At 43.8% G+C, this 57,671-nt stretch carries 51 protein-coding genes and 1 pseudogene (2 of these 52 running past the window's edge); 27 read left to right on the top strand and 25 right to left on the bottom strand.

The genetic code is table 11. The features are described 5' to 3' along the window. The 7 genes from FIU99_RS18365 to FIU99_RS18335 all read left to right on the top strand — a co-directional run. Positions 1–866: the 3' portion of a putative 2-aminoethylphosphonate ABC transporter substrate-binding protein gene (locus tag FIU99_RS18365; RefSeq protein WP_006960759.1), read on the top strand. The gene continues 145 nt to the left of window position 1, outside the view; only the last 866 of its 1,011 coding nucleotides appear in the window; its start codon lies off the left edge, out of view; its stop codon occupies positions 864–866. 124 nt (positions 867–990) lie between these two features. Next, positions 991–1,398: a GNAT family N-acetyltransferase gene (locus tag FIU99_RS18360; RefSeq protein ID WP_006960760.1), complete on the top strand. Its 408-nt coding sequence runs from the start codon at positions 991–993 to the stop codon at positions 1,396–1,398. A 127-nt stretch (positions 1,399–1,525) separates the two neighbouring features. Continuing rightward, the gene (locus FIU99_RS18355) at positions 1,526–2,638 is read left to right on the top strand and encodes a putative 2-aminoethylphosphonate ABC transporter ATP-binding protein (protein ID WP_006960761.1); all 1,113 of its coding nucleotides are present in this window, start codon (positions 1,526–1,528) and stop codon (positions 2,636–2,638) included. Between the two features lie 10 nt (positions 2,639–2,648). After that, entirely contained in the window at positions 2,649–4,376 is a 1,728-nt protein-coding gene (locus tag FIU99_RS18350) for a putative 2-aminoethylphosphonate ABC transporter permease subunit (protein ID WP_152472442.1), read from the top strand. Positions 4,377–4,385: 9 nt separating this feature from the next. After that, positions 4,386–5,090 carry a phosphonate utilization transcriptional regulator PhnR gene (gene phnR, locus FIU99_RS18345; RefSeq protein ID WP_006960763.1) on the top strand — a complete coding sequence of 235 codons (705 nt, stop codon included), beginning with the start codon at positions 4,386–4,388 and terminating at the stop codon, positions 5,088–5,090. Positions 5,091–5,150: 60 nt separating this feature from the next. Then, positions 5,151–6,053 (top strand): EamA family transporter, encoded by a 903-nt coding sequence (locus FIU99_RS18340; protein ID WP_006960764.1) that lies wholly within the window; start codon positions 5,151–5,153, stop codon positions 6,051–6,053. 358 nt (positions 6,054–6,411) lie between these two features. Next, entirely contained in the window at positions 6,412–6,762 is a 351-nt protein-coding gene (locus tag FIU99_RS18335; protein WP_006960765.1) for a DUF3316 domain-containing protein, read from the top strand. Positions 6,763–6,837: 75 nt separating this feature from the next. Here the strand turns inward: FIU99_RS18335 and FIU99_RS18330 are convergent, their stop codons facing one another. Next, a complete protein-coding gene (locus FIU99_RS18330) occupies positions 6,838–8,313 on the bottom strand; it encodes a peptide MFS transporter (RefSeq protein WP_006960766.1) in 1,476 nt (491 codons plus the stop codon). A gap of 281 nt (positions 8,314–8,594) precedes the next feature. Here FIU99_RS18330 and FIU99_RS18325 point away from each other — a divergent pair, with 281 nt between their 5' ends. From FIU99_RS18325 to FIU99_RS18315, 3 genes are all read left to right on the top strand, one after another. Beyond that, positions 8,595–9,719 carry a M14-type cytosolic carboxypeptidase gene (locus FIU99_RS18325; RefSeq protein WP_152472441.1) on the top strand — a complete coding sequence of 375 codons (1,125 nt, stop codon included), beginning with the start codon at positions 8,595–8,597 and terminating at the stop codon, positions 9,717–9,719. A 148-nt stretch (positions 9,720–9,867) separates the two neighbouring features. Next, positions 9,868–11,271: an FAD-dependent oxidoreductase gene (locus FIU99_RS18320; protein ID WP_006960768.1), complete on the top strand. Its 1,404-nt coding sequence runs from the start codon at positions 9,868–9,870 to the stop codon at positions 11,269–11,271. Positions 11,272–11,327: 56 nt separating this feature from the next. Beyond that, a complete protein-coding gene (locus FIU99_RS18315; protein WP_039952067.1) occupies positions 11,328–12,221 on the top strand; it encodes a LysR substrate-binding domain-containing protein in 894 nt (297 codons plus the stop codon). Here FIU99_RS18315 and FIU99_RS18310 read toward each other — a convergent pair. Continuing rightward, positions 12,197–13,567: an L-serine ammonia-lyase gene (locus tag FIU99_RS18310; RefSeq protein ID WP_152472440.1), complete on the bottom strand. Its 1,371-nt coding sequence runs from the start codon at positions 13,565–13,567 to the stop codon at positions 12,197–12,199. The two genes, FIU99_RS18315 and FIU99_RS18310, sit on opposite strands and share 25 nt — an antisense overlap. A 148-nt stretch (positions 13,568–13,715) precedes the next feature. Here FIU99_RS18310 and FIU99_RS18305 point away from each other — a divergent pair, with 148 nt between their 5' ends. Beyond that, positions 13,716–14,567, top strand: a complete 852-nt coding sequence (locus FIU99_RS18305; RefSeq protein ID WP_006960771.1) for a YdcF family protein — start codon at positions 13,716–13,718, stop codon at positions 14,565–14,567. Here FIU99_RS18305 and FIU99_RS18300 read toward each other — a convergent pair. Next, on the bottom strand, positions 14,548–15,213 hold the full coding sequence (locus FIU99_RS18300) for a hypothetical protein (protein WP_050778625.1): 666 nt from the start codon (positions 15,211–15,213) through the stop codon (positions 14,548–14,550). The two genes, FIU99_RS18305 and FIU99_RS18300, sit on opposite strands and share 20 nt — an antisense overlap. 224 nt (positions 15,214–15,437) lie before the next feature. Next, complete coding sequence (locus FIU99_RS18295; protein ID WP_006960773.1) at positions 15,438–15,695, bottom strand: DUF333 domain-containing protein; 258 nt, start codon at positions 15,693–15,695, stop codon at positions 15,438–15,440. A 201-nt stretch (positions 15,696–15,896) separates the two neighbouring features. Between FIU99_RS18295 and FIU99_RS18290 the strand changes: the two genes are divergently transcribed. Then, the gene (locus tag FIU99_RS18290) at positions 15,897–16,829 is read left to right on the top strand and encodes an exopolyphosphatase (RefSeq protein WP_006960775.1); all 933 of its coding nucleotides are present in this window, start codon (positions 15,897–15,899) and stop codon (positions 16,827–16,829) included. A 55-nt stretch (positions 16,830–16,884) separates the two neighbouring features. On the opposite strand, the gene FIU99_RS18285 is transcribed toward FIU99_RS18290, so the two are convergent. Together FIU99_RS18285 and FIU99_RS18280 are read right to left on the bottom strand one after the other, a co-directional pair. Next, complete coding sequence (locus FIU99_RS18285; protein WP_006960776.1) at positions 16,885–17,901, bottom strand: GGDEF domain-containing protein; 1,017 nt, start codon at positions 17,899–17,901, stop codon at positions 16,885–16,887. 165 nt (positions 17,902–18,066) lie between these two features. Next, on the bottom strand, positions 18,067–19,002 hold the full coding sequence (locus tag FIU99_RS18280; RefSeq protein ID WP_006960778.1) for a chemotaxis protein: 936 nt from the start codon (positions 19,000–19,002) through the stop codon (positions 18,067–18,069). 194 nt (positions 19,003–19,196) lie between these two features. Here FIU99_RS18280 and ppiC point away from each other — a divergent pair, with 194 nt between their 5' ends. Next, positions 19,197–19,475 carry a peptidylprolyl isomerase PpiC gene (ppiC, locus tag FIU99_RS18275; RefSeq protein WP_004745652.1) on the top strand — a complete coding sequence of 93 codons (279 nt, stop codon included), beginning with the start codon at positions 19,197–19,199 and terminating at the stop codon, positions 19,473–19,475. A gap of 396 nt (positions 19,476–19,871) precedes the next feature. On the opposite strand, the gene FIU99_RS18270 is transcribed toward ppiC, so the two are convergent. The 5 genes from FIU99_RS18270 to FIU99_RS18250 form a co-directional block, all read right to left on the bottom strand. Further along, entirely contained in the window at positions 19,872–20,414 is a 543-nt protein-coding gene (locus tag FIU99_RS18270) for an outer membrane beta-barrel protein (RefSeq protein ID WP_006960780.1), read from the bottom strand. Between the two features lie 420 nt (positions 20,415–20,834). Continuing rightward, positions 20,835–23,390 carry a glycosyl hydrolase family 18 protein gene (locus tag FIU99_RS18265; protein ID WP_006960781.1) on the bottom strand — a complete coding sequence of 852 codons (2,556 nt, stop codon included), beginning with the start codon at positions 23,388–23,390 and terminating at the stop codon, positions 20,835–20,837. A gap of 598 nt (positions 23,391–23,988) precedes the next feature. Further along, complete coding sequence (locus FIU99_RS18260; protein WP_006960782.1) at positions 23,989–24,747, bottom strand: SDR family oxidoreductase; 759 nt, start codon at positions 24,745–24,747, stop codon at positions 23,989–23,991. A gap of 195 nt (positions 24,748–24,942) precedes the next feature. Continuing rightward, positions 24,943–25,947, bottom strand: a complete 1,005-nt coding sequence (ltaE, locus tag FIU99_RS18255) for a low-specificity L-threonine aldolase (protein ID WP_006960783.1) — start codon at positions 25,945–25,947, stop codon at positions 24,943–24,945. Between the two features lie 10 nt (positions 25,948–25,957). Further along, positions 25,958–26,482: an NUDIX hydrolase gene (locus FIU99_RS18250; RefSeq protein ID WP_006960784.1), complete on the bottom strand. Its 525-nt coding sequence runs from the start codon at positions 26,480–26,482 to the stop codon at positions 25,958–25,960. Positions 26,483–26,757: 275 nt separating this feature from the next. Here FIU99_RS18250 and FIU99_RS18245 point away from each other — a divergent pair, with 275 nt between their 5' ends. After that, the gene (locus tag FIU99_RS18245; protein WP_006960785.1) at positions 26,758–28,422 is read left to right on the top strand and encodes an ATPase RavA domain-containing protein; all 1,665 of its coding nucleotides are present in this window, start codon (positions 26,758–26,760) and stop codon (positions 28,420–28,422) included. Between the two features lie 11 nt (positions 28,423–28,433). Continuing rightward, entirely contained in the window at positions 28,434–29,879 is a 1,446-nt protein-coding gene (gene viaA, locus FIU99_RS18240) for an ATPase RavA stimulator ViaA (protein WP_006960786.1), read from the top strand. Positions 29,880–29,948: 69 nt separating this feature from the next. Here viaA and emrD read toward each other — a convergent pair whose 3' ends face one another. Next, positions 29,949–31,154, bottom strand: a complete 1,206-nt coding sequence (gene emrD / locus FIU99_RS18235) for a multidrug efflux MFS transporter EmrD (protein ID WP_006960787.1) — start codon at positions 31,152–31,154, stop codon at positions 29,949–29,951. A gap of 213 nt (positions 31,155–31,367) precedes the next feature. After that, positions 31,368–31,676, bottom strand: a complete 309-nt coding sequence (locus FIU99_RS18230) for a cysteine-rich CWC family protein (RefSeq protein WP_080555938.1) — start codon at positions 31,674–31,676, stop codon at positions 31,368–31,370. A gap of 140 nt (positions 31,677–31,816) precedes the next feature. Here FIU99_RS18230 and FIU99_RS18225 point away from each other — a divergent pair, with 140 nt between their 5' ends. Beyond that, the gene (locus FIU99_RS18225) at positions 31,817–32,077 is read left to right on the top strand and encodes a hypothetical protein (protein ID WP_019275165.1); all 261 of its coding nucleotides are present in this window, start codon (positions 31,817–31,819) and stop codon (positions 32,075–32,077) included. Here FIU99_RS18225 and FIU99_RS18220 read toward each other — a convergent pair. Beyond that, complete coding sequence (locus FIU99_RS18220) at positions 32,070–32,993, bottom strand: DMT family transporter (protein WP_201765499.1); 924 nt, start codon at positions 32,991–32,993, stop codon at positions 32,070–32,072. The genes FIU99_RS18225 and FIU99_RS18220 overlap by 8 nt on opposite strands. A gap of 143 nt (positions 32,994–33,136) precedes the next feature. On the opposite strand from FIU99_RS18220, the gene FIU99_RS18215 reads away from it, so the two are divergent. Beyond that, complete coding sequence (locus FIU99_RS18215) at positions 33,137–33,592, top strand: Lrp/AsnC family transcriptional regulator (protein ID WP_006960791.1); 456 nt, start codon at positions 33,137–33,139, stop codon at positions 33,590–33,592. Here FIU99_RS18215 and FIU99_RS18210 read toward each other — a convergent pair whose 3' ends face one another. Beyond that, a complete protein-coding gene (locus FIU99_RS18210) occupies positions 33,593–34,642 on the bottom strand; it encodes a GGDEF domain-containing protein (protein ID WP_006960792.1) in 1,050 nt (349 codons plus the stop codon). A 78-nt stretch (positions 34,643–34,720) separates the two neighbouring features. Further along, positions 34,721–35,197, bottom strand: coding sequence for a MarR family winged helix-turn-helix transcriptional regulator (locus FIU99_RS18205; RefSeq protein WP_006960793.1), 477 nt, complete (start codon positions 35,195–35,197; stop codon positions 34,721–34,723). A 413-nt stretch (positions 35,198–35,610) separates the two neighbouring features. Here FIU99_RS18205 and FIU99_RS18200 point away from each other — a divergent pair, with 413 nt between their 5' ends. After that, the gene (locus FIU99_RS18200; RefSeq protein ID WP_006960794.1) at positions 35,611–37,188 is read left to right on the top strand and encodes a BCCT family transporter; all 1,578 of its coding nucleotides are present in this window, start codon (positions 35,611–35,613) and stop codon (positions 37,186–37,188) included. A 69-nt stretch (positions 37,189–37,257) separates the two neighbouring features. Here FIU99_RS18200 and FIU99_RS18195 read toward each other — a convergent pair whose 3' ends face one another. The 5 genes from FIU99_RS18195 to FIU99_RS18175 form a co-directional block, all read right to left on the bottom strand. Continuing rightward, positions 37,258–37,977, bottom strand: coding sequence for a 3'-5' exonuclease (locus FIU99_RS18195; RefSeq protein ID WP_006960795.1), 720 nt, complete (start codon positions 37,975–37,977; stop codon positions 37,258–37,260). Positions 37,978–37,984: 7 nt separating this feature from the next. After that, the gene (locus FIU99_RS18190) at positions 37,985–39,874 is read right to left on the bottom strand and encodes a DUF294 nucleotidyltransferase-like domain-containing protein (protein WP_006960796.1); all 1,890 of its coding nucleotides are present in this window, start codon (positions 39,872–39,874) and stop codon (positions 37,985–37,987) included. A gap of 108 nt (positions 39,875–39,982) precedes the next feature. After that, positions 39,983–40,369 carry a Cu(I)-responsive transcriptional regulator gene (cueR, locus tag FIU99_RS18185; protein ID WP_006960797.1) on the bottom strand — a complete coding sequence of 129 codons (387 nt, stop codon included), beginning with the start codon at positions 40,367–40,369 and terminating at the stop codon, positions 39,983–39,985. A gap of 179 nt (positions 40,370–40,548) precedes the next feature. Further along, positions 40,549–41,583, bottom strand: coding sequence for a porin (locus FIU99_RS18180; protein WP_006960798.1), 1,035 nt, complete (start codon positions 41,581–41,583; stop codon positions 40,549–40,551). A gap of 469 nt (positions 41,584–42,052) precedes the next feature. Beyond that, complete coding sequence (locus tag FIU99_RS18175; RefSeq protein WP_006960799.1) at positions 42,053–43,660, bottom strand: bifunctional diguanylate cyclase/phosphodiesterase; 1,608 nt, start codon at positions 43,658–43,660, stop codon at positions 42,053–42,055. Positions 43,661–43,927: 267 nt separating this feature from the next. Between FIU99_RS18175 and FIU99_RS18170 the strand changes: the two genes are divergently transcribed. Further along, entirely contained in the window at positions 43,928–45,121 is a 1,194-nt protein-coding gene (locus FIU99_RS18170; protein ID WP_095664349.1) for an acetate/propionate family kinase, read from the top strand. Between the two features lie 71 nt (positions 45,122–45,192). On the opposite strand, the gene FIU99_RS18165 is transcribed toward FIU99_RS18170, so the two are convergent. Further along, complete coding sequence (locus tag FIU99_RS18165) at positions 45,193–46,068, bottom strand: LysR family transcriptional regulator (RefSeq protein WP_006960802.1); 876 nt, start codon at positions 46,066–46,068, stop codon at positions 45,193–45,195. Positions 46,069–46,180: 112 nt separating this feature from the next. Between FIU99_RS18165 and eamB the strand changes: the two genes are divergently transcribed. The 3 genes from eamB to trpS all read left to right on the top strand — a co-directional run bounded on the left by eamB (position 46,181) and on the right by trpS (position 49,200). Beyond that, positions 46,181–46,765 (top strand): cysteine/O-acetylserine transporter, encoded by a 585-nt coding sequence (gene eamB / locus FIU99_RS18160; protein WP_006960804.1) that lies wholly within the window; start codon positions 46,181–46,183, stop codon positions 46,763–46,765. Between the two features lie 76 nt (positions 46,766–46,841). After that, positions 46,842–47,774 carry a formyltetrahydrofolate deformylase gene (gene purU / locus FIU99_RS18155; RefSeq protein ID WP_006960806.1) on the top strand — a complete coding sequence of 311 codons (933 nt, stop codon included), beginning with the start codon at positions 46,842–46,844 and terminating at the stop codon, positions 47,772–47,774. Between the two features lie 400 nt (positions 47,775–48,174). After that, a complete protein-coding gene (trpS, locus tag FIU99_RS18150) occupies positions 48,175–49,200 on the top strand; it encodes a tryptophan--tRNA ligase (protein WP_006960807.1) in 1,026 nt (341 codons plus the stop codon). 91 nt (positions 49,201–49,291) lie between these two features. Here the strand turns inward: trpS and FIU99_RS18145 are convergent, their stop codons facing one another. From FIU99_RS18145 to FIU99_RS18135, 3 genes are read right to left on the bottom strand one after another with little or no spacing between them, the layout of a single operon-like run. Further along, positions 49,292–49,777 carry a hypothetical protein gene (locus FIU99_RS18145; RefSeq protein WP_006960808.1) on the bottom strand — a complete coding sequence of 162 codons (486 nt, stop codon included), beginning with the start codon at positions 49,775–49,777 and terminating at the stop codon, positions 49,292–49,294. Beyond that, entirely contained in the window at positions 49,774–50,892 is a 1,119-nt protein-coding gene (locus FIU99_RS18140) for a cytochrome-c peroxidase (RefSeq protein WP_050778626.1), read from the bottom strand. Before FIU99_RS18140 ends, FIU99_RS18145 begins: the two co-directional genes overlap by 4 nt. A gap of 52 nt (positions 50,893–50,944) precedes the next feature. Then, positions 50,945–52,447 carry a lytic polysaccharide monooxygenase gene (locus tag FIU99_RS18135; protein ID WP_006960811.1) on the bottom strand — a complete coding sequence of 501 codons (1,503 nt, stop codon included), beginning with the start codon at positions 52,445–52,447 and terminating at the stop codon, positions 50,945–50,947. 889 nt (positions 52,448–53,336) lie between these two features. Here FIU99_RS18135 and FIU99_RS27540 point away from each other — a divergent pair. The 5 genes and pseudogenes from FIU99_RS27540 to FIU99_RS18110 form a co-directional block, all read left to right on the top strand. Continuing rightward, positions 53,337–53,549 (top strand): annotated as a pseudogene (locus FIU99_RS27540) (transmembrane anchor protein); the annotation flags it as partial. Between the two features lie 78 nt (positions 53,550–53,627). Next, a complete protein-coding gene (locus FIU99_RS18125) occupies positions 53,628–54,206 on the top strand; it encodes a hypothetical protein (RefSeq protein ID WP_006960813.1) in 579 nt (192 codons plus the stop codon). A gap of 232 nt (positions 54,207–54,438) precedes the next feature. Further along, positions 54,439–55,059 carry an ABC transporter substrate-binding protein gene (locus tag FIU99_RS18120; RefSeq protein WP_231115555.1) on the top strand — a complete coding sequence of 207 codons (621 nt, stop codon included), beginning with the start codon at positions 54,439–54,441 and terminating at the stop codon, positions 55,057–55,059. 338 nt (positions 55,060–55,397) lie between these two features. Then, a complete protein-coding gene (locus FIU99_RS18115; protein WP_006960815.1) occupies positions 55,398–57,005 on the top strand; it encodes an EAL domain-containing protein in 1,608 nt (535 codons plus the stop codon). 188 nt (positions 57,006–57,193) lie between these two features. Then, positions 57,194–57,671 carry the start of an LruC domain-containing protein gene (locus FIU99_RS18110; RefSeq protein ID WP_039951983.1) on the top strand. The gene runs 1,199 nt beyond the window's last position, so only the first 478 of its 1,677 coding nucleotides appear in the window; its start codon is at positions 57,194–57,196; its stop codon lies beyond the right edge, outside the window.

Below are 57,671 nucleotides of genomic sequence, written 5' to 3'. Positions count from 1 at the left end.
AAAACCCAGACATCAAGATCGAGTGGGTTCGCGATTCTACAGGTATTATGACTGCTAAGTTACTGGCAGAAAAAAACAACCCACGTGCAGAAGTTGTATGGGGCCTGGCAGGTTCTTCAATGGCATTATTGAAAGACCAAGGTTTGCTTAAGCCATACACGCCTAATGGTGTAGAGTCCCTACATGCGAACCTTAACGACCCGCAATCGAATCAAGCTTGGTTTGGTAATGATGCATTTTTCAACGCAGTTTGTTTCAATGAAGCGGTGGCGAAACAGTTGAACCTACCTAAACCTACGTCGTGGGAAGACCTGACAGATCCGGTTTACAAAGGTCATATTGCTATGCCAAACCCTGCGTCTTCAGGTACAGGTTACATGCAGGTTTCTGCATGGCTACAAAACATGGGTGAAGACAAAGGTTGGAACTACATGAAGGCGCTGGATAAAAACATCGCACATTATACGCACTCAGGTTCTAAGCCATGTGTACAAGCGGGTATGGGCGAAGTAGCGATTGGTATTTCTATGGCTAGTCGTGGGGCTAAGCTGAAGACTCAGGGCGCCCCTTTGGCTGTGATCACACCTAAGGGCATTGGCTGGGAGTCAGAAGCAGTAGGCTTGGTCAAAGAGTCTGAAGCAGCAAAACGTGTTGTTGATTGGTCTATTTCTAAAGCAGCGAACGAGCTGTATGTAGAAATGTATCCGGTTGTTGCTCATAAAGATGTCAAAGCGACCGTCTCTAACTTCCCTAATGTACAAGAGAACATGGCAGAGATGGACTTTGCTCAAATGGGTAGTAAGCGAGCAGGCATTCTTGCAACTTGGTCTGCGAAATTTGATGCTAAATCAGAGCCAAAATCATAAGGTCTAGATAACCTTACTGGTTTTTTACGACTGAGTATTTGAGGGAGAGCATAGGCTCTCCCTTTTGCATTTTGGCTTCATCACAGGCAAATTTGTTCAAAGGTTATTCGAGGTAGAAGAAGTCATGGACGTTAGAGAAATATCAGCAGAAGAAACGCTTGCTTTACGGCATCGGGTACTCTGGCCAGAAAAGAGTATCGATTTTTGCCGTGTAGAAGAAGATGACGTGGGTTTACATTTTGGTGCGTTTGTCGACGATGAGTTAGTCTGTGTCGCTTCTGTATTTGTCTCTGACAATGTCGCTCGATTGAGAAAGTTTGCTACCTCTCCGGAGTATCAAGGGCAGGGAATAGGTTCAAGCGTACTCAAGGCTATAATTAGTGAATTGCAAAATACTGGCGTTATCATTTTTTGGTGTGATGCTCGCGAAAGTGCATTAACGCTGTATAAAAGATTTGGTATGACAGAAGAGGGTGAGCGCTTTTACAAAGGGGATATCCCATATTATAAAATGTCTGTCGCTTGGGATTAGTCCGAGTCGGTCCTTGTGGCTAAATCATCCTGCCTTTCATGCTTTTGTCATCTTTGGTCTATAAATTTGTAATGCGTCTGAAATAAACCAGATTTAGAGTTGGTATATACCATTTGGAGAGTGTGTTATGCCAACTAACCAACCTTATCTACAGATTGAAAACGTTGTGAAGCAATTCGGGCAATTTACAGCGCTTAAAAATATCTCACTTGCCATTGAAAAAGGCGAGTTTGTTTGTTTCCTTGGGCCATCTGGCTGCGGTAAAACGACGTTACTGAGAGCCATTGCTGGGCTCGATCTTCCAACTTCAGGTACAATTTCTCAACACGGTGAAGAGACGACTTTCCTGCCGCCTGAAAAGCGCGATTTTGGCATTGTATTCCAATCGTATGCTCTGTTTCCCAATCTGACTGTGCAGGAAAACATTGCTATTGGCCTGAAGAACCAAGGCATGTCGAACCAAGAAGCACTGGAGAAAGTCGATTACTGGCTGGAGATGATTGGACTTCCTACATCTGGGCAAAAGTATCCAAATCAGTTATCTGGTGGTCAGCAGCAGCGTGTCGCACTTGCTCGTGCTTTAGCCCTTTCTCCAGGCCTACTACTACTTGATGAACCTTTATCTGCACTTGACGCCAAAGTACGTGTTCACTTGCGTGATGAGATTTGTAAACTACAACGTAAGCTGGGTATTACAACCATTATGGTGACGCATGATCAGGATGAAGCCCTGTCGATGGCAGATCGCATTGTGGTGATGAATCACGGCGTAATTGAGCAAGTTGGCACGCCACAGGAAATCTATCAACAACCAGCAACCCGATTTGTTGCTGAGTTTGTTGGTAGCATGAATTTTATTGGTGCTTCGGTGGCAACTGACAGTCAGCTACGCATTGCAGAGTCCCTCATTCAAGCCCCGGTGTTGGAAAACAGAAATCTGGTCCGTGGTGATCGTTTTGACTTAGCAATCCGTCCAGAGAATATTCGCTTTTCCGAAGAAGTAAAGGATGCGTTGCCAGTCCGTATTCGTACCTATGAATTTTTAGGGTCGTTCTGCCGATATGAGTGTGAGTTGCAGCACGACAAGCTCGCCGCTCCTATCTTTGTTGACGTTTCCGGTGAACAAGCGCAAAACATGAAGTTGCGTGTTGGTGACATTCGCTACATTCAGTTTGCCGAGCGAGGAGCCAGAGCCTACCCAGCGTTGAGCGCAAATGGCGACAAAGCGATTGCGGCTTAGGATGAATGCAATGGACAGTAATACAATGAATAGTTCGACGCTGATTGCTCTGAAGAATCATTCTACCAGCCACTTAAAACGTATCAGCCGCGATAACATCGTCTTGTTTAGCTTACTTGCGCTTCTATTTTCGTTGCTGGTGATTTTTATCGTCATGCCTCTATGGGCGATGTTGGCGAAAAGCGTGCAGGGTACGGAAGGTGAATTTGTTGGTTTAGCCAATTTTGCCAGCTATTTTTCACAGGCGAGCCTGTGGCAGTCTCTCGGGAATACATTGACGGTTGGATTGTTGGTAACCGCTATTGTTGGTGTACTGGCGTTTGGCTATGCCTACGCATTGACTCGCTCTTGTATGCCGATGAAGGGCTTGTTCCATGTGTTGGGTGCAGCGCCTATTCTTGCACCTTCGCTGTTACCTGCGATCAGCCTGATTTTTTTGTTTGGTAATCAGGGAATAGCGAAAGAAGTGCTGGGCGGTCATTCTGTGTATGGTCTAATTGGTATTTCGTTAGGTTTGATTTTCTGGACCTTCCCCCATGCGTTGATGATACTGACTACCTCGCTTCGTACGTCTGACGCGCGTTTGTATGAAGCCGCTCGCGCGTTGAAAACATCTCCACTGAAAACGTTCTTTATGGTGACTTTACCCGCAGCGAAATACGGATTGATCAGCACGCTGATCGTTGTCTTCACTTTAGTTGTGTGTGATTTTGGTGTGCCAAAAGTCATCGGTGGAAGCTATAACGTTCTTGCTACGGATATCTTTAAGCAGGTTGTCGGGCAGCAAAACTTCTCTATGGGTGCAGTGACCAGTATTCTGTTGTTGATTCCCGCTTTGTTAGCATTCGCGGCAGACCGTTGGGTGCAGAAAAAACAAAAGAGCTTGTTTGATACGCGCTCCGTACCTTATCAACCTGAACCGAACAAAGTTCGAGATGGCGCTTGCTTCCTGTATTGTTCACTGATCTCATTAGCGGTCATTACGGTATTGGGCATGGCGGTTTATGGTTCCTTGGTGACCTTCTGGCCTTGGAATAAAGCACTAACGCTGAATAACTATAACTTCGCCGAGATGAGTACTTATGGTTGGCAACCGTACTTCAACTCATTATCGCTGGCGACATGGACTGCCATTATTGGTACCGCATTGATTTTTGTCGGAGCATATTGCATCGAGAAAGGACGCGCCTTTGCTCCCGTAAGGCAGGCAATGCAAATGCTGAGTGTGGTACCCATGGCCGTGCCGGGCATGGTGTTAGGCTTGGGCTATATTTTCTACTTTAACGATGCCAATAACCCACTGAGCTTCCTCTATGGCACGATGGCCTTTCTGGTAATCAATACAGTGGTTCACTATTACACTGTCGGTCATATGACAGCCGTGACGGCGCTGAAGCAGATCCCAGCAGAAATCGAGGCAACAGCAGCTTCCGTCAAGTTGCCTCAATATAAGCTGTTCTTTAAAGTAACTTTGCCCGTCTGTGTCCCTGCGACATTGGATATCGCAGCGTATCTGTTTATTAATGCATTAACCACCACTTCTGCGGTAGTATTCATCTATTCAACTGAAACCATCCCGGCTTCTGTTTCTGTATTGAATATGGACGATGCAGGTCAGACGGGCGCTGCAGCAGCGATGGCGGTGATGATCATGATTTCAGCTGCGGTCGCAAAGCTAGTGCACATGACGCTAGGGAAATGGTTGGAAAACAGAACGCAAGCGTGGCGTAAAAGGTAAGGACAACGGGTGCAGTACGTAAAAATTAAAGATTCTATTGTCGAGCAGATTGAATCCGGTTTACTTTCACCGCGGCAAAAATTGCCAGCGGAGCGTAAACTGTCAGAATCGTTTGATACCACTCGTGTGACATTACGTGAAGCCTTGTCATTGCTGGAAGCAGAAGGTCGTATCTATCGCGAAGACCGCCGTGGTTGGTTCATTTCTCCAGAGCCTTTGAAGTATGACCCTACGCAGACGTTGAATTTTACCAATATGGCGCTGGCGCAAAACCGTTCCCCACAGACTGAACTGATTGCGGCAAAGGGCATTCTCGCCAATAAGCAGGCTGCTAGCCTTCTTGGGCTTCAACCATTCTCCGATGTGTATAAGGTGGATAGGGTGAGGTATCTGGAAGATCGCCCTGTGGTGTTTGTCACTAACTATATTCGCCCTGAGCTGTTTCCTAATCTATTGGACTTCGATTTATCTAAATCGCTCACCGATATCTATCGTGACCATTTCGGTATGGTCTATCAGAAAATTCGATATCGCATCAGTACCAGTAGTTTGCTCGGAGACACCGCTCAGGCGTTAAGAGCCACGTCTGGCACTCCAGCTATGGTCGTCGAGCGTATTAACTACAACCAGCATGGTGAGCTTATCGATTGTGATATCGAGTATTGGCGCCACGATGCAATCAGCATCGAATCTATCGCTGTACTAAACCACTAATCTCTTCTCTTAATTTGATGGGCTTCCGTTTGTGGGAGCCCTTTTTTACAAGGATTTTCTATGTCTGTTTGGGCTATGTTTCTGGTTGTTATTTCTGCTTTTCTTCATGCAGGATGGAACTTGCTCAGCAAAAGCAATAAAGCTTCGGGACCAGCTTTCTTTCTCGCCAGTAGTTCAGCGGCGGCGTTGCTGCTCACTCCTTATATCGTCTGGTACATTGATCAAGTTGGTGTCGATTCATTCCCTCAAACCTTCTGGTGGATTCTATTGGCAAGTGGTATTGCCCAGATGGTTTACATGCTGGGTCTTGGGTTCGCATACAAGCAAGCGGATATTGGCGTGATTTATCCTATTGCTCGGGCACTACCTGTATTGATGGTAGGCGCAGGTACGGTTGCTCTTGGTTATGATCTGTCAACGCTTAGTTGGGTTGGCTTCTCTCTGATCACACTCGGTTGTCTATTTGTTCCGTTAGAATCATTCAGGCAGTTTAATTTGCAGGGCTACCTCAATGCTGGTGTGTTGTTTGCTCTTATAGCTGCACTTGGAACCACGGGTTATTCGATTCTTGATAAAGAAGCTCTAGTAATTTTGGGTGATGCTTTTAAACAAGTAGTGAGTGATAAAGCCTCTGCGGTTTTCTATTTGGGGATACAGTTTTGGTCAATTGCGTTGTGTATCGCGAGCTATCTAGTAGTTGCTAAGCGATTTGATGACTTTAAAGATGCTTGGGCTATCAAGAAGCCTTCAGCCATCGCAGGCACAATGATGTCAACCACTTATGGGCTGGTGCTTTACGCAATGACAATGACGGAGAATGTGAGTTATGTGGTCGCGCTGCGTCAGCTTAGTATTGTGTTTGGGATGATATTTGGAATTATTTGGCTATCTGAAAAGTTTTTAGTTACTCGCCTATCAGGGACGATGTTGATCTTAGGTGGCTTAGTTTTGACCGTGCTTTGACAGGCTACAACTCATGTATTGGGTGGTTTGTTCTCAATAGTTGAGTAATTTTGTCAGCTTTTATTATGACATTTATTACTTATTTTATGAGAAATGATTATAAATAGTAAAAGTCTTCCGCTTTCTTCGTTCTAGACTCGAAATAATAAGTGATTGAAGTCACATAAATTTTTATTACTAGCATATCTTAGACCACTAAAACCCTAATTTTTATACAACAATCAGTTTTAAATAATCGTCGAATTTGTTGAATAACAAGTGCAAGATTTTCTAATCCCTATCGGTCTTCTTTTACGTACCATTTAGGTATTCGAGCAAGGTAATAAGGCTCGATTTTAAGGTAACTAAGGAGTCAGTTATGATTAAAGTAGTAAGTATTGCAACCATCTTAATGATCGCCTCAACTGCAGCTACAGCTGGTGGTTATCGTATGTATTCAGATACAAAAGTAGTTAACGGTGATTCAGCGATTTCGAAAGAAGCGGCTTATGCTCAAGGTCGAGATATCATTAGCGATATTGATTCAATGTCCTCGCAAGAGTTAACTCGTCATTTAAGTCTAGGATTATGGCACCCAGAAGTAACGCGCTCACTCGAAATTAAAGATTCAACTGTCACTTTGACAGAAAAAATGGGTGCAGATGGTCAGATTACTTATCAACCAGTTGTCCATGTTGATTATAACTACCGAGCATTCGATAGAGATTAAGTTCCTAAATTTATCTCGCTAGCACCTAATAAAAAGCCCCGGATATAAACCGGGGCTTTCTGTTTCATGAATCTATTAGCTTTCAGCTTCAACTAACTCAGGCTGCTCATCTGCACGAGCTGCATCTAGCATCTTACGAATGATGACAGAAGAAATCAGAGCAATTGCAACCATGACTACGGCTAGTACAGTTAGCAACTGGAAGTAATCACCGTAAACGTTTTGTACGATCTCTTGCGTTATTTCCTGGCCTTTTTCGAGTGCGATTGAGGTTGAGAATACCGCGCCCACGATACCACTCAATGCCATCGCCACTGAGAAGAGCGACACCGAGAAACCTTCAATGTGTTTTGGAGCGACTGAAAGGATAAAGGCGACTACCAAGCTACCAACGATAACTTCGGCAAATGCTTGGAAGAAGTGAATCGCTAAGAAGACTTCAGGACGAATCACAACGTCTTCACCAATGTTCATTACAGCCATTGTCAGAATACCAAAGGCGATAGCGGTGAAGATAAACGCAAAGCCGATCTTTGTCGCAGTGGAGAAGTTGATGCCTTTTTTCTCCAGAGAAGAAAACGTCATGGCAATCACAGGGCCCGCAACAATACACCAAAGTGGGTTCATTGCCATTGATGCTTCCGGAGCGATAGGGATGATGTTGAACAGGTCACCACGCATGGTGTTGATGGTTACCATGGTCATAGAGGTCATCATTTGACCGTAGTACACGAAGAAGCAGGTCGTGAGTACAGTCATGATAAGGATTGTGCCCATTTTCAACGCGTCTGACTTACCTGACTTGATCATTAATGTGATGAAATACAGGATAGCTGCAGCACCGATGGCGTAGACAATGTTCTGGCCAATATCCATGTTTGAGAACATGAAGAACACTAAGCCAACCATTGCTGCCGAAAGGGCAAAGAACGACAGCCAGTTTTTAAGACTCACAGAGTTCTTGTCGATATCTGCACCCACACCAACTAACTGTTTGTTGAAGATGACTAGAGTAACAAAAGCGAAACCAGCCATTACCGCAGACAGCATGAAGCTACCATGGAACCCGATTGCCAGGACAAACATTGGGAACAGATATTGGCCGAGAAGTGCACCGACATTGTTGACTGAGTAGTTGACGGGATAGCCGTTTTCGAAGTCTTCTTCAGTAGAAAAAGTGCGTTTGTATAGACTTGGGTAAGAAGGAGACATCAAACCACGCGCGTAGCTCGCCAGTGCGATACCGACAAGGCTCATTGGCACGTTCGTTGTTGATGCACCTAGCACGAGTAGCGTATAGCCAGTTGCAAAAGTGCCGTAAGCAATAGTGAGTGAACGGTAGGCTCCAAGGAATTTATCTGCTATGAAGCCACCCGCGATAGCGAACAGTGGACCGATAGAAGAGAAAGCCCCGACAACCATCATGGTGTCCGCTTCACTATACCCCAGATCTTCTAAGAAGAAGCGGGTCAGGATAACCATCACACCGTAGAATGATAAACCAAACATTGCTTGGCAGAACATCATTGATTTGTTGAGTTTATTCCACATAATAGTCTCATATAGTTGGTATAACACAGAATTAACATCTGATAATAATATCATCTGTGGCATGTTATAAATTGAAACAATTATCGCAGAAAATGCATTCGATGCACGAGTTTTTCTAAATCTCGCATAACTTTTTATAATGAAGTTGATCCAAAACGTTTGCGTCGGATAAGTATCACTTGCAAACCTTTTGTCAGGAGTCTGCATTTTCATTTTGGTGCACTAACCTTTGTGTTAGCCTGTCTGGCAATCTCGCTCTTATTGATAAGGAAAGTAATTCAATGAAGATCTTCAGCAATTTCGAAAGTGGCAGTATTGAAGTCGTCAATGCAGATGACAAAGATGCAATTCAACTTAAGATTCCTAATGACAACCAATCTGAATTTTATCAGTGGTTCCACTTTCGACTGGAGACAGAAGCCGAGCAGTCACATTCCATTCAGATTGTTGACCTGAAAAACTCTGCGTATCCAGAGGGTTGGAAGGATTATGACGTAGTGGCCTCTTATGACCGAGAAGAGTGGTTCCGAATTCCTGCCGAATTTGACGGAGATACGCTCAGTTTCACCGTGATTCCAGAGCATGGCTCAGTTTACTTCGCCTATTTTGCGCCTTATAGCTATGACCGACACCAAGATCTGTTGCATGCGGCGCAAAGCGCTCATCACTGCAAATTGGAAACTCTAGGTCATACTCTTGATGGTAATGACATGAGCTTACTGACTTTTGGTGAACCGGAAGAAGGTAAGAAGAAAATCTGGGTCATCGCCAGACAGCACCCAGGTGAAACCATGGCCGAATGGTTTATGGAAGGGATGATTCAGCGCCTGATTGATGATGAAGACACAGGTGCACGTGCGCTACTGGATAAAGCGGTACTTTATGTTGTGCCAAACATGAACCCTGATGGCAGTATCCGTGGCCATCTACGTTGCAACGCGATTGGTGTAAACCTTAACCGTGAATGGCAATCTCCAAGTATGGAGAAAAGCCCAGAAGTCTTTTTGGTAAGAGAGAAGATGCTTGAAACTGGTGTGGACATGTTCCTTGATATTCACGGCGATGAAGCGATTCCTTACAACTTTGTTGCGGGTTCAGAAGGCATTCCTTCTTATGATGAGCGACTAGCTTCACTTGAGACTGCATTTAAACAGGCACTGCATACTGTGACACCTGAATTCCAAGATGAGTTTGGTTATGACAAAGATGAGTCGGGTAAAGCTAACCTGACAGTAGGTTCAAATTGGGTAGCGGAGCAATTCAAGTGCTTGTCTTACACGATTGAAATGCCGTTTAAAGACAACAACGATTATCCCGATCCTCTTTATGGATGGTCGCCAGAAAGAAGTCTTCAGTTTGGTGCCGATACCTTGTCTGCAACGTTAGCGGTTTCTGACAAAATCTAGTTAGAAATCATTTGATTTAAAAAGCGCAGCCTGTCTGCGCTTTTTTGTTCGCGTTAGTAATACTATCGCTGAGCGAAAGATATCCTCGCTGGGCGATTGACACCGATATGCGTACCTTTTGAGTATCGATAACATAAGGTATTCAGCTATGTCACAGCATCCCTCATTTTGGTTTAAACAGGCTCTAGAGAGAGAGCATCCCCTTGATACGCAATCTTTGTCACAGGACATTACGGTTGATGTGGCTATTGTTGGCGGTGGTTATACCGGTTTATGGACTGCCATCATGCTCAAAGAGCAGCAACCTGAACTTGAGATCATCGTGATTGACAAAGGGCTGTGTGGCAGCGGGGCATCTGGTGCGAATGGTGGCTGTATGCTGACTTGGTCTACCAAATACCCAACGATGAAACGTTTATTTGGTGAGGATGAGGCGAAAAGACTCGTTAAATCATCTGAAGCTGCGGTATACGAAATCGAGCAATTTTGCCAACAGCATGGGATAGACGCAGAACTGCGCCGACAGGGCACTTACTACACCGCAACCAACACCGCTCAACGGGGCGCGATGCAGCCAGTGGTCGATGAACTTAGGCGACTAAATATCAGCAGTTGGCAAAAATGCAACGATGACGCTATCGCTCGGTTAGCGGGTTCTACGAAGCATATTGAAGGGTACTATTCGCCTGCGGCAGGGAGTGTTCAGCCAGCTTTATTGGTTCGTGGCCTTCGCCGAGTTGCTATCAAGAAAGGCATCAAAGTGTTTGAGAATACGCCAATGACGCAGCTTAACTTTGGCGCTCCTGCAACCGTTATAACTCCAAACGGCAACATCACAGCGGACAAAGTGGTCTTGGGCTTAAACGCTTGGATGGTTGAACACTTTAAACAGTTTAAGCGCAGTATTGTGGTGGTATCTTCCGATATGGTCATTACTGAACCGCTTGAAAATGCTCTTGAAAAGAGTGAGTTTGACCGGGGTGCAGCGGTAGTAGACTCTCGTATCTTTGTTCATTACTACCGAGACACCAAAGACGGAAGGCTCATGCTAGGTAAGGGCGGTAATCGGTTTTCGTTTGGTAATCGGGTTGAAAATATGTTTAACCAACCCACTCGATATTTCTCCATTTTGAATAAGTCGTTTAAGAAGCTATTTCCCCAGTTTAAAGAGGCCAAATTTGCCTACAACTGGACAGGTGGATCTGACCGTTCGGTAACGGGATTGCCCTTCTTTGGTCGTCTTCAGGAGCAGAAAAACATCTTTTATGGATTCGGTTATTCAGGCAATGGCGTAGTGCAGACCCGCATGGGCGGAAAGATATTGTCTTCTCTTGTACTTGGGAAAAATAATGATTGGACTCGAAGTGGGTTAGCACAAGGGCCGTTAGGGTCTTTTCCACCAGAGCCGATAAGGTGGCTAGGCGCCATGATGGTGAGAAATGCGGTACGAAGAAAAGAAGAAGCTGAAGATAATGAGCAATCGCCAATAGCCTGGGATAAATGGTTAGCAAAACTTGCAGGAGCTGCGGGTAAAGCAGATAAGGTTGAATAATACGTTTGTCATATAGTCTTGGCATGCTGAACGTTTTAACGGTCAAACTGCCTACCATGCGTTTCATCCCTCCTCTTAACGCTTTAAAAGCTTTCGAATCCGCAGCTCGGTTACAGAGCTTAACCAGAGCTGCGGAAGAACTTAATGTGACTCGGGCTGCTGTAAGTCAGCAAGTTAAGCAACTGGAAACTTATCTTGATGCGACCTTGTTTGAGCGTAAAGGCGCCAAGCTACTGCTAACGCAAGATGCTCAATACTACTTACCGCTACTGACCCAAATGTTTGAATCACTGTCGGTCGGAACAGAGCAACTTTTTCAACGCAAACACCGCCAAATGCTGAAGCTGAGCATTGCGCAAAGCTTCTGTTTTCAATGGTTAATTCCACGTCTCGAAGACTTTCGCCGCGAATATCCCAATGTAGAGCTTAAGGTATTCACCACATCCAACGCTTATCCGAATGGGAGTAACGTAGCGGACATTGAAATCATTAACGGACCTTTACCTCATGATGAAGTGAAGACAAAGCTACTGATGGAAGAAAGCTGGGTTCTGGTTGCGGCTCCGCGACTCGTTACATCCAAGCCGTTGAACACGCTGGAAGAACTTGCCGGGTGTGACAAAATTGCCACAACGGGTTACAAAGAAGACTGGCAATTCTGGTTCGATTACCACCAGTATATGGGAGCTGTAAAAGAGCCTTCGTTACAGTTTGATCACTCCCTTCTTTCTATTGAGTCAGCTGTTGCGGGGTTGGGTGTGCTGTTAGTGAAAGAGTTGTTGGTCGAAGAGCAGCTTATTCAGGGCAGTCTAGTGAAAGTAGGCGATAAAAAAGTGCCCAGTCGAGATGGGCACTATTTATTGCAGCGTGATCTTCACAATCCACTGGCTACTCAATTCTCTGAGTGGATCACCAAGAGTTTAGATTACTCACACGGTGGGGCCATATGAATAACCGCTAACCCGCCAAGTGACGTTTCACGATATTTCTTGTTCATATCCTTACCCGTTTGATACATAGTAGCGATGACTTTATCTAGAGAGATTAAGCACTTGCTGGTTCGTTTCAGAGCCATGCGCGATGCATTAATCGCTTTCATTGCTCCCATCGCATTACGCTCGATACACGGCACTTGCACTAGGCCACCAATTGGGTCACAAGTCATACCCAATGAATGCTCCATAGCAATCTCTGCTGCAATACAGATCTGTTCATTGCTACCGCCTCTAAGTGCTGTCAAGCCTGCCGCAGCCATAGACGATGAAACACCAACTTCACCCTGACAGCCAACTTCAGCACCAGAAATGGACGCATTGGTTTTATAAAGAATACCAATCGCTCCAGCGACCGCGAGGAAATCTTTAATCTGCTTAAGGTCGAGTTCTTTGATAAATCGATGGTAATACATCAATACTGCTGGAATCACACCTGCGGCGCCATTGGTAGGCGAGGTGACTACCTGGCCACCTGCAGCGTTTTCCTCACTGACGGCAAAGGCAAATAAGTTAATCCAATCCATGATTTCCATTGGATCGTTTTCGATTGATTCGTTGGCTTCCAGTTTTTTGAGCAAGTTAGGCGCACGTCGGGTAACATTCAAGCCACCTTCTAGAATCCCTTCGGTTTCAAAGCCGCGTTGCATGCAGAGTGACATGACTTTCCATATCTGTTCTGCTTTGCGGTCAATTTCATCGGCGTCGAAAAAGCACACTTCGTTTTGCAGAATCATACCGCCAAGGCTGAATCCATTTTCCTCTGCCATGTTGAGCATTTCGTCTGCAGAGGTAAATGGATAGGGCACGTCGACCGATTGCTCACTGCCACCATTCTCCAGCTCTGCCGCTGTGGCAATGAAGCCGCCGCCGATAGAGTAGTAGGTTTCAAATGCGAGCTGTGTCCCAAACGAATCATAAGCTGTTATCGTCATACCGTTTTCATGTAACGGCAGGTTGTCGCTATGGAATACAATGTCACTCTCGTAGCCGAATGCAATGGTATGTGCGTCAGCTAATAGCAGCGAACCTTCGTCCAGCGTCTGTTCGAGTGCCTGTTTAGCACTGGTCATCTTGATGGTGTCTGGCCTGTTACCCATAAGCCCGAGTATCACTGCACGATCCGTGTGGTGACCTATCCCTGTCAAAGACAGAGAACCATACAGATCAACCTGTACTCTATGCACTTTCGACAGAGACTCGTTGAGCAGGCGCGTAAAGTGGTAACCGGCCAGCATAGGCCCGTTGGTGTGGGAACTGGATGGTCCAACTCCGACTTTAAAAATATCGAAAATCGACAGCATAAACTAACTTCCTGTTGATATGGCCTGTTGATCAGACTCTATTTAAATATAGTTAACAAAATATTAACCTTGCTAACGCTATCTACAAAGAAGATGTTTGTACAGTACTTCAGCAAGTTAGTATTAATAATTGAGAAGTGAGTAAATAATGAACATTCGTAATGTGGTTATTGTTCTTGGCAAGCGACTTGTTGGCAATGCTCTGACCGCTGAAGGGAAGTCACGTGTTGAAGCTTTGCCAAAGTTACTCAGTTCTTATGACCTGAATGAAACGGCATTGTTGTTTTGTGGTGGTGTGACGCCAGGTCAAACCACATCAGAAGCGATGGCAATGAGAGATTACTTCAAGCAATTACCGTCGGCGAAGATGTTCCATGACTTGAACATTATTCTAGAAAGTGATTCTCAGAATACGGTACAAAACATCCACAATGCTGCATTGAAGTTAAAGCAACTCGGCATAGAAGATCAACGTGTTGATGTGACACTCGTGTCCAATGATTACCATCTCAAGCGTATTTTTGAAATCCAGTCATTGATGGATGAACAGGGCTTGTTGCGTACCCTTAAACAGCACTGTGCAAGTTCTGGATTAAATCTGCATATTGACCAAGACATAGATCAGCATTGCAGTGTTATGTATCCGCATCAAGGTTTGTATGCTCAAGCGTTTTTATTGGTAGATGAGTTGACGACGTATCGAGTTTATTTAGAAGGGGTGGTGAACAGAGCGTTTGATAGGCCGTTAGATGATGTCAGGTGTTTGCCCGAAAAGTTGGCTTTGCGCGCTTTGTCATTACTGGAAGTGTTAAATCTGCCGGTGGAAATACAGGATAAGTTACAGTCCATGAAAGAGGTTGTCCTCACAACAACCTCAGAACTCGACTGTCACGCAATGGAATCGCGGTTGATGTATTTCCACCAAACGTTGACGTGGCTAAACAGGCAACTTGATCCAGAAAATCAGCGAAACTATAGCGTTAACGAACTCTCATGCTAATGCGAGTTTTCACAGCGGCGAGCGCAATGAGGCAGTAACAAAGTAGCTCCATGCTTTCCTCGGACACGTTCTTAACTTGTCGAATGTAGTGCTCGCCCATGACTGAGTGCCAGAAATGTCCCATACCGTACAGACGAGAAAATACGATCAGTAAAACGACGCCGCCAATCAAGAAATTCATGTGACGAGCGTTTAAAATCGTCGCCATTTCGTTGACAGTGTTCTTTCCTCCTCGATAAGCATAAATGCACGCAACAGCAGTGACGGCTAATGCTGGAAGCACCCAAGCACCGTGGAAAATCATATCAAACCAGACATCCATTTCACGTATCGCTAAAACAGTGAAAAAGCCACTAATTAAAGCCGCAGCATGAGTTATGTCTTTTCGCTCTCGCATCAGGCTGTAAAAAGCCCAGACTGAAATCACCAACATCATCAGTTGTAATGACTCCGTAATGGACGCTTCACCAAATCCGGCGTTTAGGTAGCTGAAATCAGCGCGAATCGATAAGTTAACCAAAATGCTGATTGCTACGATAATGAGCGCATTGAGTGCTGATTTATAAATAACTTTTTTGGATTGAAGCGAAATAGATTCGGAGGTAGTTGCTTGTTCCTCGTGCAGTGAGGGAGTTTTTTGCTTCATAATAACATCCAGTGTAGAACGGTATAAATGTGATGTGCGACACATTCTATTCCTCACTTTCACTGTTTTGTCAGTAAAATGTCATAAATAAAACACCGTTCATTAGTTGCATATTGTTACAGATTGAACTGATTGGTAAAGGAGTTATTGGCTGAATTGTCCCGAGACCACTCGAATTAGATGCTTCAAGTGGCTGGGGTGATTAATCGCGGTGGGTGTACGTATTAGCTCTCTGAAGATTTCTGGTGTTGGCGATAGTATTCCCACTGCTCGATTCGGTTGTCCGAAGAAAGGACACAGTAGGTAACACGTTTTTCATTTTCGCTCACGGTTTCTAGTTTCCCGCCTTGCTGCGCACAGTAGACGGAAGCCGGATTGGCAATAGAGGTGTAGCCTTTCACTTCATATTCATCAGGTTCACTAGCGCAGCCAGCGAGTGCTATTGCTGCTGCCGAGGTCAAAACCCAAGTCGCTTTTTTCATTCTCGTTCTCCAATCGAATCAATCAGTCGCATATCGAGTATAGAAGAGTAGATAAAAAACATTGCCTTAAGTTTGTTAAAAGATCGAAGGTGTCTAAAATTAAAATGTACTCATAGTACTTATCTATGAAACAAGTATTGAAGCAAAAGTACCAGTTATTCGAAATGTGTGCATTGTGCTGTGAAAGATAAGGATATAAAGATGTCGGAGCAGAAACATCGTTTAGTGACACGGAGTGATTTTGACGGACTAGTCTGTGCCGTTCTTTTGAAGCAACTTGAACTTATCGACGACATCAAGTTTGTTCATCCAAAAGACATGCAAGATGGCATCATAGAGATAACGCCGCAAGATATTGTCACCAACCTCCCATACGTCGCACAAGCTCATCTTGTGTTTGACCACCATCTATCTGAAATGATTCGAAATCCAGGTGAGAGACCTAATCATATTATTGACCCGAATGCGCCTTCAGCAGCGCGTGTGGTTTGGGAGCATTATGGGGGAGAGCAAACCTTCCCGACGGATTGGCGCGGTATGATGGAAGCGGTTGATAAAGGAGATTCAGCTCAGTTTTCGCGAGATGAAGTGTTGGATTCCACAGGCTGGAACCTGCTTAACTTTCTTATGGATGCCAGAACAGGGTTGGGGCGCTTCAAAAACTTTAGGATCTCCAACTACAACCTGATGATGGACCTGATTGAGTACTGCACGTCACACTCGATCGAAGAGATATTAGATCACCCTGATGTCAGGGAGCGTATCGATCTTTACAAAGAGCATGAGAATTTGTTCAAAGAGCAGATACAACGCTGTGCGACTGTCTACGACAATCTGGTGTTTCTCGATCTTACGGGAGAGGATGTCATCTTTGCCGGTAACCGGTTTATGATTTACGCCCTATACCCTCAATGCAATATTTCGATTCATAAGATGTGGGGATTTCAGAAGCAGAACACTGTGTTTGCGACAGGAAAATCGATATTTGATCGAAGCTCAAAAACTAATGTAGGTGAGCTGATGCTGAAATACGGTGGAGGTGGGCATAAAGCTGCTGGAACCTGCCAGATTGATAATGATAACGCGGAAAGCGTAGAGCGGGAACTCATCGAAGCCATTACTGCAGATGGCTAATAATTAGTGAAAGATTAAAAAAGAGCTCCTAATTGTTAGGAGCTCTTTTTATAGGTTAAAGTGGCATTACTCGGTTGCGCCCGAGTTGTTTTGCTTCATAGAGAAGCTTATCCGCTCGCTCAATGATCGAGTTAGGCATTTCACCCGGTTGCAATTCGGCTACACCAAATGAAGCGGTGATATTACCCACTTGCTTGCCAGAGCGTCTGTCTTTAATCGACAGTTTTTCTACTGAACGACGTAGACTCTCTGCAAATTGACGGGCGATTCTCAATTGCTTGTTGGGCATAATCAATGCGAACTCTTCACCGCCGAAGCGGTAGGCATGGATACCATCACGGCTACTAATCTGAAGGCGCTTAGCGATGCCTTTAATCACAGCATCCCCAAATAGATGACCATAAGTGTCGTTGTAGCTCTTGAAGTGATCGATATCGGCTAGAATCAGGCAAATTTTCTGTTCTGAGCGGCACAGCGTGTCCAAATCATTATCGAATGAACGACGGTTATATAGGCTAGTTAATCCATCAAACAAGGCGTCTTGTTGGACTTCAGCAAGTTGCGTTTTGAGTCGCTGAATTTCTTCGGTTGCCGTTTCGAGCTGGTTATTCAAAAAGTTAGTTGAGTGTCGGATCTCTTTAGATTCAGCCACTAACTGACGAATGACTTTCATCACTTCGTCGATAGACATGGCTTCATCGTCAACTTTTTCAAGGTTTTCAAAACTTTTGTCTATTACCTTAGAAAAGTGAGATGTATCGGCCAATGTATCTGTCATCGAAGAGGCTACTTGCCCAACCAGCACTTCAATGTTGGCCCGCAGATCTTTGATGTCAGTTTCTGCTCTGGCAGCGACATAATTATTATAAAGTTGCTCACCTGCTGCTGGTGGGCATATGCCGTAGTTCTCCAGAATGGTCTCGAGCTCACGGTTCATTTGAGGAATGGCATTCTCCACGTAGGTATACCACAACGCGTAATTGGCTGGCGTTGCGGCTACGTGGTTTTGCATCATAAGTGGGACAGCTTTTTTTAAGTTAGCGGTCGATTTTTTAAAATCGTCTTCTGTCATCTGATTATAAGAATTCTACGTTAACTACCGATTAACTTAAGATTAGCGGATTTACACCTGAGATGCTTGAGTTAATGTCAATAAAATTTGAATATTTAATAGAATTGATGAACTTACCGCAACAAAGTTCATCATACTAAAGTCCAGAACGCTTAACTTTCGGTATTACACTGCGACTTCAATTCGTTCTTTTGTGCTTCCTGATTCGAGCATGGCCGCACCTCTCAGCATAGCCTTAATTAAGTCACCTGCATTAAACTTCTCAAGAGCCTCATGTGCGCCAACCTGACGAGCTCTGTCGACACAAATTTCACTCGATAATGAAGTGTGAAGAATGATGTAGGTATTACTGAGTTGCTGTTCACTCTGGGTTTCAAACGCCAACTCATAACCGTCCAATCCAGGCATTTCAATATCGCTAACAAGAAGTTGAATTGGCTTGCCTCGTTCCGCTTCTTCTCGCATCAGTTCAAGCGCTTCAATGCCATTGTTTCGGATCTGATAAGAAATATTAATACTATCGAGTGCATCGGCGAGTTGTTTTCTTGCAATAGAGGAGTCATCAACGAGTAAAATACTCAGTGCTTTGAGCCGCTCTCGTTCGATATCGGTCAACATCGGAATCTTAGTAGATTCATATTGAGGGTAAATTTTCGACAAAAGGAGCTCTACATCGAGCATCTGTACAATCTGTTCTTCGAATCGCGTGATACCCGTAACGAAAACATTGCTACCTGCTGATTGAGGGGAAGGCTCAATAGAGCGCCAGTCACATTCGATGATTTTCTCAATCGAACGCACCATGAAGGCAACAACGGTTCTCAGACAATCGGTGACGATTAGATAGCAAGAATCGTATTCTTCTGGCTGGATTGGTCTAAAACCAATAGCGGCAGGCATATTAATCACAGGGATGGTTTTATCACGAATGGTGACTGTACCAATTACATGGTGATGTGAGTAAGGAATTTGAGTTGTCGGTTGATAAGGGACAATCTCACGAACCTTTAGTGTACCAATCGCAAATAGCTGTTCACTGCGAGTTAGCGTGAACATCAACATGCCTTGAGACTGATTTGCTTTACTGATTGTTTTTGCCATGACGGGCGTTTCTCAAATTTGATACTTTATAATATGAGATGGTAACGCATCTACGGTTCGAATCAATTAAGATAGGTCAATTAAGTCAGATTCTTTGATAGTTTGTGTGGATATTTAGTTAATAGGATGGTGATTCCGTGCTATTTCGTTACAATATGCGCCCTCAGATAGGCCCAATACATTGAGATTTTGACATGGCAAATACAGCGGCAGCTTTACACATTTTGGTAAAGCATAAAGAACAGGCTGAAGACATCATCAAGCAGTTGAAGAAAGGTGCGAAGTTTCAGACTCTGGCAAAAAAATACTCCACATGTCCATCTGGTAAAAAGGGTGGTGATTTAGGTGAGTTTCGCAAAGGTCAGATGGTTCCTCAGTTCGATAAAGTCTGCTTTAGCGGAGAAACGCTAGTACCACACTTAGTGAAAACCAAATTTGGTTGGCATGTAGTAAAGGTGCTATATCGAACTTAGCATAACTTTTATTCCTCTCAAAAAAGTAAGTACATAACCGTGTAACCTCCAGATTATTAAGGGGGGGGCATGGTGAAAGCTCTAACTGTTTAAGCTTTACAAATCCGTTGATTGGCTCATGTAGCCATACGGTGTTACTGTCAGTTTCGCCAGAAACAAACCTATTGATTGGATTTGTTTCTGGCTTAGTTACGTCAGTAATTGGAGTATGCTCAATAATACCGTAACCATTATCTTATTGATCTACGTAAGGAATATCCTTAATACCAATGTCTGGAAGGTTGTCTTTATCCAGATCATCTTTATCAGTGGTTGAACTATCGGTTGAGCTAATGTTTAGCCATACACAGACAGTAGGGCGAGTAATACTAGTGATTTCTTCATCATTGCTATCGTTTAGAACCGGAAACCGAAGCTAAGGCTAACTTGTGTAGGATCTGCGTATACAACGCTACCGTGTATACCGTGTTCGTAGTCGTACCTTAGAAACTCAAGGTTGAAATACACTTCATCCTTAACAATAACTGAAGTACCCAGACCGTAGTATGGAATTACGCTATTTGCTGATTGTGTGTAGCCGTTAGATAAAACATCACCGGTTGAGTACATCATGCCAAGAGGTAAGAATGGTTCTACTGATAAATACTCATTTACTTGGAAAGCCGTTTTTAGGCGAATACCACCTGTGTAATTAAATAGGTCTGCATTGTAACCGACACCATTAATGTTCTCGCTAGAGCTTGCGTGGTAGAACGCAGCGATGAAATCAACGTTCTTATGAAGACCAGTACCACCTTTGATGTTAAGGCCATTACCATCGGCTGTACCAGCGTCAATATTTGTGTAGCCAAACTCAATAAAAGACTTAGTTTCATCAGCAGTTGTGCCAAAAGAGAGTGAAAGAATAGATACTGCCAGAGCTGATTTTAGTTTAGACATAACTTCTTACTTAAAAAGCTTCCCTCTGAATAAATCTAGCGATCTCCATGCGCCAGATACACAATAAAACGGTGTTCAATATAGTGGGTGTGATTATATAGAGCAATTGCTCAATCGATAAAAAACCATTAAAAAGTATTGCAAAATGTGTGGATATAATTGGAGATGAATATAACCTTCAACACCATCAATTATTGATATGTTTTCAGTTATCATTCAGGAATCATTGGTTCTTTCTAAAGGGGGCGGCGGAGGCTCGCACTCGGTGTATTGAATGGCAAAGTAAGATTAGAGAGTTGTCCGATGCGTAATATAGGAGTAGCTTCTAAACTGTGGTCTAAAATTAGGTATAATAGGACTCAGGTTTTTACCGCACTTAAAAAACACCCCGCACTGGCGGGGTGTTTTGGATCTAGTGAATTATAGTTCGGTCCAGGCTTGGTCCCAGTAAAGCCCTGTACCCGGTGCGTAGGCCCATGCTTCTCCTGCACACCATCCTGTGTATGGGTGAGGTTTACACTCGTAGCTGTTTCCTGCGTTAGTTACGCGGTCACCAGCCTCATATGCAGTACCTTCAACATATTGAGGGTATTCTCCCGGGTTACCACCATCACCTTTGGCTTTGACAAGAATTGAGAGACTTGCAGTGTCAGAGTCAGTTCCATCAGAAACAGTCACTGAAACTAGAACATTGGTATCTTGCGTAAACTCAGGGGCAATAAAGCTTGCACTGTTGCCATTCTCATTAAGCGTAACGTCAGAGGAAGACCAGCTATAGGTTAAGTTGTCACCGTCTGCATCAGAGCTACCTGATGCATCTAAAACAACATTGTCGCCAGCTTCCGCTTGAGTAGGACCACTGATATCAGCGACAGGTGGTGTGTTTTCTGGCTCGCTGCCAAATTCGGCTTTGACGTTAACTGTGTCATATGAGGTTGCATTTTCATCATCCTTCACAGTTAGTTTAAAGCTATAGGTGTCATTTGCGCCTGTATCCGGAATAGAAACAGTTGCAACAGCTTTGTCTGCATCGCCGATGTTAAGATCATTGCCGGCAATCTGTTCCCATTTGTAGGAAACGATACTGCCATCATTGTCACGCGAGCCTGAACCATCAAGCTGAACAACTTGAGCAGTGTTGACAACGATGTCATCACCCGCGTCGGCGACTGGCGGTTGGTTGCCCGGCTCTCCACCTTCAAGTAGCCCACGTTGCATGGCATTGAGGATATCGCCGTTGTCTCCATCGATCTCCCATGAGAACAAGCCCGCAAACCCTTGAGAGCGCACATAAGCTGCTTTTGCTTCAACAGAACGAGCATCATCATAGGTGATCACTTCACCGGTAGACTCTTTATAGAGGTAAGGAGCTTTTGCTGGCTCGTCGTAGAATTGTTCAACACCAGATTTACCTAGGTAGTCCGTGACGATGTCTTTGTAGTCGATCACGCCAGCCTCCCAGCTGCCAACAATTGGGCCGTTGCCAACGCCAGTAATAGGATTGGATGTATCCGTCATACTATCTCGAGTGACACCGCTCCAGCCGCGACCATACATTGCAGCACCTAATACGAGCTTGCTTGGAGATACACCTTGCTTGAGCAGTTCTTTTACGCCGTTATCCGTAGTGTATTCTGGGCCGTCATCAGGTGTTAATGTTCCTTCACACTGAGCTGCTGTGATGTGCGAACCACAGTATAGAGCAGCTTGATGACCAAGGTTGTTATCCCACGCCCCGTAGAAGTCATAAGTCATGACAAAGAGGTAATCCATGTACTGAGTTGCATCTGGGTAGTGTACGTCTTCGATTTTATCCCATCCCGCCCCAATAGCTGAGGTCAGCTCATACGTTCTCCCAGTTTCAGCGGACAGAGTATCAAGCATTTGGCGTAGCTCTTTCATCAAATCAACGTACGCTTGGCCATCTTTTTCTGGGTCACCTAAGTCTGGGTTTGCTCCTGTACCACCAGGGTATTCCCAGTCAATGTCAACGCCGTCATAGAACTTCCAAGTAAGAAGGAATTCTTTGACAGATGCGACGAAGGTATCGCGATTCTTTTTGTCGGTGAATCCGAAGAAGGGGTCGGACAGCGTCCAACCACCGATAGACGGGAGAATTTTCAGATCAGGGTAGCGTTGTTTTAATGCCATCATCTGACCGTATGTTCCTTTAATCGAAGAATCGGCAGTGCCTGGTAGGCTAGAGCCAAAAGCGCCCCATTGATCATGAACGACGACTTCGTAGTCTTGAGAATCGCCACAAGCTAGTTGAAGTGCTCTTTGCGAGTTTTGATCGGTTAATGATTCATTTGGACCACAGATAGGCACAAATCCGTAGATGATGTGTGTCAGATTGTCGGCTGGAATGTTATCAACCGTGAATTTGCGATCATACTGGCTCCATTCGACAAAATAGGTACCCACAACTGTGCCGTCTGGTTGTGGAGGGAAAGATTGGTTATTGCTGTCGACATTCATAACCAGCGGTGCCATGCCTTTGCCGTCAGTATCCGTCACCGTAATTTGGTGCACGGGAGAAGTCGAACACTCCCCGTCAGCATCACATATGTTGACAGTCATATCATATTGGCCTGCTTCATCTATCTGTACTTGCGTATCTCCAGAAAAAGCAGATCCTGTAGGACCATTAATTGGGGCAGAAAAGATCACTTCATTGTTAAGCCTGACTTGCCACTCGGTTGCTGGCGTCCCACCGTTGTACCAAACATCCCACTCAACAGGAAAGGTAACTTGTTCATGCCTCACCACGGTTTTCTTGTATGACTGTTGGCCTGCTTCTCCGTTAATCTCAACAAATGATTGGCTTTTTACACTGGTCATGTTCCAGTCTAATGCTGCTGCAGAGGGAGCCGCCTGCACATTGACACTGGCCGTACCTAGACTGAGTGCAATCACTAAAGATAGAGGTTTCAGTATGCCTCTCTTACCAAACTGACGACTTTTATTCTTATCCATTGTTCTTTTCCTTTAATTCAACCCTATGTTCAAGCCTGAAAATAATTTCAATGGGAACTTATTTAGCAGACTAATTTAATCTAGAAGGGCTTTAAAAAAGGTTAAAAAGGCAATTTTTCAATATGGAACTAATGGTGGCAATTAATATTATTTCATAATTGATTATTGGACTTTCCCTAAACTAGGTGGCAGTCCGAAATAGAATTAAAGCTCTATTATTCTCGCTAATATTGTTAAAAATGGATGGTGGAGTTTTGACGGCTTTGGCGGAGTGGTTATATAGCTTAATAGACATCAAAGAAATAGGTCTATTTAACTTTAAACTTATTAATAGCTTAATGGTGTTGCTAAATGACTGTATTAAACTGCTTGTAGTTTGATTTGTTCGACGGTTCTTGGCCAGTCATTAACTGTAAATCATCATAAAATAACATGGCATAGTGGCAGTTTTATTTAATTTGAGTAGGGCACATCATGACGTGTTCGTCCTTCTTGTGGATTAAGCAAGCTTGAAGTGTGAGTCAGCGAGAACGATTTATGTTTCTCGCTGATTTGAATAGTTGAGTAACTCGAAGCCTATGGAACGATATTGAAGGGGTCAATAAGCTCGATTAAAACCGCCGTCCAGCACGATGTTTTGACCTGTCATGTGGTTAGCGATGGGCCCGAGCAGCGCTAAAATACCATCAATGACATCTGTTACCGATGCGTATTTTCTAAGTGGGATATTAGACACTTCGTTCTCCATCAGTTCTTCAAACGATAGATTCTGGTCGAGAGCTTTTTGCTCCATCTTCTGCGTATAGCTTTGAGTCATTACACCACCAAGGGAGAGGGTATTAACGGATATACCTTTCTCGGCCAGTGACAACGCCATGGTTTTCGCTTGTCCGACCCAAGCGCTGCGTAAGCAATTGTTTATTGAGTAGTGTGGAAGTGCGGCTTTGGAGCTGATTCCTGAAACGAAAACGATGGAAGCTCTCTCCTTCAACTTATCTTGCTCGACAATCTGACGAAGCAAACGCAGGGGCGAAATAAAGTAGTTATTGAAATACTTTTGCCACTTTTCATCGTCAGGAAACACTTCTTTGGAAGGTGGGATTCTTGGGATAAAGAACACCACACCATCAAACTTATCAGAGTCTTTGATTGCTAAAGCACATTCATCAATGGAACTGGGACTGAAGAAATCGAGTGCACTCGTTTGTACGGGGTGCTGAAACTCATGGCTAGAGACAATATCATCTAGTTTAGAAATATTTCTTGCGGCCAAAAAAAGTGAATGCTCTTGAGCGAGCTCGAGAGCTAAGCTAGATGCGATTCCGCCTGTCGCACAAGTGATAAGATAATTTTTCATATAAGATGTTCTTCGTACTAGCAGGTTTGTTTTCAGGATATGTTGATAAACACTATTCTTTTTATTGCTTACTGAGAATCCGACACAATAATATCGTTCGGTACTTTACGGAAAGCAATCTTATTTGTATGTTCTCACCTATAGAAAAAGCCAGCCACTTATGTGACTGGCTTCTAAATTGAGTAGTGCCTAAAACTACAAATACGCTTTCAGCTTTTCAACAAGCAACTTAATGTCAGTCTCAGAAACGTCTTTATGAGTCACAAAGCGTATTGGGTTTCCTGGCGAAACGGTAATGCCATCTTCGCTCAATTTATTTGCAATAGCGTGGATATCAACGTTGTCGTCCAGCTTAGCAAATACAATATTAGTCTGAACGAACTCAGGGTTGACGTGGAAACCTGGAAGTTGACTCAGTTCTGTGGCTAGCAGTTTTGCGTTGGCATGGTCAACTTTCAGCTGTTCGACTTGTTCGGTCAACGCCAGTTTACCTGCAGCAGCCAGAATGCCAGCCTGACGCATACCACCACCGACCATTTTGCGTAATCGGCGAGCCTTAGCGATATAAGCTTTGCTGCCAAGAAGTAATGAGCCGATAGGTGCAGAAAGGCCTTTTGACAGGCAGATTGTCATCGAGTCAAAGTGCTTTGCGATTTCTCGAATATCAACATTGAGTGCAACAGCTGCATTGTATGCACGAGCTCCGTCTAGATGGAGTGATAGGCCGTGTTGATCAACAAACTCTCGGGCTTGTGCGAGGTAAGACAGTGGAAGCACTTTACCATTGATGGTGTTCTCTAAGCTTAATAGTTTAGTTCGAGCAAAATGGCTATCATCTGGTTTGATTGCTGCTCTTAGTTTGTCGAAATCAAGGGTACCATCTGGGTTATTTTCGATGGGTTGCGGTTGAATAGATCCTAACACGGCGGCACCGCCAGCTTCGTATTTGTAGTTGTGGGCCTGCTGGCCACACAGGTATTCGTCACCACGGTCGCAATGTGACATCAAACCAAGCAAATTTGCCTGTGTGCCCGATGTGGTAAAAAGCGCTGCTTCAAACCCGTGGCGCTCTGCAACCCACGCTTCTAATTCATTAACGGTCGGGTCGTCACCGTATACGTCATCACCGACTAACGCGTCAGCCATGGCTTGTCTCATTGCTTGGGTGGGTTTGGTGACGGTATCCGAACGGAAATCCATGTGCTTTCTCCTATATGTATCCACACAGTTTTGCTTTACTTAAACATGCGATCGTTTTGGCATCGGTGATTTCGCCTTCGATAATCTTTTGTTCGATTTCGCTAACAGGCAGAGACAACACCTCAATGACTTCATCATCGTCGCAATTAAATCTTGTTACCTCGGACAGGCCTTTTGCGACAAACAGATATTGAATCTCGTCGCAAAACCCAGCCAAAGGTGTGACTTGCCCTAGAGATATCATGGTTTCTGCGCTGTAACCAGTCTCTTCTGCTAATTCTCTTACTGCACAGAGCTCAACAGGTTCGTTAGGTTCAATCGTACCAGCCGGTAATTCAAGTAGCCATTTTTTGAGAGAAGGGCGGTACTGATTAATTACAATAATATTGCCATTATTTTCTATCGGTAATATGACGGCTGCGCCAGGGTGAGAAATCGTGGTGTGAGTAATGGTTTTACCATTAGGTAGTGTGGTTTGCTCTTCCTGAAGGGAGATACCCTTCCAAGTGTGTAGAATATTCAAAGGTGTGTCCATAGTATTCTTAACGTGACTCATTAATTGAGATGCGGCCTTACATTACAGCCTACAAATAGTGAATAAAAGGTTAATAAGGGGTGTGACTCAAATATGAGACACTCTCCCAGTGACTTGTCTCCCAAAATTGCAAACTTTGATTTCAACAAGTTACGTGAAACTGGCTTCTGTTATAAAGATGGGTCAAAACTAAAAAATGCACTTGTAACAAAATGATAACAAATGTATAAAAGTATACATATATTCAGTTCTGGTCGAAGTCAGAGGAGCGCAGAATGATTAGCCCTACCAGAGTCTCCCACTCGCAAAAAGCGTTGCTCTCTGAACGAATTAACAAACTGGCTCATGCCTTATCCGATGGTGTCTACGAGCGTGAAGATACCATCAAAATGTGTTTGCTCGCGGCTTTGGCGGGTGAAAGTGTTTTCCTCTTAGGCCCTCCGGGCATCGCAAAAAGCCTCATTGCGAAACGCCTTATCCAAGCATTCGACAATTCTTCCTATTTTGAATACTTGATGACTCGTTTTTCAACACCTGAAGAGGTGTTCGGACCTCTGAGCATTCAAGAACTTAAGGATAATGGACGCTATTTACGCCTGACAGAAGGGTATTTGCCGACGGCTCAAGTCGTCTTCTTGGATGAGATTTGGAAGGCTGGCCCTGCGATTCTCAACACGCTTTTGACGGTGGTGAATGAAAAGACCTTCAAAAATGGTAGTGATGTAGAGCGTGTTCCAATGCGTCTGTTGGTGTCAGCATCTAATGAACTGCCGGATGAAGACAGTGGTCTGGAAGCGCTATATGACCGAATGTTAGTCCGCATCTTTGTTAATCGCATTCAGAACAAACAAAACTTTAAATCGATGCTGACAGTAGGTACGCCGCAGGAAGCACAAATCCCTGAAGGCTTGGCAATTACTGATGAAGAGTATCATTTGTGGCAATCTGAGCTTGAAAAACTTGAACTGAGCGACGAAGTATTTGAAAAACTTTATGAGCTCAAAGAAATGCTAGAGCAATCAGCGACCGAAGGGATGGGTGTTGATGTCTCTGATACCGATATGTATGTCTCAGACCGCCGTTGGAAAAAAGCCGTTAAGTTGCTTAAAGCAAGTGCCTATTTTAATGGTCGCGATAGCGTCAATCCACTCGATCTCTTGCTGTTGCAAGACTGCTTATGGAACAGCCCTGAGTCAAGAGAAGTGGTGCAGCGAGTCGTGAAAGAGTTTGCTCTTAAACAGGCTTTTGACCAACAAGAAGTGGAGCAACAGATCAGCTTATGCCGTGAGGAGTTAGCGGAAGTTCAGGAAGAATTAGAGTCTGAATTTGGTATTATGTTGTCTATGGAATCGACCACGGGCTTGTTAAAGAAACAAATCCATAGCTATGACATATCGGATGCAAAAAGCTATAAAGTGGGTAGCGCCTTTGATCTAGTCAAACTGGTGCTACTGCAAAGCAATATGTCAGTGTCTGAATCTGAGAAAGGCGACAGCCGCTGGGTTTACGTTCCGAAGAATGAACTGGAGCGCGTGATTAAAGAAGGCCATGGAGATGTGTACGGGTATGTGAATCAGAACACCAATATGTGCCGTTTACGTTTTGATATTGATGCTGGCAATAATCTCGTCATTAAAGACATCGCTAATCGCGCGGTATTGGTTTCTGTTGTTACGCGGAAAGGTCTCGACGACGGTCTGTATCAAAGTTGGCTGACTAAGTCAGAGCAGGCTTTGGCTCAGCTTGAACACGCCGAGCATCATCTGCTTAAAGTACGTTCTAACTTTCATGGCGCTCTCCCACATAGTTTTATTGACCAAGACTTACCTCGCGCGATGGAAGCCAGCCTCCAGCACATTCAGCATGTTCTGGAATCGACAAAAACCGAATGCGAGCGCACGGTTCTCCGTTTTAGAAACCTAAATCAATTCTTCTCTTAAAGGAGCGATGAATGTTAGGAGCTGACGGTTTAAACCTAGCGTTAATGATTGCAGACTCAGGGATCATAGACTCTGCGGTCAACGACCTAATGGCTCGTTCTCAAGTCATGGCGATCACTGAAAACAGAGGGATGAAAACGAAAGTTAAAAACCATCTGCTTAAGTGGCGAGGTAGCGTAAAAAAACGCATAACCAAGGTTTGTGAAACAGAGCGATTTCAGCAAGAACTTGCACTTTATCAAGAAGTCATTCATTGGGATGAAGCAACATTCTTTGAACAGATCCCCGATATTATCAAGAAGCTTGAATGGCACTCAGCATTCTATCTCCAAGCTCGCCGCTTGATGGAAAAGAACAAAGGGGTGAACAACCCGATGTTCCCACATTACTTCTGTGATCAGTGGTATCAAAGCCTATCTGAGGCGATTCGTCAGGCTCAGGTAACAGAGCTAGAAGCAAGCAAAGAAAAGGCTTTGAAAGATCTCTATCAGCGAATGGAAACCATGAAAAACATGGATAAAGTCACTGAAGAAGGGGATGAAAACAGCGTTGGCCGCTTATGGGACATGGCAGCGGCTAAGCTGAGTAAAACAGATTTGTCCGTGATGAAGCGCCATGCTGAGTTTCTGAAAAAGAATCAAGGGCTGCAGGAAATCGCGGAAAAGCTGGGCCGCATGGCAGGTCAGGTTGATGACCCAGATTTAAATCGTGCGCCAGCTGAAGAGCTACAAATGGTCGAGGAAAAGTCAGACGAAGCGACAGACGACATTGTTGGTATTCATGAAAGCGATGATCTTAACAAGCTGCTACCTAACGAAACCATGTTTTTGGCTTACCCTGAGTTGGAAGTCGTGTTCTATAAGCATTTAGTTGATAAACGTTTAATGAATTATCGTATGCAGGGTAAGTCTCGTACGTTGCGCAAGGTCAAGGCGCATAGGCCAGATAACAAACAAGTCGATGTTGAAAAGGGGCCTTTTATTGTTTGTGTGGATGCTTCAGGCTCGATGAGCGGCTTCCCTGAACAATGCGCGAAAGCAATGGCGTATGCGCTAATGCAGATTGCACTGGCGGAAGATCGCGACTGCTTTGTTATTTTGTTCTCTACGGAACAAATCACCTATGAGCTGACGAGACAAGATGGTTTACGAGAAGCGAGTGACTTTCTCACATACAGTTTTCATGGCGGAACAGACTTAGAGCCAGTGCTAATGAAGTCTATCGACTTAATGGGTGGCGATAGATACAAAAATGCCGATATGGTAGTGATTTCTGACTTTATCGCGCCCAAGCAATCGGATGAAATGCTGGCGAAAGTCGCTAAGCTTAAAAAGCGTAAGAACCGTTTTCATGCTATTAGCTTATCCAAATATGGCAATCCTGATCTGATGTCTATGTTTGACCACAGCTGGGCTTATCATCCTAATCTGGTCGGCAGGATAATGAAAAAATGGTAACGGCTAATTGGTCTTAACCGAATCAGACTAAATAAAAAAGGAGCAGTTCATGCTCCTTTTTTATGCTGGTTAGACTGCCAAAGGCATTTCATTGGAAGGATCGCGCTTGTGATATACACGAATCAGCCCGAGCAACGCCAGCAATGACATGAGTAACATTAATGCACCCACTGGCATCTGGTCATGCGATGGGATGACTGAGGCGGCTAGGGTGGCTAAGCCTGCACCTAAATTCTGCATACCGCCCAGAATGGCTCCTCCGGTTCCCGCATGGTATGGAAAAGGTGACAAGGCACCCGTGGTTGCAGCAGGGAATAGAACGCCAGCCCCCAAAAAATAGATAGTCGCCCCGCCAACCAACGTCATCGCGGAGGTTTGTCCCATTAGTCCTGGCACAAGTACAATGAGTGAGCCAAGTACGATGGCTAGCAAACCAAACATCATCGAAAGTTTCTCGCTTCTTCTAGATGCAATGACGCTAGACAGCGCAGCGCCGACGAGGTAACCAGGAATAGGCAAAACAAATAACATACTCACCGTCGTTGCTGGTAGCTTTAACACACCACCAAGTAGAACGCCTGCGGCGGCTTCAAAGATGGCCACACCAGAGAATGTTGCCACGAGGCACATTAAATAACCCTGAAACCTTTTGTTGGAGAGCACAAAGCCATAGCTACGTAGTGCAGACTCATTGCGTCGACTCGCTTTAGGCAAGGTTTCTTCGAATCGGGTCATCATGGTGATCACCACTGCGATGCTAAACAATGCCAAGAACATGTAGCTAGAGCGCCAGCCTAAGGTTTCGGTCAGATATCCCCCAAGAACAGGGGCTAATAGTGGAGAAAAAATCACGCACATACTGATCAAGCTGTTCACTTGATGAAGCTCTCTGCCCGAAAAGACATCTCGTGTTAGGGTTCTCGACATAGCGCCACCGCTGCCAATTCCCAGTCCCTGGATAAAGCTGCCAGCAAGAAACCACTCGAATTGTTGTGCAAACAGAGCAACGATTGCACCGACAATATAGATCAGCAAACCAGCAATAATAATCGGTTTCCGGCCTAAACGATCGGATAGCGGGCCATAGAAAAATTGAGAAAAACCGTATGGTATTAGATAACACGCCATGACTGCCTGAAGTGCAGCGGGTGACACAAGAAACTCATCTGCCATATGACCGATAGACGGCACATACATGGTTTGAGTCATCTGACCTACCGCGGTCAGTATTGCAATTAAAAATGTCAGTTTGATAACTTGAGATGATGCGGACATTTTCAGACATACCTAAATTTAAAGCGCACGAAACCACAGGTGCTGTGTAATGCAACCCTAACTAAATAAAGAAAAAATGGATGGTTTAGGCGCAGAATATTAGAAGGAGATTGGTTTGCGTGCAATTGAAAAGTGTGATCTTAAGCAAGATTAATTTCTATGATTTGGATTAGATAAACTAATCCAAATTTTGAGAGGCTACTGAACGAATAATTATTCTAGAGGTAGTTGGTTGAGGCACTTTCTACACAAGCAAGATTCATTGGACGGGAGAGAAGATGTATCTCGCTTTTCGAGAGAAAAACACCAGCAGGTGTTTTTACCCGCGCTGATGTCGCATTGGGCTGGCTCACCACAGGAAGGGCAGGTATGGCTTGTGGTGCTTCCTTGAAGCGCATCCATAACGGTGTCTCTTTCATCATCTGAAAGGTGACGCCAGTTGACGATTTCATCAATGGTTCGATGGCAACCGCTACATATTCCACCATTATTTTTGCATGCAGCGATACATGGGGTTTTCAAAATGGTCATCCGAGCAAAGAAATTTCGCTGCAGACTATACCGGACTCTGCGTGTAACAACAAAAAATCAGTTGTTTTTGATAATGATTCCCACTAGTATTTGTTGCAAATGATAATTAATATCAAAAAGTAGTTTTGTTGATGATTTCTTCGCTTGCAGCGTCAGTCTTTATAGTAGGGCTAGGAATTAAAATTCGTATCTCCCGCCTACAGATCGGGATTTGGTTGCTGTTTACGCTCATACTCGAACAGTTTGTCACTAATATGGCACTGCACGTTCTAGTTTCTATGTTTATCGCTTCTCCCTTCCTTATCAAAATGGAGAACAAAGCTCTTGCGCGCCAGATTTACGTTCTGTGTGTTCTCGTTCCCAGTTTAACGCTGATCCCTCGAATCATTTAAATTTTGGCGGCTGATACAGCAGAGAAGTGTCTTGCTTCATAAATATATTACTGGCGATCAAGCTGCCAACACACACCATTCCAAGCGCAAACCATCCCAATAAGGTGGGCTGTTCATTGAACACAGGGATAGCAAGTAACGTCGCTATCGCGGGCGTTGCAGCACCAAACGCAGCGGTGCGTTCAGCGCCCAATACTGAAATCGCATGTAAATAGGTAAATGCAGCAACCAGACCCGCACCAATGCCTTGTAGGGTGATATGACCAGCGAGTTCTTTCCATGGCCAGTCGGCCACACTGGTCGCGATTAAATGACTCTTGAGCATGCCACTGGCGATAAGGGTGATTAATCCAAGTGTCGAGAGTAACGAAATAACTCCCGCAGCAACTAAAGGGTTCAGATTAGAAACTCGCGCGCTAATAGTAAACGTTGCCCACATCATGCTCCCCAACAGGAACAGAACGTATCCGGTCAATAAGCCATTGCCAGAGTGTCCAAAGCCCTGAAAGAGAAAAGCGGCGATGCCACCGAGCACTAGCATAAGTCCCAAAATACGGTGAGAGCTTAACGGTTGTCGAAATAGCACTACCGCAATGCCTGACACGAAAAGTGGCAGTGTGCCCGGTATTAACGCGCTGCCGTCGGAAACTGGCGCCAGCTGCATGCCTGTCCCAGCAACAAACAAATAAGGCAAACCACAGCCAACAAACATCCCTAGCATGTAGCGCTTCGGTACTTTTTGAATGAGTTTTATTGATTTAAGTACCAAAGGGAGCAGCACGATACAAGGGATGAGAAATCGAGCCAATGCGATATCTGCTGTCGTGAGCTCCGAATGTGCGCCACCACGAAGTGAAAGAAAAAAGCCAGACCAGAGCAGCAGTGTAGCAGCCATTGCCAAGTAACCTGAGATCATAACGTTGTTAGTATATTAATTTGGTGTTAGTAATTATGAGTCGTTTCTTAAGACCAAATATGGCAAAGTTAACTAATAACAATATGAGTATTAGCTGAATCAGCTAACTTATAAATGAAAGTTGCTATTTAGAGGCGTGAACCATGGATAGGATCGATCAACACATCTTGATGTTGTTACAAAAGGATGCCCGTCAGTCGACAGCAGATATTGCCGACAAAGTCGGTTTGTCACCTTCCCCTTGTGCTCGAAGGATTAAACGGCTTGAAGAAGAGGGAGTGATCGCCAGTTACCGTGCAAGCTTAAGTAAAGATAAGGTTGGGGTTGGGATGACGGTATTTGTCGAGGTCAGCCTAAGTAACCACCAAGCCTCTTCTATCGATGACTTCGAGCAAGCTGTTCGGGATATGGAGGAAGTGGTGAGTTGCCACGTTGTGTCTGGTGCTTATGATTACCTTTTGGAAGTTGTCAGTCATGATCTGGCTGGGTACGAAGCCTTTACACGTAAAATCCAGCGCTTAGAAAATGTTAAGGATATCCATACACACTTGGCAATTCGACAGGTCAAAGAAGCTCGACAACTGCCCATATTCAACTAATTAGCGAGACGCGCGCTGATAAGTGCTCTGATTGTCATTGTCCACACGATCTGGTTGGGAAAACAGTGAAACACGGTCGCGCCCCAGGCTTTTTGATTGGTAAAGTGCAATGTCAGCGCGTTTGACCCAATCTTCGATAGTTTCAAAGGGTTGGGACTCCGCCACTCCTGAACTGAGGGTCACTTTGGCTTCTTGTGGATAATCGCTCTCTTTGACGGCGCGGTTGATTGCTTCCATTGAAGATTCAACGGCATATTGATCGGCTTGAGGGAACAACAAAAGAAACTCATCGCCCCCTAAACGAAACAACATGGTTGAGTGTTCGGTTTCGGCATCAATAATTTTTACCACCTGCGTAATGACTTGGTCACCGACATCGTGCCCATAGAGGTCATTAATCGTTTTAAATTTGTCGATATCAATAAGCGCTATTGACGAGGTTGTATAGAGCTGGCGAATGTTCTCAAGTGAGCTCTGTAATTGGTGTCTGTTGTAAGCGCCGGTCATAGGATCCCTTACTAACAAGTAGCGAAGGTCGGTTTGTAGCTGTCTGACCGCTTTCACAACCACATGGACAATGACCGCGGTCGCGAGTAAGGAAAATGCATAGCGAGAGGTTTCCGATAATTCCTGATGAGGTAATACGGCAATGGTGCAACCCAGACATACCACGATATTAGCAATAGTGGCAGTGCGAGCTGGCAGAAGAAATACAATGCTAATGATGATGGGAAACACCCAGTAAGTGGCCAATGTGCCAAAGATGTTCACTGCCATAATGATTGAGGTAACGAGAAGAGCCAAAGGGATAAAATGCCCGAAGAGGCCGACCTTGTTATAGATAATGGCAGCAATTTCAAGAAGCAAGGTAATCTCAAACGCTAGCAATACAGCGCCGAGCATGGTTTCACCTATGAGAAGATTTTTGATTCCGAGTGGAACAAAGAAAATGAGCGTGATAGCGGCGATGAACTTCAGAACTTGTTTCTGTTGTCTGATGTCGAGGATAGCATCACTCTGTCGGGTCTGAAGCGTCTCGTTTTTCACCATGCAACACCTTTGGCTGTCCTTTACGCCTTTATAAAAAGTAAGCCTAAAGTGTTGCTAAATCAATTCTGGTGCGGGTGGTTATTCTGGCTTAGTAATACTTCCTAGCTCAAGTACAGGTGCTACATCGATATCCTCAGCATTCATCATTGAGGAGATACGTTGCACCGAAGAAAGAAGCAGTGATTGTTCCCATTCTTCCAGTCGCTGAAACTTATTGATGAAGTTTTGCTGCAAAGGCATTGGCGCTTGGTCGAGGACTGCCAGCCCTTTTTCTGTAAGGTGTGCGTGAACCTTTCGCTTATCTTGAACGCTGCGTACACGCTTGACCAGCTCTTGGCGCTCTAAGCGATCCAATATTGTCGTTGCAGTCGCTTGACTCATATTAGTATGGTTAGAAAGCTCTCGAATCGTCACTTCTCCAAGCTCTCTTATTGAGCGCATTAGAATCAGTTGCGGGCCTGTTAACCCAGACTCTTTACTTAGTCTTTTCGAGTGCAGATCGATGGCGCGGATAATCTGTCGAATAGAGATAAGAACTTCTTCGTGCTTTTCCAATGTTAATCCTTAATGAGCGAAGCGTTTGGAGGCGAGAAAATACATGAAAATTCCCTCGAAATGAAGCCTGAAAACTCATAAATATCATACTTATTTCTCATATTAGTGAGGGAATGAATAGTTATGAGATTTGAGAAGAAACTTTTTTGTGTAAATGTGATGTTCTCAAATGTTTAGAAGTCAAAATGAATATGGGGTGAGAGATAGTTGATTGTTGTGTGAATAGTAGGCTCTTGAATTCGTATTCGTCCAAAAAGTGGTCAAATAATAGTGATTTACTGGAATGATCTGTATCTAGGCGTACAATGGTGTTGAGTCGATCAAGTCTTGATATAGATTAAATTGTTTTTATCACTAACGATTTTTCTATCTGAAGACTTGATTAGGGAAGAATATTCATCAAGAGAGGAAAGATGACTAAAGGTATAGACAAGTACAGTATCGATAGTACCGATTACACCATCGGACAAGATAATGTACAGAAGTGGGGGTTTGATGTTCATAACCCCGTATTTGGCGTGAGTGCCGGATTCATCGGATTATTCCTATTTGCAGTGCTGGTTATGGATGCGCAGTCTGCAAAATCGTTGCTGGATGGCTTGAAGTTTCAAATTATCGGGAGCTTTGACTGGCTATTTATCTGGTCTGGAAACATTTTTGTTGTTTTTTGTCTCGCGTTAATCGTAAGCCCATTGGGTAAAATACGTCTTGGTGGTCAAGATGCGACGGCTGATTACTCATTCATCTCTTGGCTATCGATGCTTTTTGCTGCGGGCATGGGTATCGGTCTGATGTTCTGGAGTGTTGCTGAGCCAGTTGCTTACTACACAGGCTGGTTTGAAACACCGTTAGGTGTTGAAGCCAACACACCCGAAGCTGCGAAACTGGCGATGGGCGCAACGATGTACCACTGGGGCCTTCACCCTTGGGCTATTTATGGTGTAGTTGCTCTGTCTCTAGCGTTCTTTGCTTACAACAAAGGTTTGCCGCTTTCTATCCGTTCTATTTTCTATCCAATTCTTGGTGACCGTGCTTGGGGTTGGGCTGGCCATATTGTTGATATCTTAGCGGTATTAGCGACGTTGTTTGGTCTTGCTACTTCCCTTGGCTTGGGCGCACAGCAGGCAGCGAGCGGCATCCATCATGTATTTGGCCTAGATGCAGGTATGGGTCTACAGATCGTTGTCATTACGGTTGTAACTTTACTGGCTGTCGTATCAGTAGTTCGTGGTATTGATGGTGGTGTAAAGGTTATCAGTAACATCAACATGATCGTAGCATTCTTGCTACTGATTCTGGTTGCTCTGATTGGTTATGCGGTGGCGTTTGGCAATATTGGCACAACACTAATGGCTTACGTCGAGAATATCATCCCGCTAAGTAACCCTCATGGACGTCAAGATGAAGCTTGGTTCCAAGGCTGGACAGTATTCTACTGGGCGTGGTGGATCTCATGGTCGCCATTCGTGGGTATGTTCATCGCACGCGTATCTAAAGGTCGTACAGTACGTGAATTTATGACAGCGGTTCTGTTGGTACCAACTGCGGTAACGCTACTTTGGATGTCAGTATTCGGCGGTATTGCGATTGACCAAGTGGTTAACAACATCGGTGAGCTGGGTGCAAACGGGCTGACGGATGTTTCGCTAGCAATGTTCCAGATGTTTGACGTACTGCCTTTTGGTACTGTTCTATCAATCATCGCGGTGATTCTGGTTTTGGTGTTCTTTATCACGTCATCTGACTCGGGCTCACTGGTTATCGATAGCATTACTGCTGGTGGTAAAGTCGATGCACCTGTACTTCAGCGTGTATTCTGGGCCTTTATGGAAGGTGCAATTGCAGTTGCTCTTTTATGGGTTGGCGGTACTGAAGCGGTTCAGGCGCTTCAGGCGGGTGCCATTTCAACTGCCTTACCGTTCACCTTTGTATTGTTGATGATGTGTGTCAGTCTATTGATGGGTATGCGCACTGAAAAATACGATCGTTAGTCGAAACGGTAAAATTGAAAAAAAGGGACGAATTTTCGTCCCTTTTTTGTATCCGCGATTTACTTCTTATCAGACCCAAATCTGATTGAGTTTTGTAGACCGTTCATAATGATAGGCGATTTGCGCCTGTAACAACTCCGCCGTGGCGACCGCATCAGTTAAGGCATGATGTGGCGTGTACGGAGGAAGACCATAGCGCGCTCGGCTTGCGCCTAACCGGACTGAATCCGGCTTCTTACCTAACACTTTATTTAGTATTCCGCCGTGTAGGCGCTGTTGGTAGAGGGTTTCAAGGTGCATGGTATCGACGACAGGAAACTCAATCCCTTCATTAATTCGATCCTTGAGTGCTCGATCAAAAAACTCTCGCTCAATTCTCTGATAGTGCACCACCATGATTTTGCCTGCCATCTGCTCCAAGACTTGATCATAAACTTCCGATAAGTCCGGTGCATCGAGAATATCACTGTGGGTGATACCATGAATGATCACTGATTCTTCAGCCAGTTGCTGACGAGGTCGTACCGTCCAGTGATGAGCTTGATTAATAAAGATCCTGTTGAGATTAAACGGCACAGTTCCAATGGTGATGATGTCATCTTGCTCTGAATCTAAACCAGTGGTTTCAAAATCCATGGCTAGAAAGGTCACATCTTCCAGATTGGTATCGGCACTTGGAACTCCAGCGCTGTAGTAACGCTTGAGTGAGTCATTTCGGCTAGTCTGTTGTTTCGCCTGAAACTTCTTTTCCCAATCAATCGCTGGTGCACGCATCATATTTTTGAACATCGTTCACCTACTTAAAGTTGTTGCTGGCTTGGTAACGGAATTTAAGGAAATTCTGTGCGTTACTCAGGATTTGGAAAGCATCTTTCAAGTTGCGTCGTTCGAAATCAGATAAGTTCTCCGGTTCGATATTGTTATCCGGTTCGATCTGATTCTCTACATCGAGTGCTTGGTGACGAATTCGCACCATGGAAATAAACTCAAGCGCGTCTCGTAAGTCGCGTGCTTTGCCTTTAGGTAAAATGCCGGCTTCGTGAATATCATCTAAGCGTTCAAAGGAGTTGGTAGAACGAGATCCTACCGCTAATGCGTGAACGCGAATTAAGTCGGCAAGTGGTGCAGTGCCGCGACGCTTGAGGTTAATAGAGTTTTTATGTTGACCATCTTTCTCCATCACAAAATCTTTGAAGAAACCGAGTGGTGGAGTTCGATTCATGGCGTTACGAGCCAGACAGGCTAGGAAGCGATTATTTTTGCGTGAACGTCTGACAATAAACCCATTGAGTTGTTCTGCCCATTTCAGGCGTCCGTATACACCTACTAGGTCAAAGAAGATGGAGGCATTTAATAGGGCCTTCGGGTTCGGGTCGTCAATCCAGTCGGCAAAACACTCTTCCCATTCGCTTCGGGTCATTCGCCATTCTGGATTGGTGGCCATGATATCACCTGTACAATAGGTGTAACCGCATTCGTTTAATCCATCACAGATTTTCTTTGCCAGCGCTGAGAAATAGTCGTCGTGCTCTTCCTTGACATAGGAGTTATCGAGAATGATGGCGTTATCCTGATCGGTGACCAGAATTTGCTCGTCTCGGCCCATAGAGCCTAAAGCGAGAAAGCAGTATGGGATAGGGGGTTCGCCCAGTTCTTCTTCGGCCAGTTCAATAATTCGTTGTTTAAAGCTCTTACCAATCACCGACATGGCACTGCCGACCATGTGAGAGTTCGCATCTTCGTTGACCAATCGTACGAAGCTGTCTTTTACCTGTTCTGACAATGACGCAAGCTCTTCAATCGATTGCTGCTGGAAGATACTGCTTACCAAGAGTAGAGAGTTTTGGGATTCGTAGCGGACGATGTCCGTTGCTTCGATGATGCCAATAGGCTTCTTGTCTTTTAAAACAGGAAGGTGATGTACGTTGTAACGCAGCATGGTAAGCATCGCTTCGTAAACGTACGCATTATGGTCAAGGGAAATGACCTCAGTTGTCATCACGCTGGACACTTCATCGTTAGCATCAAGACCTTCAGCCAACACTCGGGTGCACAGATCTCGGTCGGTGATGATGCCGACAAGTGGTGAGTTGTCTTCTTCGTTGTCTTCAAGAATGTCGGGATCGATGATCAATAGTGAAGAGACATTCTCCTCAGCCATTTTGATCGCTGCATTCTGAATGGTTTCTGTCTTTTCCAAAAATGGAGCGTCACCGGTGAGGAGCGTGCGTACTTTGGATGTGGTCAGATCATTTTGCTCATTGGTGCTTGAAACGGCTTGGCGAAGTCGTGCGGTATCTTCAACTTCAACAAAATCTGCAAAGGTCTCGTGATTGTCGTAGAGCTCCTGGAAAACCGCTTCAGGAATGCAGTACACCAACGTATCTTTGGTCGCTTTGGCTGGAAAGCGTACTTTGTTATTGGTGAGCAGGCCCATTTGCCCGAACAGCGCACCTTCATCCAGCCGGTTGTAGAGTTCACCTTTGCGCCGATAAACTTCAACAACACCACTGCGAACCATGTACAAATCGTGGATTTCGTCGCCAAAGTGGATGACTGGCGTATCCTCACGAAAATAAGAAATTTCAACATGCTTGGTAACGAAGTTGAGCACTTCATCTTCGAGCTCATCAAAAGGTGGGTGCTGAGAGAGGAAATTCTTTATTTCCAGTAATTCTGCTTCCATGAAGACATCCGAAGTAACTGTGTAGTCTTTCAATGTTACATGATCTGAGGATGTACTTCATGATGGGTTGTTGAAAAGGTTAAGAAAAACAACAGCCGTTTGTGAGCTTTACTTGGTCAGGTCTTCTATGATCGGACAATCGCTATTTTCATCACCGGGGCAGGCATTAACCCAACCTTTTAGTTGTTTCTCTATTTCACGTAGCTCTCGAATTTTTAATTCAACTTCTTTGAGCTTCTCCTGAGCTTTGGCTTTTACTTCGCTGCTTTTGCGTTTTGGGTTATGAGCTAACTCCACAAACTCTTTGCATTCTGCTAATGAAAACCCGGCATTTTTTGCTCGGGAAACCAGATTAAGCTCCTGAACGTGCTGCTCGCCATATTCGCGATAACCCGCATCACTGCGAGTTGGGGGAGTAATGACGCCTTTTTCTTCATACAAACGAATGGATTTACTGGATAATCCGGTGAGCTTTGCCACGGAGCCTATATTCATGGTGTACCTCTGCCACAGATAGCGTTGCGAGCGCTGAAACATCTCTATTCAGTTGTACTACTTTATGATCCTTACGCCAAACTTTTTAGCGTCAGAAACGGAAAAAGCTCACTCCGACGGGAGTGAGCAAAAACTGGCATGCGTATTCTACGCCAGGAATAGGACAGTTTTTCTAAGAGTTACAGGTAGTAACGAGCACCGATAACCCATTTGTCATCAGAGTTGTAGCCTGTTTCGTCTTTCAGGTCGAATTGGTACGCCGTGTAACCAATGAACTTAGGTGTGAAGTTGTATTCAGCTTGTAGCGCCATTTCTTCACGTGCAGTCACCGTTGAACCACCTTTAGTTTCTTTACCTTCAACTTGTTCGTAGTTCACGATTAGGTTAAGGCTGTTTTCGAATGCGTAAGATGCCAGTGCTTCGTATGCGTCACTTTCTACAAGCGGAGTTGAGCCGTTGTAGTTCATGTATTCATTTGAACCGTAAACACCCGCTAGGTATAGGCCGTTACCGTAAGTACCGTACTTAACAGAAACTAGGTGAGATTCTGCCGTTTCTTTTGTTGAAGTGCCTGTGGTGAAATCACCAGTGTTAAATGTGTAACCTAAGCCGAAATCAGCGATAGCGTAAGTCAAAGCAATCTGACCACGGTCATCGTATACCGTCTTTACGCTAGTTTCTTCGTTAGTCTCGTCTTTTGAACCCTGCCAACCTAGACCGAATGACAGGCTACCCATCTCGCCGAAATCAAAACCGTTACGGTAGCTCACCATCTTGTCAGCACGGCCAGTACCAAGGATTCCGTGATCGTCGTAGATAAATTCGTTAGCGAACGCGATTGGCATATCAGCCACACCAGCGACGTCATAGTACGGCGCCCACTGAGTACCTACAACACCACGACCTAGTTCTTCATGAGTGATACCCACATAGCCAAGACGAGTAGTAAATGTCTGATCGCCACCATCTAGGTAGTTAAGCGCCCATTCACCTTTTGCGTCTGCTGTGAAGCCGTGGCCGATGTCCTGAGTAGCGTTAAAGTTGATACGTGGAGAGTTTGTGCCTACGTCAGTGTGACCTTGCTCAGAGCCGTTAACGTTCACAGAAACGTGACCGCCAATAGCGAAAGTGGTGCCATCGTTGTTGTATAGCTCAACAGCGTAAGACGTGGCAGATAGGGAAGCGATTGCAACAGCTAAAATCGTTTTTTTCATAATAAAGTCCATATTATTTAGCCAGTTAGTTGGCTTGATGTTTGCTCGTGAATACACGATGCGAAAGACTCTACTGTGAAAGTTCCTTGGTTCTTCAAAAAATAAAATAAAAAGTTAGAGGGAAAGAAAAACCTTAAATAACAATAAATTGATACCGTTATATTTTTTTATATTTGTATTTTTTATAGATACATTTTGTTACTCATGGATGGGGGTTATTGGTCGTAATTTGGTGATATCGAGTGGAAATTGCTCAGTGATAAATTCGACGATTCAATCATGAAAATGATACCTAATAGCCATAAGCTGTTTACTTAGTAAATAAGTCATCACAAAGCGCAACAGTATGAAGATACTACTTATCCATTAGTATCTAAGACTTAACCTCTGCTGTTGGGAAGCCAACGTCTTTTTGGAGGCATTGGTAGTTGGCAAGGTGTCTATGTTCTACTTCAGCTCGAATGGTTTGTTAAGGCTGTTTAGCCAATTCGACAATTTGGGGGGGATTATGCTTCTGTGTCCAACGGATAGCTTCATCAATCTTCAGTGCAGGGCTGTAGAAAAAGCCTTGAATATAGTCGCAGCCATAATGTCTAAGCATGTTCAATACTCGCTCATCTTCAACACCCTCAGCAACGACGGTATAGCCTAAACCATGTGCCAGCGCGATGGCATTAGAGACAATAGAGCCATTACGCTGATTCGTTTCCAATTGATATAGGAATGAACGGTCAATCTTGATTTGATCAACAGGCAAATCACGTAACAGTGACAGAGAAGAGTAACCAGTACCAAAATCATCTAAGCTGATTTTAAATCCAAGATTTTTCAGGCTTTCTAGCAATTTTTCTGGGCTTCTCAATCGATTAATCGCCGTGCTTTCTGTGATTTCTAAGATGAGTGTTTCGGTAATATCAGGATAAATCTGAATCAGCTTTTCCAACTGACGCTTGAGGTTGTTCCCCATTAAGTCTTTGGCTGATAGATTGACGTGAACAGGGCAGTCAATTCCATTCTTTTTGAGTTTTTCAATATCCGCCGAGACTTGATCAAGCACCCAACTGGTAATAGATGTGATTTTGTTGCTTTGTTCGGCAACGGGAATGAATTCTACAGGGCTGACTAGCGTGCCATCTGGCTTTAGCCAGCGTATCAAGGCTTCATAACCGCAGACAAACGCATTCGTTCCACATAGGATTGGCTGATAATAAACGCAAAACTCATCGTGTAGCAGAGCGGCATCTATTTCCCTCGCAATACGTAACTTACGTTTTGCCCCCTGACTCATTTTATCGTCGTAGCATGCCACTAAATGGCCTGATTTTTTCGCCCAATACATCGCTACGTCTGCGGCATGGATGACTTGTTCTGCATCGTCTCCGTGCCGTGGAAATTCGCTCAAACCTATGACGGCACCTGTACTAAGTTCAAATCCGTCAATGGCGAATGGTTTGCGCAGTTCGACGTCAATCTCCTTTGCGAGTGCTTTTGCGCTGGCTTCATTACTATCAAGGCATATGATGACAAATTCATCGCCACCAATACGAGCAATAAAGTCTTCCTTTTTAAGCAGCGAGGAAATTCGTTGGCCAATCTGAATGAGTAGCTGGTCCCCGCAAAAATGACCCATCCCGTCGTTAACTTGCTTGAAGTTGACGATATCAAGCAGCATCAGATCAAAGGGCTTGTTTGATTCGATAAGTAGTTCGATGGTTTCAATACAGTGCTTTCGGTTTGGTAGGGCGGTCAACGAGTCATGCAGTGCATTGTGTTTTTCCTCATCAGCAAGTAAGTGAAGTTGCTCAATACTTTGCAAGCTATAAGTGGTGACCATGTACACGAATACGCTGCCGCTAAACAGAATAATACATAAGCTAAACAAGACGGGTGTGACGTCTGGATTGGCGAAAATTGAACCTAAAACAAAGGTATAGCCGACAACAAACCCGATGATAAGGTAACTCAGTACCTGCCAGCCTACGTGTTTTATCTTTCGACAAATTTTGTTAGCTGGAATGTATCCCGCTAATAAAATGATGATGCCTGATATAACCAGAAAAATTGCTAACGCCGACACGATTTAAACCATAGAAACACAGTTCGCTTATTTCATAACGTTTATTTGTTAGAGTTTAGTGTAGGTCTGGATCGCATATTTATAAAACTGACAATAAATTCATTGCTCGAATTAAATCGCAGATTGCGTTAGATCAACAAAAAATCGTTTCGATTGAGGTTGTGACTAAAATAAAGTTGAATCATTAAAAAAATATTGAATAATGTAAAGCACACAACAAAAAGCATTTTGCTTTCAAAATTCGGTCTGAAACAGGATATACACTCCATGTCTAACTCGTTTGTGCTGGTTATCAACTCTGGTAGTTCTTCTCTTAAATTCGCGGTTATCGATTCCGTCACTGGTGAGGCTGTCATAACTGGATTAGGGGAATGCTTTGGCCTCTCCGAAGCGGTAATCGGCTGGAAATATAAGGGTGAGAAAACAGAGGAGGCCATCACTGCTCCAGACAACCACCATCAACACGCGATTAACCGAATTGTTGGCCTGATGGAGTCATTAGGTTTTACTCAGGATCTGGTTGCTGTGGGACATCGTATCGTGCACGGTGGCGAAAAGTTCACTTCAACAGTTCGTATCGACGACGAAGTCTTGGCTGAAATTGAAACCTTGTCTGACTTGGCACCGCTCCACAACCCAGCAGGCGCAAAGGGAATCAGAGCTTCAATGCAAGCGTTCCCGAGCCTTCCTCAGTTTGCTGTCTTTGACACAGCGTTTCACCAAACAATGCCTCAAAAGGCGTTTACTGGTGCGATTTCAAACGAACTGTACAAGGAATACGGCATCCGCCGATATGGTTTCCACGGCACCAGTCATTACTTCGTCAGTCGTGAAGCGGCTAAAATGTTAGGTAAACCTGTTGAGCAATCCAGCTTTATCTCTGTGCATTTAGGTAATGGTGCATCTGTTTGTGCAATCAGTAATGGACAATCTGTCGATACATCGATGGGCTTTACGCCACTGGCTGGCTTGATGATGGGTACACGCTCTGGTGACCTAGATCCAGGTATTATCGAGTTTTTGATGAAGAAGGGCTGGAGTCAGGAAAAAGTCTTCGAAACGTTGAATAAGAAGTCTGGTTTCCTTGGTGTGTCTGGCTTAACTTCTGACGCTCGCGGCATTTTGGAAGCAATGGAAAATGGCCACGAAGGCGCCAAACTGGCTTTTGAAGTCTTCACTTATCGCGTCGCTAAGTACATCGGCTCTTATCTTATTCCTCTTGAATCGTTAGATGCGATCATCTTTACTGGCGGCATAGGTGAAAACTCGTTACCTATCCGTCGAGAAATCCTGAATAACCTCAAGCTACTTGGTTTCATTGAAGACGAAAAAGGGAATGAAGATGCACGCTTCGGCAGCGCTGGCATCATCGCTAAGTCTGACATACTCGACGCTGTGGCTATGGTGATTCCTACCAACGAAGAATTTGTTATCGCCCAGCAGTCTGTAGAGTTACTGTAATAGACGTTGCTGTTAATATTAAAAAAGCGAGCTTAGTGCTCGCTTTTTGGTTTTTGGGAGCGGGGTAATATTTAGTATTCATTACGCATACAGTCAATGAAGACATCCATCGCAGGTGTTACACATTTTCCCGCATGATACCCGCACCTAGGCTCAATCATTTGTGGTTCGTTGGTAAAGGAAATCTCTTGTAAGCGACCATTTTGCAGCTCTTCTTCAACAGTAAAGCGAGGAAGATATGAAATTCCAATGTTGCTCTCAACGCAGTTTTTTATGGTGTTAATGCTACTCAACTCAATCATGTTATCGATGGTTATTGCTCGCTCTCGGATGATACGTTCAAAGGTCTGGCGAAAAAGGCACTGAGGGCCATTACTGATGAATCCTAACTCAACGTGTTGGCCTTGTTTTTGTAAATCCAACCCTTTTAAAAGCGGTGATCCGATCAGCACTAATGGTTCTTGCTCAAATTCATGAACTTCTAGCGCATCGTCATTGCCGACCTGATAAAACACGCCCAAATCGGCTTTATCAGCAATCAGCTCATCTCGAATTTGATAGCAGTTTTGTGATTGCAAAGAGAGCCTGACTTTTGGGGCTCTTATTCGAAATTCTTTTAAAACCTTGGCCATTTTATATGCGAGTTGAGTTTCGGCGACCAATACTTTCAGCTCTCCTGTTGGCTCAGAACTTTCTTGTTGTGCCGTTCCCTCTATGTTTTCCATCACTCGTGCGAGCTCGTAAACATAAGGAAGAATTTTTTCTCCCGCTTGAGTGAGCACCATCTTACGGCCGATTTTTTCAAACAATTGTAGTGAAAGATCTTGTTCTAACTGCTTGATTTGAAAGGTCACTGTCGACTGAGTGCAATAAAGCTTTTGTGAAGCTTTTAGAAATGATCCTTCCTCAACAATGGTTTTAAACGTAAGGAGGCGTTTTAGATTCATGGCCAAACTCCCAACTTTATAGTTCGAAAAATTCAAACTCAAGGTTCAAATACATTCAATTTTTTAATTAATTGTGGCGGAGTATAGTGCACGAAAAACAGGAGAGATAGAGATGAGTGCCATCTACACTGCATTTTTCACCTACGTTATCATTACTTCCATCACGCCGGGGCCAAACAACATCTTGTCGCTCAGTGTTGCGACACAATACGGACTAAAGCGTTCAACAAAAGTCATTTGTGGAATGTTCTGTGGTTATATTGTGCTAATGCTTCTGTGTGGCTTGTTTACTTACCACATGGTTAACGTTTTGCCCGTAATTACACCTTGGCTGACATGGGTGGGTGCGGTTTACATCGTGTGGCTAGCCTGGGGAATTGCGATGAGTGATATCGACACTGATTCAAAAAACTCACAAGGTATCACTTTCCTTACTGGCTTTGGTTTACAGTTCGTGAACGTAAAAATTATTCTGTATGGAGTAACATCAATATCAACATTCGTGCTGCCTTACACACAAAACATCTATTGGATCTTAGCGACGAGCCTGTTACTTGCACTTATCGCGCTTGTCAGTAACTTGGTCTGGGCTGTCGCAGGTAAGCTGCTTCAATCGCAATTTCAGAAATATGGTAAGGCTATCAATATGGTCTTAGCGATAACATTGCTCTACTGCGCCGTACAGCTATTTGCCTAGTTAATGGATGCCGGTCAAGAATATGGAGTCGTATTAAAGCTTTAGCGCCAAATCTCTTTAAAATAAGGTGACACTCATGTTGCGTAATCTAGGGCGCTGCATGAAAAATGAGAAACAAAAGCTGGTTAATACGGCGTTAGGAAAAGAGATGAAAACTTATATTTTAACCGCTAGTTGCCCGAGTAGAGCAGGGACCGTCGATGTAGTTACACGATTTTTACTAGAATTTGAATGTTACATCAAAGAGTTAAACTCATTTGACGACACTCTAAACGAACGTTTCTTCATTCGCGCAGTGTTCAGTGTACAAAACGGCCAAGAGCTAAACCGAGCATCCTTTGAGGCGGCATTTTCAGCGCGCGCTTCAGAGTTTGATATGGACTGGGAATTAACACCTTCCGATTATCGACCAAAAGTCGTGATTATGGTTTCTAAGTATGATCACTGCCTAAATGATCTGCTTTACCGCTACCGAACGGGTAATCTTAAAGTCGACATCAAGGCGGTAATTTCCAATCACCCGGACCTACAATCTCTGGTCGAGTGGCATGATATTCCATACCACCATTTTCCTATTTCGGCGGAGACCAAGCCTCAACAGGAAGCATTAGTACAATCAGTGTTGGACGAAACAGACTGTGAACTGCTGGTACTTGCACGCTACATGCAGGTTCTTTCGCACGATATGTGCAGCCGCTGGTCTGGCAGAGCGATCAATATTCATCACTCGCTATTGCCTGGCTTCAAAGGGGCTAAACCTTATCATCAGGCATACAACAAGGGCGTTAAACTGGTTGGTGCAACTGCGCACTATGTAAGTGATGATCTTGATGAAGGGCCAATTATCACTCAAGGGTTAGAGACGGTTGATCATACTTATTACCCAGAAGATTTGGCACGAAAAGGGCTGGATGTTGAATCACTCACACTAGGCCGAGCTATTCAATATCACGTTGAGAAACGCGTGTTCATGTATAACGACAAAACGATTGTATTTGAGCGTTCGTAGTGCATATTTATAATCGTAGCTCTTCTGATGAATACATCAGAAGGGCTGCATGTTGTTCATCGTGTACTTTTGAGCTTACTTTGGTCATAGCGCGCCTTATTTAAATCGCACATTCTTTCTCACACGAACAAAAATAAGACAACCGATGGTTAAAAGTCCGGATTTAATCACAAGAGAATTAAACCTTAAATTGCTCTTGAGAGAGAGTTGAGTCCCAATCGGATTATTGTTAGATTGTCTCAATGAAAATTAATTCAACGTCTACATCATTCTTCTTCTGGTGGCGCTCTAATTAGAGCGGCTCAGGATTCTTACATTCTTAAGCTGCTGGTAGGTAGCTAAGACTGTAATCTCTTTTATATCTCCAGTAGCGATCTGTTTTAACTAAGGGGATATTCTCATGAACACAAAAAATCACTGTACTGATAAACGCGAAGTCATTTTAACTGGTGATAGAGCGACAGGCCCTTTGCATCTGGGTCATTATGTTGGCTCTTTAAAGCAGCGCGTAGCTTTACAGGAAACTCATGACCAAACGATCCTTGTTGCTGATATGCAAGGGCTTACCGATAACGCTCATAACCCCAAAAAAGTTTCGTCCAACATTCTAAATGTCGTTGCAGATTATCTGGCTGTTGGTATTGATCCTTCTAAAACAACTATCTGTCTTCAATCTCAGTTGCCCGCTCTTGCTGAGCTGACTATGTATTACAGTAATCTTGTCTCTATCAGTCGCTTAGAACGTAATCCGACAGTGAAAAATGAAATCCAAAACAAAGGGTTCGAACGATCAATTCCAGCTGGGTTTCTAACCTATCCAATCTCACAAGCTGCGGATATAACGGGATTTAATGCATCTCTAGTCCCTGTTGGTGATGACCAGTTGCCAATGCTTGAACAAACTAACGAAATAGTGAGAAAGATTAACTCTCTGGCAGGGTTAACTGTTTTGAATGAGTGTCGGCCTTTGTTAAGTAATGCACCACGTTTACCGAGTACAGATGGCAAAAATAAGATGTCTAAGACGATGGGGAATACTATTAATCTTAGTTCTACTGAAAAGGAAATTAAAACTGCAGTAAATTCAATGTACACGGATCCTAACCATCTAAGAGTTGAAGACCCAGGCAATATCGAAGGTAATATTGTATTTACCTATCTTGATGCTTTTCATCCAGATGAGGATTATGTTGACCAATTAAAAGAGCATTATAGACGTGGTGGCCTTGGTGACGGTCAAACAAAAAAAGTACTAGAGGAATGCTTACAAGATTTGCTACGACCGATAAGAGAGAGGAGAGCCGATTATTTAAACGACAAGGCGCAACTAATTGATATATTAAAGAAAGGAAGTCAAATCTCTAGAAGCAAAACGGAAAAAGTACTCTTTGATATTAAAGGTGTCTTTGGGCTAAATATTTTCTGAAGCGTCTTTAATTGCTTTGTCGTCAACTTAACGACTCACAATTACCGGCAATTTACGAGTTAATAGCGAGCCTGATGGCTCGCTATTAAGCTTAACGATTTTGTTCACGGTAAAACTTAATCGTAATACGTTGATTAGGCTTGCCTGAAACCTTAACCGGATAGCTACCCCATTCATGGGTATTGATATGGCTGATGATCATATCCGGTTTATCGCAATGTTGGTTGGTAATATTTTTGCCCGTCACATCGGCGTCTTTAATTTCAATGTTGGCTTGTTTGCTATGGAATAACACTAACTTTTCGTCCCAGTTTTCTATCGACAAATTCAGGTAGGCAAGTCCTTGTTCATTTAGCGTCAGTGTTTTTGCAAATGGTTTGGAAACGCGGAGGCTTTGCTGAGCTGCCTCATCGGGGGAATTGGCCGTTTCGAAAGGTTCTGCTGTGGTTTCACATAAGGTGCGATATTCTCGCGCAAAATGTTGGTTTCGAGCAGAATTCATATCCGCATAGGTTTGTGCGATGGGCAGTATTACTGTGGCCAACAAGCTGACCTTGGTAAGTTGTGTTAGGTTCATTTCGGTTGCTCTTGGGTAGGTTTAATGAGTGAACAAGTGCTGCCTGGACGGGTGTGAGTTTGCTTATCATTCGAAACGCAAAATGGAGAATTGAATGGGTAGCGCCTCCAATCGTCTTCAACGGACAGTGAATGCAGGAATGCGATGAGCGCTGTCTTCTCGCTGCGAGTCAGGCTAAATCCGTTGATTAAGAAGCTTTTGTTAGGGTGGTGGAAGCCGTCTCCCTGATTTGGGCCATAGCTTGTTTTTCTGCCGCCTCTGGCATAGTTATCAATCACAGACGCTAAAGATTGCACGCTGCCATCATGCGCCCATGGGCCTGTATTTGCGACATTAATTAACGAGGGAACCCGAAACTTGCCGTCATCTTGATGATCGCTGGTGTGACGGCGCAACCCCGGCTCTGTAGCAGGGTAATGTGGGGGTTCTCCTTGTCGGCTGATTCCGTAAAGGCCAGTATTTTGGTATTGGCTAATTGTGGCCTCAGGTTGATTGAGTAAAGCTCCGCCATGACATCGTGAACACTGTAATCGTACGCTATTAAACAATCGAAAGCCTTCCTGTTCCTCGCTTGTCAGAGCTTGTTCTTCTCCGCCAAGATACCGATGAAATCTCGTATTTCGACTTTCAATCAGTGTGAGGTAATGTTTAAGCGCATGAACGACACGCTCTAAGGTAATGTCACTGTCTTCATAGGCTTGTTCAAACAATTCAGAGTAGGAAACGCTTTTCTTTAATCGAGAAAGAAGCAAGTCAGGCGTCAGCCCCATTTCCAATGGATCAATTGAAAACATAGGGGTTGTGATGGCCATTTCAACTTTGGTCCGACTAGGGTTGGTAAGGGAAAACACGGTTTGCTGAGAAATGTTCAACAAAGAGGGAGTGTTTAACGTGTCGGGTTCGCCGTGAATGTTTATCGTTTGTGTAAACGTGTTGCTCCAGCCATGAGTTGGGGAATGGCAAAGCGCACAACTTCGATTGCCCTTAAGTGATAACTGGGTATCGAAGAACAGGTGACGGCCAAGCTCTTGAATAGCACTAATGCTCTCCGCAAGGGCTGATCCTGTCAGCAGCCACAGTAATAATGGCAATAACGCCTTGATAAATAAGTTCATGGAAGAGGGCTTAGAAGGAGTAAGCCACCTGCAAGCAGGTGGCTTTCATCGCTTAGTCTAATTTTCTCCACTGTTGATCAACCCAGCCAGGGTCAATCGCAACACCAGGTAAGAACTGTTCGTCATTACAGTTTGCTGCCCAGTCTCCATAACATTCGTAGATGCCTTCTCCATCAAACTTGACGACATCACCTGCCACGTAGCTGCCGAAGCCTTCAGGGTAATGGTAGTCATATTCGATCTCGCCTTGCTCTTCAACAACAGAGAACTCGTAGGTAGCTTGCTCATGCGAGCCATCAACTTGGCTGTGAATACGAACGCTGTAGTCTCCTAACACACTGATTTCGAAAGAGGCTGGGTTTTCAGTTGTGCCCTCAATGATTTGCTCAGGTTTTTCACCGCCTACAGTTCTTAGTATCGCAGTGTAGGAGTAAACGTCCTGTTTACCATTAATTACTTGTATTTCAACGGGAATAGACAGTGTTTCTCCAGGTGTCAGCACATATTCAGCTTCCTTGTTTGACCATTCGATGGACGTATCTTGATCGACTTTTTCAATCAAGTGAGACCAATTTTCACTGGTGTAGTAGATGTTATTCTCTGACGGATCATCACTAAGTATGATTTCATCTTCGTCGTTTAATACACCGACTTGAACGTATTGTGAGATTGTAGCGTTGTTGTTGATAGACTCTGCTAAGTCAATCTTCCACTGTTCGTTATTCACGTTCTCCGCAGTGATATCTTGCAGGACTTCGAAGTCCTCGTAGCCCTTATACATCAAGCGAGCTTTGACTTGGTCGCCAGGAGAGACTTCGATAGTTTCAGTCGCAAAGTCTTCATTTTTCACCCACGGTGATTCATCTGGGCCTGGTTCGTGATCACCGACGATAACGTTGGCACAGCTATAAAACGCTTCTGCGCTATCCCAAACATCTTGTGGTGGCGGGCCTAATTCATCATGCGGTTTGTGGGTAGGATGGGGGCGCTGCCAAACTTGATAGATAATGTGTTTGCCCGACTTCCCTTCTGGCCACTTCACTTTATAAGTTATGTAGTCATCCGCTTCTTTACCTTCACCATCTATGACAGTAAGACGCTCTAAATCTCCCCAGGTTAGTTTGTCTGTGTCTGGGTTAAAGCCGTTGCGAGTAACAAATAGGTCCCAATACCAAGTTTTGTGTTTGGCTGTATGCTTATAGGTGACTTCAAATTCGCCGTTAGTATCCAACTCAATTGTTGTGGAGTAGCGATTAGCACTTGGAATATCAAGTACTGCATATTCACCGCCTTTAGAAGCTGAACAAAGTTCTTCATTGTTAATGACGGCTTGATGATCGCCAGCTGCGTTGCCTTGGTTAATCTCGTTCTTTTGATTCTTAACCGTGTCACTACATAGCGTAGGGTCACTTGTTGTCCCTTCATAACAGCTATAGGCATAGTCTTGGGGTGAGACCATATATCCGTGTGCTGCAACTGGGGTAACATAAACACTGCTCAGTGCTGCAGTGAGTAAACTCAGCTGCAATACTGCCTTTTTCTTATTTAATTGCATTAGATGCGTCCTCATTATTCTTAATGAACTAGAACTGAGCTAATAGACTGATTTTTAGATGCTTATCTGTTTTAACTTAAAAAATTTAAATATTTATTTAAAGTAATTAAACCTTAGATTGGTAATTAACGTAATTTAAATGTACACGCAATTTAAATTAATGTGTTGGCTAATTATATATTTTTGTAATGATTTATGGGCTGGTTTTAATTTGTACATGATTGAGGTATATGATAAATCTATTAGTTATTGTTATCCTATTTTTTATTCTACTGGTTATGTAAATCAAGATGGTTTTGAAAATTGATTTGAAGAATGATTTTGCTTCGTGAAGGTGAGGGTAAAGCTTCAACTCTTTTGTGACTTCCTTAAGGTCAATGATGACGTTATTGATAGTGACTTTCGATTGTCTGCAAAGGTGGGCTGATATTTTCATTACGGAACGATATATTATTATTTTGACGTTTTTGACGTAAGTAACTTAATAATTGCAACGATGGTTATTTTATAGATTGCGGTTAGTTATGTTAAAGGCGAATGGTTTTCAATTTTTTTGGTTTTATCTTGAGGCCTGTGATAAATAAAAGTGTGCTATTTAAAAGAGCAATTATGGAAAAACTTTCGCTAGCGAAAGTTTATATTTTTAGATTTTAATATCCACATGGAGGAGTGTTGGCATCACAGTTTTATATTTCTCCTTGTATTCAAGCTGTAGTCCAAATAATAAACTTTGAATAAAGATCTAATTTTTATTCCGTTAGTACTGAGTGGATGTCTTCAACTTGATTTTATGAGCCGCATAGAGTGTGCATATGAATGCTTTTACTAAACACTATTTACAGACACAGCCCTGAACAACGGTTGATATTTCAACTTTACCTGGACGTTGAAAGGTGGGCCAGTGAACTTTGATACTCATTGAGATGGTAACGGAAACTCAATCAGCTACGAGAAAGGTCGAAGCGTTCCTGAAGATGAAGGGGAGCTGGTGGCTGCTTTTACCGGTAATCACGGCTGGTTTTTCCGTAATCGTAATGACAGCACCGTAATGGTGATTTTACGAACGAGTGGTGAATACGGGCAGATGAAACGTGTACTTTAATTAAGTAACAGCCTCTGTGGTGGAATATGCCATGTAGGCTGTATCATCCCGTCTATTGATTCGCATAAAGAAAACATTATGAACGTTAAAATTATCTACCTTGTTATTGCATTGCTACTTGGTTCTGTTTTTATACCAGCTGGAGCCACCAACGACGATAGCACTGAGCAAGAGCAGGTCACTCGTGAGCTGGAATCAATGCTCAACGCTGCTAAACAGTATCAGTTAGATACCGGGAGAGCGCTTGAAATCACGCCAGATACGAATGTCGAATACGGTTATTTGGCGATTGACAATTTAATTGAAGACCCCGGTATAGAAGGTTGGAATGGGCCGTACTTACCATACAGCAATGATTGGTTTGGGTTTGAGCAGTACGTCAGCCATCCCGAATACATTGCTGCTCAATTACTGGCTAAAGAAGATACTGAATGGAACAAAGGGAGTACGCCTGAAGGTTGTAATGAAAACTCGACATCATGCAAAATCGCTGCGTGTATCTGGAGTGTGCCTGAGGAAGTGGCGAAAGGCATCAACGAAGAGATTGACGGCATTCAGAGTGTAAAAGACGTCGACTCGACAGGTGTTATCAGATACAACGGCGGAAGTCTGGTTTGGATTGTATGCATGACAGGTGACGATTATAAGCTACCATAGCCTTCTAGTTACATAAGTTATCTGTCTATTTGCTCCTTACATTGGCGATGAAGCGCAAACTTCAGTTTGAGCTTCATCACTGTATAATCTATCGAAATAACAAAGAGAGATTCTCTACCTATACTTAGATAAAATTATAAAGAGACGCTTAAACTCAATGATGATAAAGCCGTTAATTATTTCCGTTTTGGTTTTAATTTGTGCAAGTGCAAAGGTCCATGCTGCATATAATATGCACTTCTTCCTTCCAGATTTCCCACCTTATACGACCATAGACGAGCAGGGTAAACCAACGGGTATTGGGATAGATAAAGTTCTACCTATTTTATCGTCAATCGGTGTTGAGTACACCGTGACCGTGTCATCAAACCATGGCAGAGCTCTGTCTGAACTGAGAAAACAGCGTTCGGATGGCTTCTTTATGGCATCACAGAATGAAGAACGTGATAAGTATGCGGTGTTTTCAGAGCCAGTAATGAGCAATCGTTGGGTTTGGATTGTTCGTAGTGAAGATGTCGAAAAGTTTGCCCCCCATGATTCTGCTTTTAGGAGCCAAGCGAAAGTCACCAGTCTACTGAATACAAATACTGCTTATTGGTTAAAAAACCAGGGTTATCAAATGGTCCCTCCAGCGACCCATATCTACGGTTTGATTGAAAAGTTGGACATTAAAGTGGTGGATGCAATCTTGGTGGCTGAAGTCGTGTTCCTTCATAATTTCAGTAATTTGAGCGGTTATGGAGTTATCCTTGAAGAGGAAAAAGAGTTCGGTCTGTATATCTCTAAACGCTTTCTCGAAGAGCACCCAGAATTTATGGAACGACTAAATCAAGCAATTAGACGATTACGCTGATCTCTTGATGAGTAACTACAATCTTCAACCAAAAGAGTCACATACACTGTTTAAACAAGGAGCTGGAACACTCTAGCTAACGTGAACAAAACGATCTTTCTGGTTTTCAAATCGAGCGAAGTCGAAATCCATAATGAGACTATTATCACGTAACTAAGATGTTAGAGTGTCTGGACGTCTTACTTTTGTTACATTTCGAAATTATTCTTAATATTAATTCATAAAAAAGATACATAGCCATCTTGAATGCTTTTGTGTGGCGCCGCATGACAGCGCCTCGAAGAATAATATTAATAAAGATATCAACATTAATTGGAGCAATATAGGGTGTTTGAAAAATGAGTGCGCTGGCATTGTTGGATAGTATTAATGTACCTCGTAAGCATTTGTTTTCAATGTTATTGCTTTGCCTATTTAATGTAATATTGATTTTGGTTCTTATCGGTTGCGCCAATCTTCACTTAGATTCCTCTACTAAACAAGCAGCCAGAGAAATTGAAACACACTTCGATAGAATTAAAGATGACTTTAATTACTTAGCGAAAGACAACAAGCTGGCTGAGAGCTGTGACGTGCTGTTAGTTGAGATGCGACAGTCTGTGTTTGAAACACATATGGCGAAGGAGGTCGCGGTCTTTAGGGAAGGAGGGCAGTTTTTCTGTGCGACTAATAAAGGAAAAGTATCATTTAATCTTTACCCTCATATCTATCAAGAGCTTAAATCCTTACCGCTTCATCAAACAGTGGCCTATTTTAAAGCAGCGATAAACCGTCTTAACTCAATCGGCTTATTGTTCTTAGATGATCAGCAGCGTGGTGTCAGTATTTTGATTCCTCCTGGCTATCTTTTCGAATTAATTGAGCAGAAGTTTGCTCCTCAAGGAATTGATTTTGATCTTTGGATAAGTGGTCAACTTGTAGACAATAAGTCTTCGATGAACTCATCGAATTCAGAGGTTTTAAGGTTTAGTGAGTATCAGGGGGAGCGTTTCCCTTTTGCTCTAAAATCCCAAGCCGGTCATGTGTACTACCTGTCTTACATCTTCGATAAATATTGGGTGTTTCTGTTAGTTTCTAGCATTGTTATCGTGTCTTATTCCTTTTCTAGCAAACGACGCATTGCTAAAAACAGTTTGGAGTTTTCGCTTGTAGATGCACTGAATCGAGGGTACTTCGAATGTTATTATCAACCTATCATTGACGCGAGTAGCCATAGGGCTATTGGATGTGAAGCATTACTGCGTTGGAATGACCCTAAGCGAGGGTTTGTATCTCCCGGTATATTTATCCCTTTGGCTGAAAAGTTAAATCTGATCAATCGCTTGACCTATTATGTGTTTAATCAGGTTGTTGATTTTATAGCTAAAAATGAAAGCGTTTTGATTGGAAAATACGTTAGCATTAACATAAGCCGTAAAACACTAATCGCGCCGAGGTTACTCCGTATTGTTAAGCAATTCCAAAAAGCTCACCCCCATATCCTCAAAAAGCTTGTCTTCGAGATCACAGAGAATGGTGAATACACCGATGAAGAGTTGGAAATAGCAAAAAAACATATTCAAGAGCTGTGTCGAACGGGAATTAGAATAGCGGTTGATGACTTTGGAACAGGTTACTCTGGTTTAAACTTTGTTAGTCAGCTTCCTTTTGAAATCATGAAGATAGATCGAGTGTTCGTTAAGAACCTTGATAAGCAGCAGAGTACGAAGCCTGTTCTGGAATCGATGGTCAATCTTGCAAGGAGCCGTAATATGACGGTTATTGTTGAGGGAGTAGAGACTGACATTCAGTTGCAGATTCTCTTTGACATGGGCTTCGTCTATATACAGGGATTTCTATTTGCCCGCCCGATGCCAGAAGAAGAAGTCATCGAATATCTTAAGCATATCAATAAGATAAATACTATCAATACACAATGCAGAGAAACACCTGCTTTGGAGAGTTAACAGGTAACCATAGGGGGCAACTGCAGTGCCTAGTGTGACTTGGTACTTTAACATTCATCTTTATTCTCAAAATGAGAATAAGCTAGGTAACTTTTATAAGTTGTTGTAAATTAGATAAAAAATATCAGGTATTATTTTTGCTGCGTCTCTTTCTAGTGCGATTCGTTCTAGATAAGGGGCCAGACTTTATGAAACTCCAAAGTATCATTTTCCTTGCTACTACCTCTATCCCATTTTTCTCGGGAGCTTTAACAACCAGTGACTTAACATTTGAGTCCGGATCAGATGCTTCCAATTATTCCGCGAAAGGGAAGCCAAACAACACATATTCTGTTGCTGATTCTCTCCCGAGTGATGTTCTTCAGAATGTTTATTCAATGCTTCCTGAGGGCACTGTGGTAAACAGTGATTTTATTGCGCCTGAGCGTTATTCCAGTATAGATATCGATGACCAGTTGAATGGTGCAGCTTACGCGACAGCAACCGTTACTTTTCTAAATGAAGGGGCTGGGTATCGAAATAGTCTAGGGTATTTTGTTTTCGACACTGATAACCCTCCGACTTCTAAAGATGAAATTGACGCTCATGTGATCATATTTCCAAATACCTCAAAGCCACGAGAAGGTGAGATGCAGGAAGGTGATTCGATTGATTTGAGCGTTCAAC

The sequence above is a fragment of the Vibrio sp. THAF64 genome (assembly GCF_009363455.1).
Lineage (GTDB): Bacteria > Pseudomonadota > Gammaproteobacteria > Enterobacterales > Vibrionaceae > Vibrio > Vibrio coralliilyticus.
The sequence above is the reverse complement of the archived record's forward strand: the minus strand, read 5'-3'. Positions and strand labels throughout refer to the sequence as shown.

What these genes read in the sequence shown, in the direction of transcription:
- FIU99_RS18120 (WP_231115555.1), top strand. Translation starts at nt 54,439, where the DNA reads ATGCACTTCTTCCTTCCAGATTTCCCACCTTATACGACCATAGACGAG.
- FIU99_RS18215 (WP_006960791.1), top strand. Translation starts at nt 33,137, where the DNA reads ATGGATAGGATCGATCAACACATCTTGATGTTGTTACAAAAGGATGCC.
- FIU99_RS18335 (WP_006960765.1), top strand. Translation starts at nt 6,412, where the DNA reads ATGATTAAAGTAGTAAGTATTGCAACCATCTTAATGATCGCCTCAACT.
- FIU99_RS18265 (WP_006960781.1), bottom strand. Translation starts at nt 23,390, where the DNA reads ATGGATAAGAATAAAAGTCGTCAGTTTGGTAAGAGAGGCATACTGAAA.
- FIU99_RS18310 (WP_152472440.1), bottom strand. Translation starts at nt 13,567, where the DNA reads ATGCTGTCGATTTTCGATATTTTTAAAGTCGGAGTTGGACCATCCAGT.
- trpS (WP_006960807.1), top strand. Translation starts at nt 48,175, where the DNA reads ATGAACACAAAAAATCACTGTACTGATAAACGCGAAGTCATTTTAACT.
- FIU99_RS18320 (WP_006960768.1), top strand. Translation starts at nt 9,868, where the DNA reads ATGTCACAGCATCCCTCATTTTGGTTTAAACAGGCTCTAGAGAGAGAG.
- ppiC (WP_004745652.1), top strand. Translation starts at nt 19,197, where the DNA reads ATGGCAAATACAGCGGCAGCTTTACACATTTTGGTAAAGCATAAAGAA.
- FIU99_RS18145 (WP_006960808.1), bottom strand. Translation starts at nt 49,777, where the DNA reads ATGAACCTAACACAACTTACCAAGGTCAGCTTGTTGGCCACAGTAATA.
- FIU99_RS18285 (WP_006960776.1), bottom strand. Translation starts at nt 17,901, where the DNA reads ATGACAGAAGACGATTTTAAAAAATCGACCGCTAACTTAAAAAAAGCT.
- FIU99_RS18350 (WP_152472442.1), top strand. Translation starts at nt 2,649, where the DNA reads ATGGACAGTAATACAATGAATAGTTCGACGCTGATTGCTCTGAAGAAT.
- FIU99_RS18330 (WP_006960766.1), bottom strand. Translation starts at nt 8,313, where the DNA reads ATGTGGAATAAACTCAACAAATCAATGATGTTCTGCCAAGCAATGTTT.
- FIU99_RS18290 (WP_006960775.1), top strand. Translation starts at nt 15,897, where the DNA reads ATGTCGGAGCAGAAACATCGTTTAGTGACACGGAGTGATTTTGACGGA.
- FIU99_RS18250 (WP_006960784.1), bottom strand. Translation starts at nt 26,482, where the DNA reads ATGGACACACCTTTGAATATTCTACACACTTGGAAGGGTATCTCCCTT.
- ltaE (WP_006960783.1), bottom strand. Translation starts at nt 25,947, where the DNA reads ATGGATTTCCGTTCGGATACCGTCACCAAACCCACCCAAGCAATGAGA.
- FIU99_RS18305 (WP_006960771.1), top strand. Translation starts at nt 13,716, where the DNA reads ATGAACATTCGTAATGTGGTTATTGTTCTTGGCAAGCGACTTGTTGGC.
- FIU99_RS18180 (WP_006960798.1), bottom strand. Translation starts at nt 41,583, where the DNA reads ATGAAAAAAACGATTTTAGCTGTTGCAATCGCTTCCCTATCTGCCACG.
- FIU99_RS18245 (WP_006960785.1), top strand. Translation starts at nt 26,758, where the DNA reads ATGATTAGCCCTACCAGAGTCTCCCACTCGCAAAAAGCGTTGCTCTCT.
- FIU99_RS18135 (WP_006960811.1), bottom strand. Translation starts at nt 52,447, where the DNA reads ATGCAATTAAATAAGAAAAAGGCAGTATTGCAGCTGAGTTTACTCACT.
- FIU99_RS18140 (WP_050778626.1), bottom strand. Translation starts at nt 50,892, where the DNA reads ATGAACTTATTTATCAAGGCGTTATTGCCATTATTACTGTGGCTGCTG.
- FIU99_RS18225 (WP_019275165.1), top strand. Translation starts at nt 31,817, where the DNA reads ATGATTTCTTCGCTTGCAGCGTCAGTCTTTATAGTAGGGCTAGGAATT.
- emrD (WP_006960787.1), bottom strand. Translation starts at nt 31,154, where the DNA reads ATGTCCGCATCATCTCAAGTTATCAAACTGACATTTTTAATTGCAATA.
- FIU99_RS18340 (WP_006960764.1), top strand. Translation starts at nt 5,151, where the DNA reads ATGTCTGTTTGGGCTATGTTTCTGGTTGTTATTTCTGCTTTTCTTCAT.
- FIU99_RS18195 (WP_006960795.1), bottom strand. Translation starts at nt 37,977, where the DNA reads ATGTTCAAAAATATGATGCGTGCACCAGCGATTGATTGGGAAAAGAAG.
- FIU99_RS18295 (WP_006960773.1), bottom strand. Translation starts at nt 15,695, where the DNA reads ATGAAAAAAGCGACTTGGGTTTTGACCTCGGCAGCAGCAATAGCACTC.
- FIU99_RS18190 (WP_006960796.1), bottom strand. Translation starts at nt 39,874, where the DNA reads ATGGAAGCAGAATTACTGGAAATAAAGAATTTCCTCTCTCAGCACCCA.
- FIU99_RS18325 (WP_152472441.1), top strand. Translation starts at nt 8,595, where the DNA reads ATGAAGATCTTCAGCAATTTCGAAAGTGGCAGTATTGAAGTCGTCAAT.
- FIU99_RS18355 (WP_006960761.1), top strand. Translation starts at nt 1,526, where the DNA reads ATGCCAACTAACCAACCTTATCTACAGATTGAAAACGTTGTGAAGCAA.
- FIU99_RS18300 (WP_050778625.1), bottom strand. Translation starts at nt 15,213, where the DNA reads ATGAAGCAAAAAACTCCCTCACTGCACGAGGAACAAGCAACTACCTCC.
- FIU99_RS18115 (WP_006960815.1), top strand. Translation starts at nt 55,398, where the DNA reads ATGAGTGCGCTGGCATTGTTGGATAGTATTAATGTACCTCGTAAGCAT.
- FIU99_RS18270 (WP_006960780.1), bottom strand. Translation starts at nt 20,414, where the DNA reads ATGTCTAAACTAAAATCAGCTCTGGCAGTATCTATTCTTTCACTCTCT.
- FIU99_RS18280 (WP_006960778.1), bottom strand. Translation starts at nt 19,002, where the DNA reads ATGGCAAAAACAATCAGTAAAGCAAATCAGTCTCAAGGCATGTTGATG.
- purU (WP_006960806.1), top strand. Translation starts at nt 46,842, where the DNA reads ATGTTGCGTAATCTAGGGCGCTGCATGAAAAATGAGAAACAAAAGCTG.
- FIU99_RS18165 (WP_006960802.1), bottom strand. Translation starts at nt 46,068, where the DNA reads ATGAATCTAAAACGCCTCCTTACGTTTAAAACCATTGTTGAGGAAGGA.
- FIU99_RS18360 (WP_006960760.1), top strand. Translation starts at nt 991, where the DNA reads ATGGACGTTAGAGAAATATCAGCAGAAGAAACGCTTGCTTTACGGCAT.
- FIU99_RS18210 (WP_006960792.1), bottom strand. Translation starts at nt 34,642, where the DNA reads ATGGTGAAAAACGAGACGCTTCAGACCCGACAGAGTGATGCTATCCTC.
- FIU99_RS18220 (WP_201765499.1), bottom strand. Translation starts at nt 32,993, where the DNA reads ATGATCTCAGGTTACTTGGCAATGGCTGCTACACTGCTGCTCTGGTCT.
- FIU99_RS18315 (WP_039952067.1), top strand. Translation starts at nt 11,328, where the DNA reads ATGCGTTTCATCCCTCCTCTTAACGCTTTAAAAGCTTTCGAATCCGCA.
- FIU99_RS18260 (WP_006960782.1), bottom strand. Translation starts at nt 24,747, where the DNA reads ATGAAAAATTATCTTATCACTTGTGCGACAGGCGGAATCGCATCTAGC.
- FIU99_RS18170 (WP_095664349.1), top strand. Translation starts at nt 43,928, where the DNA reads ATGTCTAACTCGTTTGTGCTGGTTATCAACTCTGGTAGTTCTTCTCTT.
- eamB (WP_006960804.1), top strand. Translation starts at nt 46,181, where the DNA reads ATGAGTGCCATCTACACTGCATTTTTCACCTACGTTATCATTACTTCC.
- FIU99_RS18125 (WP_006960813.1), top strand. Translation starts at nt 53,628, where the DNA reads ATGAACGTTAAAATTATCTACCTTGTTATTGCATTGCTACTTGGTTCT.
- FIU99_RS18200 (WP_006960794.1), top strand. Translation starts at nt 35,611, where the DNA reads ATGACTAAAGGTATAGACAAGTACAGTATCGATAGTACCGATTACACC.
- viaA (WP_006960786.1), top strand. Translation starts at nt 28,434, where the DNA reads ATGTTAGGAGCTGACGGTTTAAACCTAGCGTTAATGATTGCAGACTCA.
- cueR (WP_006960797.1), bottom strand. Translation starts at nt 40,369, where the DNA reads ATGAATATAGGCTCCGTGGCAAAGCTCACCGGATTATCCAGTAAATCC.